This window comes from Streptomyces sp. NPDC002851 (assembly GCF_053591935.1).
Window position 1 is genome coordinate 115344 of sequence record NZ_JBSFUT010000017.1, and the last position, 57311, is coordinate 172654.

The window sequence follows — 57311 nt, forward strand, 5'->3', positions numbered from 1 at the left end:
ATGCGCAGGAACCGCAAGCTCGCGATCACCCTCGGCGCCGGTATCGCGCCGCTCATCGCGCTGACCCTCTCCACCGCCCCGGCCAGCGCCCACGGTTACGTCAACTCGCCGCCCAGCAGGCAGGCCCAGTGCGCCCAGGGCACGGTGCCGTGCGGCGACATCAAGTACGAGCCGCAGAGCGTCGAGGGCCCCAAGGGCCTGAAGAGCTGTAGCGCCGACATCGCGCGCTTCGCCGAGCTCGACGACGACAGCAAGGGCTGGGTGGCGACGCCGGTGGGCAGCTCGCAGGCGTTCACCTGGACCCTGACGGCCGCGCACGCGACCAGCACCTGGGAGTACTACCTGGGCGGCAACAAGATCGCCGAGTTCGACGACGGCGGCGCGCAGCCCGGTGACACGGTCACGCACCAGGTCGACTTCGGCGGCGCCTCCGGCAAGCAGAAGGTCCTGGCCGTCTGGAACATCGCGGACACGGCCAACGCGTTCTACGCCTGCATCGACGTCAACATCGGAGGCTGAACCGGAAGTAGATAGGCGGGCAAGCCGGGCGGGAGCGCAAGCTAGGCGGAAGCGCAAGCCAGGCGGAAGCGTCGGCTCGCCCATGACGGAGGGGCTCAGCCCGTGAACAGGCGGGCTGGGCCCTTACCTTGCCTCCGGGGCGGTGGGTACGACCCGGAGATGACCGCTCGCGTTGCCGTTGCCGTTGCTGCTGCCGCCGCCTCCGCTTTCCACGCGCGTGGAGCGGGTGGCGCGGGCCCTGGGGGTCGTCGCCTGGCCCTGGTGCAGGACGAGGGTCAGGCGGGTCAGGTTCAGCTTGCGCAGCGTGGCCGGGGTTTCGTTGATGATCCGGCAGGTGGTGCGGCCCCAGGGTGCGTCCGGATGGTTCACCCGGCGCACCGAGCCGTCGTGGTCCAGGGCGCCCGGGCCCGCGAGCCGCATCCACTGCGGCAGGCCCTGGCGGTACGCGGCGTCCATCAGCGGGTCGCGGGCGATGCCCCGGCGGATCTCCCGCAGCGTCGGGTCGTCGCCGTGCTTCTCCAGGGCGGCGGAGAACTGGGCGAGCAGCGGTAGACACCAGCTGGTCTCGTGCTCGCCGAGCACCGTGGCGGCGTCCGGGTGGAAGAGCACGAAGCGCAGGAAGTTGTGGCGCGGCATCGCCGTGGGGTGCGGCGCGGCGTGCCGGAAGATGGTGTCGTACGCGGAGTTGGCCGCGACAACGTTCCAGCGGTGGTCGAACACGAGGGACGGGAAGGGCGTGGCCTCCAGCATCGCGACGTAGTCCCTCAGATAGGCGCGCTCCTCGAACCCGCCGTTCTTGGGAGCCGCTTGGGCGGCCGCCTGGAGTGCGGCTCCGGAGCGCCTGGTCGTCGTGGTTGGAGCGACGGGGGTGCCGTCCGGCCCTCGCGCCGGGTCATGCGTCATCGAGATCATGCGTCATCGAGACGTCGTCCCTCCCGTGGAATAAGCCCGTACTGAGCTCCGCACTTTGTTCTGTGCACTCTGTTCCGTGCTTTGTTGAAGGCGATACTCCTGGCCCGCTCGAGGGCGTGTCAATGATCGTGGCATTTTCTGCCCCCGGGCGATTGCTTTGCGCCACAGCTGTGGCATGCTCTGGCCGCAATTCGTCGGACGAGCTAACCTCCGGGCAGCCGCAAGGAGTTGTGCAAGGCCCTCAGTTATCCGTTTGATGTCCGATTTAGACGTAGGAGAGACGCCGGTGGCAGAGGACTTCCCGGTTGCGGGCCTGGCGACCGCCGGGCCGTTGGCCGCTGTCGTCGCTCGTGTCGCCGAACTCGCCGAACGCGCCGGAGTTCCCCGCGAAGAGGTCTTCGACCTGCAGCGCCTCTCCGCCGAGTCGGGCGTGCCCGCCGGTGTCGTCAGGGAACTGCTCGAAGGCCGTCCGGCCGGAGAACCCGATTTGCAGGCCCGTTTCCTGCAGCGGTTCGCGTTGCTCAGAAAAACTCGGCTCAAAGCCGACGGGCGCCGCTTTACACAGCAGGAGATAGCCCACGGCGCCGGAATGTCCCGGCAGCAGGCCGGGGCGCTCATCAACGGCGACCGACGGCCCACGATGGAGCATTGCGCCGCCATTCAGCGCTTCTTCAAGGTGCACGCGGGCTTTCTCACCGCCGAGGACACCGACGCGCTCGCCGGTGCGCTCCAGCGCGTCGAGCGGGAGCTTCAGCTCAAGTGCGCGCTCCCGAACGGCCACGACCCGGTCGCGGGCCACGACCCGCTCGCGGCACACACCGCCTCCGCCACGGCGTCGTCCCGGCCCGCGACTCCCGGCGGCGCCCAAGACGTAGAGGACCCGCTGCAACGCCTCCTCCAGGACCACGGCGTACGAGGCATCGCCTGGCGGGCCGCCCAACTCCCCACGGACAAGCACCGGGACCGGGTCACGGAGTGGCTCGACATGCTCCTGGAGAACGTCAAGGGATCGGAGCCCGGCAAGGGTTCGGACCCGGTCGGCCCGGTCGGCCCGGTCGAGGGGGCGGAGTCATGAGCACACCCACGGCCGAGATGTACGCGACACAGGTTCAGGCACAGCGACAGGCACAGGCACAGGCACGGGGAGAACGGTGGCCATAGGCAAGCGGATGCGCCGACTCTGCGCCGAGCTCGTCGCCGGTATCGAACTGCCCGCACCGGCCCGGCCCCAGGACCTGCACACCGCCCTGTGCGCGGGCATGAGCAGCCGTCGCGGGCGCCCGGTCCGGTACCGCATGGCCACCTTTCCGCCCCATACGGCCAGCGGCCTCTGGCTCGACATGGCCGACCAGGACCTCGTCGTGATCGAGGAGCGCACCGCCCCCGACCACCAACTCGTCATCCTCGGCCACGAGTTGTGGCACATGGAGGCCGGACACCGCGGCCACCCCGTCGACGGCGCAGAGGTCGCCGCCCGGCTCCTCGACAACACCGCCGACCTGCGGGACGCCGTCGTACGGGTGGCCGCCCGCACCCGCTTCGAGGAAACCGACGAGAACGACGCGGAGAGCTTCGGCCTGCTCCTCGCCAGCAAGTGCCGCCCCTGGCTCGCGGCCCACGCCCGGGCCGCCGCCCCCGGACACGACGCGGTGGCCGGACGGATCGAGGCGTCTTTGGGGTGCCGCGGGCCGTCCGCCCGCTAGATCCCGATCCCGGTTCCCGCCAAGATCGGGAAAAGCCGAGATCGGGACAACACGATCTACGCTGGTGACATGCCGACCACCCCCGCAGGTCACGCCGTACCGTCCGACCGGAACACCCCCGACGGCCGCGCCGCCGAGCTCGAAGAGGGCCTGGTCACGGACCCGTACGGGGTGTACGCGCGACTGCGCGAGGAAGCACCCGTACGCCGGATCACCGGACCCGACGGCACCCCGTCCTGGCTCGTCACGCGCTACGAGGACGCCCGCGCCGCGCTCGCGGACCCGGCGCTCTCGCTCGACAAGGCCCATGCGTTGCCCGGGAGTTACCGCGGACTGCAACTGCCGCCCGCCCTCGACGCCAACCTGCTCAACATGGACCCGCCGGACCACACCCGGATCCGGCGCCTGGTCACCCGGGCCTTCACGGCCCGCCGGGTCGAGCGGCTGCGGGCGCCGATCCGGCGTACGGCCGAGCAACTCCTCGACACCATCGCCCCGTTGGGCCGTGCCGACCTGGTGGCCCGGTACGCGGCGCCGCTGCCCATCGCCGTCATCTGCGACCTGCTCGGCGTCCCGGACCACCACCGGCGCGATTTCCGTACCTGGACGGACACCCTCATCGCGCCCGACCCGTCCCGGCCCGCCGCCGCCAAGGAGGCCGTCGCGGCGATGCTCGGCTTCTTCCGGCAGCTCATCGCCGACAAGCGCGCCGAGCCCGCGGATGACCTGCTCTCCGACCTGATCGCGGTACGGGACGAGAACGAGAACAAGGACGAGAACAAGGACGAGAACAAGGACGAGAGCGAGAACAAGAACGAAGGCGCCCACGCCCACGCCGACACCAACGCCGACGACGACGGCTCACGCCTGAGCGAGGACGAGCTGATGTCGCTCGCCTTCCTGATCCTCTTCGCCGGGTACGAGAACGCCGTGCAGCTCATCGGCAACGCCGTGCTCGCGCTGCTCGACCACCCCGACCAACTGGCCGCCCTGCGCGCCGACCCGGCCCGGATCGGCCCGGCCGTCGAGGAGTTCGCCCGCTACGACGGGCCAGCGCTGCTCGCCATCCGCCGCTTCCCGGTCCGTGACGTACGCATTGGGGGCGTCCTCGTGCCCGCCGGTGAGACCGTCCTGGTCTCGCTCGCCGGTGCCAACCGCGACCCGCACCGCTTCCCCGACCCCGACCGCCTCGACCTCACCCGGGACGCGAGCGGCCATCTCGCCCTCGGCCACGGCATCCACTACTGCCTCGGCGCGCCCCTGGCCCGACTGGAGGTCGAGATCGCGCTCGCGGCGCTCCTGGAACGGTTCCCCGGCCTCGCCCTCGACTGCCCCCGCTCCGAGCTGACCTGGCGCCCGTCGATGCGGGCCCGCGGCCTGGAGAGGCTGCCGATCGTGTTCTGACGGCGGTACGGCGGGTGTGGCAGTCCGCTCGGACCCGTACGGACCGGATCAGTTCAGACCCCTACCGGCCGGATCAGACCCCGGACCCCTCGCGCATCCACGTCGGCACCGCCCCGGTGATACGGCACACCGTCAGATAGAGCGGGATCGGCGGGGTGTACGGCGCCGAGTCCGTGCCGTCGGGCCTGTGGGCCAGCCGCGGCGGGCGGTTCCCGGCGGGGACCCGGCGCCCGACGACGTACCGCACGGGGGCGGGCCAGTCGAGCGAGACCGAGGAGCCGGCCGGTACGAGCCACCACCACCGCGCCCCGTCGTCGTACACACACCCGAGCCGCGGCAGCCGCTCCTCGGCGGCCCTGCCGTACGCGACGGGCATGCCCACGGCGTCACAGCCGAGTGGCGTCGTCATCCCCTCGGGCAGTTCAAGCGTGACCCCGCCGAGTGGGCCGTATCCGGGTCCACGACCGTCACCGGAGGCATGGCCAGTGGCGGAGCCGTGTCCGGATGCGTGAGCGGAGTGAGCAGAGGTGAAGCCGTAACCGGAGCTGTCAGAGCCATCGCCGCGAGTGAGCGAAGCCAGCGTCGTCAGGGACATCACGCGCATGCTGCCCCGGCCTCCCGCGGAAGCTCGGCCCAGACGAGCAGCCCGAGACCCACTTCCTTCGCGCCCCAGGCCCTGCTCATCGCGGACACGAGCAGCAGCCCGCGCCCGTGGTCCTCATCGGCGTCCCGCGCCGGGTGCGGGGCCGGGCCCGCCTGGCCGCAGCCCTCGTCGCGCACCACTATGCGCAGCTGGTCCTTGGCCGGAGCGTCGTGCAGCTCGCACATGATCCAGTCGCTCACGGTGTGCACCACGGCATTGGTGACCAGCTCGGAGACGACCAGGGACGCCGAGTCGAGGATCTCCTCGTCGAGTGTCCAGGCGGCCAGCTGGTCCCGGGTGAGCCGTCTCGCGTGCCCCACCGCCTCGGGTCGCGCGGCCAGTTCGAAATGACAGCGGCGGTCGCTATGACCGCGGCGGTCGCTAGAAGTGGCACCTATGGGATGGTGCGGGGACAAAGCATTACCCAGTGCCACGGCCGCTTCCTAACGGGTCGGACGAGTTCACGCCTGCCACTATCTCCCCGCCGCGAACACTTGGCAAGCGTCACTCTGAAAAGTTCAGAGTGCAGTGTTCGAAAGCCTACTCCCATGGCAGACTGCTCGCGACAGCGACTGAGGCAGGCAAGGGAGAAGCAGTGAGCGAACCGCGGTCCGCTCCCACCGTGGGCCAGGTGGTCCTCGGAAAGCGCTTGCAGGAACTGCGTCAGCACGCGGGGCTCAAGCGTGAGGAGGCCGCCAAGGTCCTGCGCGTCGCCCCGGCCACGGTCCGCCGCATGGAGACGGCCGAGGTCACCCTCAAGATCCCGTACCTCCAGCTGCTGCTGAAGGCCTACGGCGTCGAGGACGAGGAGGCCGAGGCCTTCGTCGACCTCGCCGAAGAGGCCAACCGGCCCGGCTGGTGGCAGCGCTATCACGACATCCTGCCCGGCTGGTTCAGCATGTACGTCAGCCTGGAGGGCGCCGCGAGCCTGATCAGGTCGTACGAACCGCACTTCGTGCCCGGTCTGCTGCAGACCGAGGAGTACGCGCGGGCCGTGATGCGCTCCGGCGCCGTCGGCCAGACCAGGCCCGAGGACATAGAGCGGCACGTGGCCCTGCGGATGCAGCGGCAGGACCTGCTCACCGGGGACGAGGCCCCGCGCCTGTGGGCCGTTCTGGACGAGACCGTCCTGCGCCGCCCGGTCGGCGGCCCGGGCGTCCTCCGGGCCCAGGTCGACCGGCTGCTCGAAGCCACCGAGTCGCCCCAAGTGACGCTGCAGATCGCGGAGTTCGCCAAGGGGCACCACCCGGGCACCTACGGGCCGTTCACCCTGTTCCGCTTCGCTGTCCCCGAACTGCCGGACATGGTCTACACCGAGTATCTGACCGGTGCGGTCTATCTGGACCGCCGCGCCGAGGTCGTGACGTATCTCGAGGTCATGGACCGGATGGCGGCGCAGGCCGCGACGGCACAACGCACGAAGGAGATTCTCCGGAGTCTCCGCGAGGAGCTGTGAATGGACCACATATCCGTCGACCGGGAGCACGGCCGGATCTACAACGGCATGCCCGCCCGCGAGCTCGGCTCGGAGGGCTGGCACAAGCCGTGGAGCGGAGGCAACGGCGGCAACTGCTTCGAGGCCATGAAGCTGGCCGACGGCCGGGTCGCGGTGCGCCAGTCCGCCGATCCGGACGGTCCCGCGCTGATCTACAGCCTCGGCGAGATCCATGCCTTCATCCAGGGCGCCAAGTCCGGGCAGGCGGACTTCCTTCTGTCCTGAACGGCTGTCCTGAGGGGGCAACCGCCGTCCTGACGGGGGATGCGGCTGTCCTGAGGGGGAAACGGCTGTCTTGAGAGGGGATTGTCCGGAGGGGGATACGGCAGTGCGCCGGACGGGCCGGGTCGGGTCGGCCGAGTCGTTACACCGTCATCGGCCGGTCGTCCGCCCGTATCGGCGCCGGAAGCCGGGTGCCCCCGGTGAGGTACCGGTCGACGGCCGCGGCGGCCGCCCGGCCCTCCGCGATGGCCCAGACGACCAGTGACTGCCCGCGGCCCGCGTCGCCCGCCGCGAACACCCCGGGCGCGTCCGTCGCGAACTCGGCGTCGCGGGCCACCGAGCCGCGGTCGTCCACGGCGAGGCCCAGCTGGTCCAGGAGTCCGTCCTCACGGGACGGGCCCGAGAAGCCGAGGGCGAGCAGCACCAGGTCGGCCGGAAGGACTCGTTCCGTGCCGGGTCTGTGGCGGCGCCCCTCGGGCTCGACCTCGACCAGGTGGAGCTCGGTGACCCGGCCCTCCGGATCGCCCGTGAACCGCAGCGTAGAGGCGGCGAAGACCCGTGCGTCCGCGTCCGCGAGCGGGGACCGGCCCAGGTCGCGGACCTCCTCGTGGGCGGCGGACAGGCGGTGCACCCGGGGGTACGTCGGCCAGGGCTCGGCCACTTCGTCGCGCTCCGTGGCCGCCTGCGGGTAGATGTCCAGCTGTGTCACCGAGGCCGCGCCCTCGCGCACCGCCGTGCCCACGCAGTCCGCCCCGGTGTCGCCGCCGCCGACGATGACGACGCGCCGCCCCGCCGCGGACAGCGGGGACGTGGGCAGGTCACCCTGGCAGACCCGGTTGGCGAGCGGCAGATACTCCATGGCCTGGTGCACCCCCGCCAACTCCCGCCCCGGAACCGGCAGTTCCCGCCATGCGGTGGCCCCGACCGCGAGTATCACGGCGTCGTGCCGCGCCCGCAGCTCGGGCCCCGTCATGTCCCGGCCCACGGTCACCGAGGTGCGGAACTTGGTGCCCTCGGCCCGCATCTGGTCGAGCCGCCGGTCGAGATGGTGCTTCTCCATCTTGAACTCGGGGATGCCGTACCGCAGCAGCCCGCCCGGCCGGTCGTCCCGCTCGTACACCACGACCGTGTGCCCGGCCCGGGTCAGCTGCTGCGCGGCGGCGAGCCCGGCGGGCCCCGAGCCGACCACCGCGACCGTGCGTCCGGAGAGGCGGTGCGGCGGCTGCGGCGGTGCGTAGCCCCGCTCCCAGGCCTCGTCGGCGATGGCGGCCTCGACGTTCTTGATGGTCACGGCGGGCTGGTTGATGGCAAGGACACAGCCCGTCTCGCACGGCGCGGGGCACAACCGGCCGGTGAACTCGGGGAAGTTGTTGGTCGAGTGCAGCCGGTCGCTGGCCGCGTGCCAGTCGTCCCGGGCGACCAGGTCGTTCCACTCCGGAATCAGATTGCCCAGCGGACACGCCTCGTGACAGAACGGAATCCCGCAGTCCATGCACCGGTCGGCCTGCTCGGTGATGATCGGCAGGAGCGCACCGGGGACGTACACCTCCTGCCAGTCCTGGACGCGTTCCGCGACCGGGCGGCGCGGCCATTCCTCGCGTGAGGTGGTGAGGAAGCCCTTGGGATCACCCATGGCCGACTCCTTGCGGCGGTGCTCGTGCCCTGCCTCCTGCCCGCCCCGGCCCGCCTCCTCGTCACGATACGTCCGCTCCCGGCCCGCGGCGAGCGGCACCAGGGCTCGTCCCCCCGTCCCCCCGTCCCCCCCCCGTCTCCCATCTCCCCGGTCTTCGCGGGCCCTGGCACGGATACCCTGACCGCCGACGGAACGATCACGTCGCAGGGGAGGGCGCACGACGATGACCACGGACACACGACGATGACCACGGACAACGGCACCGGGAGCGGTGACGGAGCCACCACGACGCGTCCCGTGGCCGCCGGGCGGCTCCGGTGCACGGTGCTCGACGACTACCAGGGCGTCGCTCTCTCCGTCGCCGACTGGTCCCCGCTCGCGGACACCGTCGACGTACGGGTGGTACGCGAGTACCTGGCCGACGAGGCGACGGTGGCCGCACGGATCGCCGACTGCGAGATCGTCGTCATCATGCGCGAGCGCACCCCCTTCCCGGCCTCCCTGTTCGACCGGCTGCCGCGCCTTCGGCTGCTCATCACCTCCGGCATGCGCAACGCCGCCATCGACCTGGACGCCGCCGCGCGTCACGGCGTCACCGTCTGCGGCACGGCCAGCAACTCCGAGCCGCCCGCCGAGCTGACCTGGGCGCTGATCCTCGGCCTCGCCCGCCATGTGCTTCAGGAGGGCGGCGCCCTGCGCAGCGGTGGCCCCTGGCAGAGCACCCTCGGCGCCGACCTGCACGGCCGCACCCTCGGCCTGATCGGGCTCGGCAAGATCGGCACCAAGGTCGCCCGGGTCGGTCAGGCCTTCGGCATGGAAGTGACCGCCTGGAGTCAGAACTTGACCGCCGAGCGGGCCGCCGCGGCCGACGTCCGGCTCGCCGCGAGCCTCGACGAGCTCCTGGAAACCAGCGATTTCGTCTCCGTCCACGTCCAGTTGAGCGACCGCACCCGCGGGCTGCTCGGCGCCGAACAGCTGCGCCGGATGCGGACCACGGCGTATCTCGTGAACACCTCGCGGTCCGCGATCGTCGATCAGGACGCGCTGCTACGGGCGCTGCGCGAGGGCTGGATCGCGGGCGCGGGCGCCGACGTCTTCGACACCGAACCCCTGCCCGCCGCCCACCCGCTCCGCACCGCCCCGAACTTCCTCGGCCTGCCCCACCTCGGCTATGTCACGCGCCGGAACTACGAGGGCTACTTCCAGGGGGCGGTGGAGGACATCCAGGCGTATTTGGCCGGTACTCCGGTGCGGACGCTGGGCTGATTCCGGCACGGACGCCGGGTTGATGGCGCGGATGCCTGATTGATGGGGTGGGTGGCGTGGGTGGCGCTCACGCCGCCAGCGCAAGCACCAGTGCCGCGCACGCTGCCAACGACGCCCCCGCGCGCACGTGGTTCCAGGCCGTCCACCCCCGTATGAACTCCGCCCAGGGCTCGGCGCTCGCGTCCGCCTCCGGATCCAGCTTCGCCAGCGCCTCGTTACGCGGAATGTTCGCGGCCACGGTCACCCCGAACGAGCCGCACAGATACAGCCCGCAGCCGAGCAGCAGCTCCACCGTCCCCCTGTCCGGCCACAGGACGAGGGTCACCACAGCGACCACCACGCACAGCCCCGCCGTACCGACGAAGGCCGCGAGGAACAGCGGGTTGATGATCAGCACGTTCAACTTCTGCATCGCCGCGATGCCCTGGGCGGGCGGCAGCGCCGCGAAGGTCCGCATCACGGACGTCGAGAAGGCGAAGAACACCCCCGCGACCAGGCCGCAGCCGAGCGCGGTGAGCAGCACGAGCACGAAGTACGGTCCGTCGATCATCCCGCGTACCCCACATCCCCGTATCCCCCAAGTGCCCCCGATCCTGCCCCGCGCCGCGTGCCCCCACAACCGAATTGCGCCCGCCGCCCCGCCACAACGGCCCCGTGCGCGCCCCGGCATCATGGCCCCGTGCGACTCGAACCGATCACCTGGGAGCGGCTCACCGAGGCACTCGCCGACCGGCTGCTCGAGCTGAAACCGGACGACGGGAGTCCGTGGCCGCGGGTCGCCGTGGACGGGGCCCCGGCCGCCGCTACCGGCGAGCTCGCCCGGCGTCTGGCCGACGCGCTGCGGCCGCGCGGCCGGTCCGGCCTGGTGGTCGGCACGGAGGGCTTTCTGCGGCCGACCTCGCTGCGGTACGAGTACGGGCACCGGGACCCCGATACGTACTACGACGGCTGGTTCGACACGGGCGCCCTGTGGCGGGAGGTCTTCGGGCCCCTCGACCCCGGCGGCACCGGCCGGGTCCTGCCCGACCTGTGGGACCCGCTCGCCGACCGCGCCACCCGTTCCCCGTACGCCGAACTCCCGCCCGGTGGCGTCCTGTTGCTGCACGGGCCGCTGCTTCTGGGCCGCTGGTTCCCGTTCGACCTCACCGTGCACGTACGACTCTCCGAGGGCGCCCTGCGCCGCCCGCCCGTCTCCCACCACCACCCTCAACCGAGGCGCTCCGCGCCACCCCTCTTGATGTACCGCGGCCGACGAGCAGTGGACCCTGCCCGCGTTCGCACGCTACGAGCGCGAGGTGGGACCGGCCGAGGTGGCCGATGTGGTGGTCCGCGCCGACGACCCGCGCCGCCCGGCCTGGAGCGGCTTCCGGCCGCCCGGTCCTCACGGAGGGTAGCCGCGGACGCGCGCGGGTGCGGGGTGTCCGACACGAGACGAAAATGGGAGCCGCCGGTACCCGCGGCGCCACCGTGCCGCACCCCTCGTCCGGCTCTTTGGGAGGTACGTCATGACCACCGCCGGAGAAATCATGCACCGCGGGGCCCAGTGGATCCCCGCACACGAAACCGTGGAGCGCGCGGCGCAGATGATGCGCGACCTCAAAGTAGGCGCGTTGCCGATCAGCGACGAGAACGAGCGCCTCTGCGGCATCCTCACCGACCGTGACATCGTCGTCGAATGCGTGGCCATGGGCCGCGACTGTTCGCAGACCACCGCGGGCGAATTGGCCCACGGCACCCCGCGCTGGATCGAATCCAACGCCGATGTGGGTGAGGTCCTGGAGGAGATGAAGAGCCACCAGATCCGCCGGCTCCCCGTGATCGAGAACAAGAAGCTGGTCGGCATGATCAGCGAGGCCGACCTGGCCAGCCACCTGACGCATGACCAGATCGCGGACTGGGCGGAGCGCGTCTACGCCACCAGCTGAGGGCCTGTTGAAGGCTCTCAGGCCTGTCTGGGCCTATGGGTCTATCTGGGCCTGTCTGGGTCTGCCTGCGGCCTGTCCGGTCCGATCGGACGCATCCGGTCCGAGGGGCGGGACCGGGGAAGCGAAAGCTCCCTCCGGCCCCGCCCCGTAACCCGTTCGGCCTCGTACGCCCAGCCCTTCAGCCCTTGCGGCCCCACACCGACACCATCGGCGCCACGGCGAGATCGAGCCCGCCCGCGGCCACCCGCGCGAGATGCCGGTCGATATCGGCTGCCGAGGCGAACCCCTCGGCCACGAGCCGGTCCCGCGCCTTGCCGACCGTCTCGGCCTCAAGATCCGCACACGCCGCCGTGCCCAGCGGGAAGTGCACATCGGCCGCCACCTGTTTGAGCCCCGCCGCGCGCACGAGGCGCGGCAGCTTGCGCCCGTACGCCAGGTCGGTGCCCCGCTCCGCGCGCAGCGCGCGCAGGCCGTTCCGCAGCCGGTTGGCCAACCGCTCGTCGGGGCCGTGCTCATCGGGGCAGGCCAGCGGCTGGAGCGCGGTGTCGGTGTCCTCGACGAGCAGCCGTCCGCCGGGGCGGAGCGCCCGGATCATCGACCGCAACGCCCGTTCCTGGTCGGTGACATGGGCAAGGACGAGCCGGGCGTACACCAGGTCGAAGCCCTCGCCGGGCGGTTCGTCGGTCGCGATGTCATGCCGTACGACCGTGACCGGGTGCCGGGCCGCGGCGCTCGCCCGCGTGGTGTCGAGGTCGGTGCGGAGCACCTGCCCGGTGGCGCCGACCCGCTTGGCCAGCCAGTCGAGAACGGAGGTGCCGCCCGCGCCCACTTCCCAGCAGCGCCAGCCGGGGACGACCCCGAGCCGTTCGAGGTGGCGGAAGGTGGTCGGGTCGAAGAGGGCGGCGAGCGGGTCGAAGCGCCGGCCGGACCCGCCCTGGCCCGTCGTGTAGGTGTGGCCGGACTGGTCCGTTCGGCGGGGACCGAGGAGATAGCCGTCGATTCGCGTCATGCCGAGATCATTCCATTTCATCCCGATTTGATACGGCGCATCGCGGCGCCCGACGCCGAATCTCCCTGCCCCGGATCACCGGTCCGGTGGCCGCCCGCCGGGCTGCCCCACCGCCCGGGCCCCGGCGCGGCACCCCTCGGTGGCCGCCTCCGCCGCCCCGGACCCGGCGAGCGTGGCGGCGAGGAAGGCGCCGGTGAACGCGTCGCCCGCGCCTGTCGTGTCGCGTGCCGTCATGGGCACCGCGGGTACCGGCACGGGCGGTTCGCCCCGGCGGCACACAAGTGCGCCCGCCGCCCCCTGCTTGACCACGACGAGGGGGAAGCGGTGGGCCAGGCGCGCCCCGGCGTCCGCAGCGTCCCCGGCAGCCGCGGCGTGCGCAGCGTCCCCGGCGTGCGCAGCGTCCCCGGCGTCCCCGGGGTCCGCGAGGCCGGTGAGCAGGGTGGCCTCGTCCCGGCTCGGCAGCAGCACCTCGGCCCCCGCCACGGCGTCCAGGAACCGCTCCACCCCGAGCTCCGCCAGGAACCCCGCCGACGCCGGGTCCACGCTGACCGGCACTCCCCGCGCGCGTGCCGCCGCCATCGCCACCGCGGCAAGCGCCCGGCTCGGCTCCGCGAAGAACAGATAGCCGGACAGGTGCAGCCATCCGACGCCGTCGAGCAGCCCGTCCGACCAGTCGCCGGGCGCGAGGCGGAGCACCGCGCCGCTGTCGGTCAGAAAGGTCCGCTCGGCCCCGGCCCCGGCGTCCACCAGGCAGACCACGGTGCCGGTCGGCGCCTCCCGGTCGACGACGAGGCGGGGCGCCACGCCCGCGTCGCGCAGCGCCCGCTCGTGCCAGGCCGCCGACTCGGCGCCGACCCGCCCCAGGAGACGTACGTCCGTACTGCCCCAATGCGCCGCCCAGCAGGCCGCGTTGGCGCCCGCGCCGCCGGGGAGCAGCCGGATCTCCGCGGCCGTGTCGGTGCCCGTGGTGAGCGGCTTGGCGTGCCGTGCCACGACGTCCGTGACGACGTCCCCGACGACGAGCAGCCCGCGCCCCCCTGCCGCTGTCGTCACGCCGCCGACCGGGCCGACGCGATGCGTGCGGCGAGGCGTACGTTGCCGCGTACCGCCGCCAGATTGGCGCGCAGCGAGGCGCCGTCCGTGTGCCGTACGAGATGGTCGAGCAGGAACGGTGTGACGGCCTGGCCCGTGACCCCGGCCGCCGCGCACGCGCGCAGCGCCTCGTCGAGCACGCGCGCGTGCAGCTGGGGATCGAGCTGCTCGGACTCGGGTACGGGGTTGGCGACGACGAGCGCCGACTCGGGGCCACCGAGCGTGTCCTGGGCGCCGAGTACCGCGGCGACCTGTTCCGGGGTGTCGAGGGTCCAGTCCACGCGATGGCCGGAGTCGGCGAGATAGAAGCCCGGGAAGCGGTCGGTCCGGTAGCCCGCGACGGCCACGCCGAGCGTCTCCAGGCGCTGGAGCGTCGCCGGTACGTCCAGGATCGACTTGACGCCCGCGCACACCACGGCGATCCGGGTCCGGGCGAGCAGGCCCAGGTCCGCGGACTCGTCCTGGGTGGTGGTCCATTCCCGGTGGACCCCGCCCAGACCCCCGGTCGCGAAGACCCGGATCCCGGCGCGTGCCGCCAGGAACGCCGTGGCCGACACCGTCGTCGCCCCGCTCGCGCCGGTCGCGAGCGCGAGCGCCAGATCGCGGTGGCCCAGCTTCCGGATGGCGTCCTCGTGCGCGACCCGTTCCAGCTGCTCCTTGTCGAGCCCGACCCTGGCGCGGCCGTCGAGTACGGCGACGGTCGCCGGAACGGCGCCTTCCTGGCGTACGAGCGACTCGAGTTCCAGGGCCACTTGGAGGTTGCGCGGGCGCGGCAGGCCGTGCGCGATGATCGTCGATTCGAGCGCCACGACGGGCCGCCCCGCCGCGATCGCCTCCCGTACCTCTTCGGATGCCACCAGCATGTGAAGCCTCCTGTCGCCGCGGTCCGCGCGCACCTGCCTACATCCCTGGCGGGCGTGGCCCCTGGGCAAACCCCTGTTGCGTACCGGGCGGCCGGGCAGCAGCCTGAGGCCCATGACGGACACGGACAGCACACACGGCACACACGGCACGCGTTTCGACCACATCGTCCTGTGGGTGAGCGACCCGGTCGCCGCCGCGGAGTTCTACGAGAAGGCGGTCGGCCTGACCCCGCTCCGGGTGCGCGAGTACGCGGACGGCAAGGTGGCCTTTCCTTCAGTACGGCTCAACGACGAGACGATCTTCGATCTGGCGCCGCCGGAGATGGCGGCGCGCATGCAGATGCTCCCGGGCGCCGAGGCGAGCGCGGGCCACCCGGTCAACCACATCTGCATCGCCCTGGACGCCGCGGAGTTCACGGCCCTGCACAGCCGCCTCGGCGACCGCGGCGTTCCGCGCTCCGACCTCAGCGAGGGCCTCTTCGGGGCCCGCGGCCCCGCGGTGCGCGGCTTCTACTTCCGGGACCCGGACGGCAACATCATCGAGGCCCGTACGTACGACGCCGAGGCGTCAGCTCCGTCCGGAGGCTGACGGCGCACCGGCCCGATTCCGCACCGCCGAAAGCAGCGCGACCCCCGCCAGCGGAAGCAGCAACAGCGCCGCCGCCAGGTTCAGCCACCCGTAACTCGCCCGTGCCACCACGATCCCGGCGACGACGCCACCGATGCCCGCCGCGGCGTTCATGGTCAGGTCGGAGAGGCCCTGCGCGGCGGCGCGCGCGGGCTCCGGCACCGAGTCGGTGAGCAGCGCGGACCCGGCGACGAGCCCTGCCGACCAGCCGAGGCCGAGCAGGAAGAGACCGGCGGCGGTCCGGGCGTGGTGCGGGCCCGCGGTGCCCGCGAGCAGCGCCGCGCAGCCCAACAGTCCGACGGACAGGCCGATGACGGCGTACCGCCCGAACCGGTCGGAGAGCCAGCCCATCACCGGCGAGAACGCGTACATGCCCGCGATATGGCCGCTGATGACCAGGCCGATCAGATCGATGCTCGCGCCGTGGTGGCCGAGGTCCACGGGCGTCATCGCCATGATCGAGACCATGACGGTGTGCGACACGGCCACCGTGGCGAGGGCCAGCCGGGCCCGCGGCGAGGCGGCGACGGCCGCGGCCCCGGCGCGCAGCGACCGACCCTGGGGCGACTCGTCCTCGTCGGCCCGCAGTGCCCGGGCGGTCAGCAGCGGATCGGGCCGCAGGAGTACGGCGACGAGGACCGCCGAGACCAGGAACACCCCGGCCGCCCACAGGAACGGCCCCGAGGCCTCGGGCAGCCCGAGCCCGGTGACGCTGCGTCCCGCGGGCGCCGCGATATTGGGTCCGAGGACCGCGCCGATGGTGGTGGCCCAGACCACGTTGGAGATGGCCCGGGCGCGCCGCTGCGGCTCGGCGAGGTCCGCGGCCGCGAACCGGGCCTGCAGATTCGCGGACGAGGCGGCACCGAACCCGGCCATGCCGACGAGCAGCAGCGGGAAGTTCCCGACGGCGGCGGCGAGCACGGCGACGCCCGCTCCGGCCGCGCCGATGAGATAGGCGAGGACCAGCCCGGCCCTGCGGCCGCGCCGGGTCATCAGGGCGGCCAGCGGCATCGACAGGAGCGCGGTACCGGTCACGGTCGCGGTGGGCGCGAGCCCGGAGAGCGCCTCGGTACCGCTGACCTGCTTGCCGAGCACGGCGGCGAGCGCGATGCCGGTCGCGACGCCGAGGCCGCCGAGTATCTGGCTCGCGATCAGTACGGCGGAGATACGGCGGCGCAGCGCGGGCAGTTGCCCGGGGTCGGGCAGCCCGGCGGCGTCGGCGGAGCCGGTGGATATGCGGGAGCGGTCGGTGGCGGTCACCGGCGCAGTGTGCCAGCCGCGCGCCGTACTTGAACATGGGATATCGGGGCGCGTACGTGACGGGGCGGCGCGGTCAGAACAACGGCTCCGGCAGCACCCCCTCGAGCGCGAGCAGCTTCCGCTTGGTCTCCAGGCCGCCGCCGAACCCGCCGATGCCGCCGTCGCTCTCGACCACGCGGTGGCACGGCACCACGATCGGCAGCGGGTTCGCCCCCATCGCCAGGCCCACCGCCTGCGCCGCGTCCGGCTGGCCGACCCGCCGCGCGAGGTCGCCGTACCCGACGACCGTGCCGTAGGGCACATCGGCGTACAGGGCCCGCAGCACCTCGCGGTGGAACCCGGTGACCAGGGTCCAGTCGAGGTCCAGCGTGAAGTCCCGCAGCTCGCCCGCGAAGTAGGCGGCGAGCAGGCGTATCGGCTCGGCGAGCCGGGGCGACGCGGGCGCCTCGGACACCTCGCCGCCGAACCGGGACGCGAGGTGGTCGACGACCTTGTCCCGCACGGCGGCGTCGGCGTGGAACGCGACCTTCACCAGGCCGCTCGGGGTGGCGGCGAGCAGCAGCGGGCCGATGTCGCTGCCGACGACGGTCCACTCGACAGCCGGGCCGGAGTGTTGCGGATCACGGTTGGTGTTCACGCCGACCACGGTACGGCCGGGCACTGACAACAGCGCCCGGCCGCGGATTCCGTACGGTCTGCGGCTCAGTTGCGCAGCGCGCTGCGGACGACGTCGGGCCGGTTGGTGATGATGCCGTCGACGCCGAAGTCGGCGGCGCGGCGGGCGGAATGGGCGGTGTCGATGGTCCAGGTGAAGATCTCAAGGGGCTTGCCGTGCGGGCCGGTCTCCGCGTGGATCGCGTCGACGTAGTCCTCGGAGATCGTGGTGTGCCGCGAGTTGATCTGATCGGCGAACTTCGCGAACTCGGGCAGCTCGGCGGCGGCCGGGGTGCCGAGGAAGCCGGTCTTGATGTCCGGGCGCCGCGCGTGCACGGACTTCACGCTGTCCGCGCTGAAGCTCTGGATGACCAGCTTGCTGCGGACGTGGTGCTGGTCGAGCCAGCCGGTGTGGTTGAGCACCCGGAGGGTGTCCTTCTCGATGCCCGGGTAGAGCTCCGGCTTCTTGATCTCCAGGACGAGCTTCTGGTGGTTGTGCGAGACCCGGTTCATGTACTGCGTCAGGGTCGGCACGCGCGCGCCCGCGTACTTGGCGTCGAACCAGCTGCCCGCGTCCAGCTTCGCGATCTCGGCGGCCGTGAAGTCCGCCACATTCCAGGGTGCCCGGTCGGGGAAGACCTCCTCGACGTTCGTGGTCCGCGCCAGCGTCGGGTCGTGCATGATGACGAGCTCGCCGTCCTTGGTGCGCTGGACGTCGTTCTCGACCCAGCGGAACCCCATGTCCCGGGCCTTGTCGATGGCTTCGAGGGTGTTCTCGGGCGCGTAGGCGGAGGCACCGCGGTGCGCCACGACGAGTGGTCTGTCGGTCTCGGTGTCCTGTGCGGCGGCTGGAGCGGCGGCGGAGAGAAGGAGTGTGCCAACACCCGCGAGAGCGGCGGCGGTTGCTGCGGCGGGACGTGCGTACACGTGAACTCCTCTGATCGGCGGATCGGCGGATCACAGACCCGATCGAGGGTGACAGTCACATGCCAACGAGAGACAGGCGCAGGATGGCCACAGGCTGAACGGAGTTGACCCGGTATCTTCGCATGCCGTTCACTACCGGGATTCTTTGCCGAAAAATCGCTCGTACGTTCCTCAGGGGTCCATAATCTCTGCTCAACCGCGTCCGTCCGCGGCGGGCGCAGCACGGGGGCTCCGCGAACATTTGCTGATCGATACGGTGGAGGGCTGCCGGGCATGCAGGGCACGGTCGACGGATTCAGCTACGGGCTCGTGACGCCCGTGGTGGCGTACCTCATGGCCTGCCTGGGGGGCGCGCTCGGACTGCGCTGCACGGCCCGCGCCCTGCTCGTGGCGGACTCCTGGCGGCCCGCCTGGCTCGCGCTCGGCTCGGCCGCGATCGGATCCGGAATCTGGACCATGCACTTCATCGCCATGATGGGCTTCACCGTGGCGGAGACCCCGGTCCACTACGACGTCCCGACCACCTTCGCCAGCCTGGGCGTCGCGATCCTCATGGTCGGCATCGGCATCTTCATCGTGGGCTACCGCGGCGCCACCGTCATGGCCCTGTTCACCGGGGGCACCATCACCGGTCTGGGGGTCGCTTCCATGCACTATCTGGGAATGGCCGGAATGCGTCTTCACGGGACGCTTCAGTACGACACATTCACTGTGTCCGTCTCCGTGGTGATTGCGATGGCGGCCGCGACGGTCGCGCTGTGGGCCGCCGTCCAGGTCCGGGGAATCATGTGGAGCCTGGGCGCCGCCCTCGTCATGGGGCTCGCCGTGAGCGGCATGCACTACATGGGGATGGCCGCCCTCAGCGTGGAGCTGCACCACACGAGCAGCATGCCGCCGGGGGAGTCGCCCGCCGAACTGCTCGCGCCCATGCTGATCGGTCCGCTCACCTTCCTGCTGCTCGCCGGGGTGGTGGTGATGTTCGACCCGCTGATGCTCGCGGCCCGCCGGGGCGGGCGGCGCCCCGCGGAGGGGCCCGTACGGGACCGGTCCGTCGCCGTGGGCGGCGGTCCGGGAAACCGCGCGCAGCGCTGAGCCACGGCGGCCGCGGGGCCCGCCGGCAGGTGGTGCGGGACGGATCCGGGCCCGGTTGTCAGTGGGGAGTCGTACGGTGGTTCCATGCGGCCCGATACCAAGATCCAACGCTCGGTGGCGCCCTTCGAGGTCGTCAGCCCCTACCAGCCAAGCGGTGACCAGCCGACGGCCATCGCCGACCTGGACCGACGCATCCGCGCAGGTGAGAAGGATGTCGTCCTGCTCGGCGCGACCGGAACCGGAAAGTCCGCCACCACCGCGTGGATGATCGAGAAGCTGCAGCGCCCCACCCTCGTGATGGCGCCCAACAAGACCCTGGCCGCCCAGCTGGCCAACGAATTCCGCGAGCTCCTGCCGAACAACGCGGTCGAGTACTTCGTCTCGTACTACGACTACTACCAGCCCGAGGCGTACGTCCCGCAGTCGGACACCTACATCGAGAAGGACTCCTCGATCAACGAGGAGGTGGAGCGGCTGCGCCACTCCGCGACCAACTCCCTGCTCACCCGCAGGGACGTCGTGGTGGTCGCCTCCGTCTCCTGCATCTACGGCCTCGGCACTCCGCAGGAGTACGTGGACCGGATGGTCAACCTCAAGGTCGGCGACGAGATCGACCGCGACCAGCTTCTGCGCCGCTTCGTCGACATCCAGTACACACGCAACGACATGGCGTTCACCCGCGGCACCTTCCGCGTCCGCGGCGACACCATCGAGATCTTCCCGGTCTACGAGGAACTCGCGGTCCGCATCGAGATGTTCGGCGACGAGATCGAGGCGCTCTCCACCCTGCACCCGCTCACCGGCGAGGTCATCAGCGACGACCAGCAGGTGTACGTCTTCCCGGCCACGCACTACGTCGCGGGCCCGGAGCGCATGGAGAAGGCGATCATCGGCATCGAGAAGGAGCTCGAGGAGCGCCTCGCCGAGCTGGAGAAGCAGGGCAAGATGCTCGAGGCCCAGCGCCTGCGCATGCGCACGACGTACGACATCGAGATGCTCCGCCAGATCGGCAGCTGCTCCGGCGTCGAGAACTACTCGATGCACTTCGACGGCCGCAGCCCCGGCACCCCGCCGCACACCCTGCTCGACTACTTCCCGGACGACTTCCTGCTCGTCCTCGACGAGTCGCACGTCACGGTGCCCCAGATCGGCGCCATGTACGAAGGCGACGCCTCCCGCAAGCGCACCCTCGTCGATCACGGCTTCCGGCTGCCCTCCGCGCTCGACAACCGCCCACTGAAGTGGGAGGAGTTCCTGGAGCGCACCGACCAGACCGTCTATCTGTCGGCCACCCCGGGCCCGTACGAACTCTCCCGCGGCGACGGGTACGTGGAGCAGATCATCCGCCCCACCGGCCTGGTCGACCCCGAGGTCGTGGTCAAGCCCACCGAGGGGCAGATCGACGACCTGGTGCACGAGATCCGCACCCGCACCGAGAAGGACGAGCGCGTCCTGGTCACGACGCTCACCAAGAAGATGGCCGAGGACCTCACGGACTACTTCCTCGAACTCGGCATCCAGGTCCGCTACTTGCACAGCGACGTCGACACGCTGCGCCGCGTCGAGCTCCTGCGCGAGCTGCGGTCCGGCGAGTTCGACGTCCTGGTCGGCATCAACCTGCTGCGCGAGGGCCTCGACCTGCCCGAGGTCTCCCTGGTGGCGATCCTCGACGCCGACAAGGAGGGCTTCCTGCGCTCCGGGACCTCCCTGATCCAGACCATCGGCCGCGCGGCGCGCAACGTCTCCGGCCAGGTCCATATGTACGCGGACAAGATCACCCCGGCGATGGAGAAGGCCATCGAGGAGACCAACCGCCGCCGGGCCAAGCAGATCGCGTACAACAAGGAGAACGGCATCGACCCGCAGCCGCTCCGCAAGAAGATCAACGACATCGTGGCCACCATCGCGCGCGAAGAGGTCGACACCGAACAGCTCCTCGGCACCGGATACCGCCAGGCCAAGGAGCCGAAGGCCGCCAAGGCCCCGGTCCCGGCACTGGGCTCGGAGAAGGCCAAGCCCGGCAAGGCCGCCAAGGCCGGTAAGGGCGCCAAGGCCGAAGCGGCGAAGCCGACCGACCGGCCCGCGGCCGAACTGGCCGAGCAGATCGAGGAGATGACCGAGCGGATGCGCGCCGCCGCCGCCGACCTCCAGTTCGAGATCGCCGCCCGGCTGCGCGACGAGGTGTCGGAGATGAAGAAGGAACTCCGGCAGATGAAGGAGGCGGGCATCGCCTGAGCGCCGATACGCGGAACCGAGCGCCGACACGCGGGCAGTGTTGCAAGAACGCCACAAATGGCGACCGGTGCGCGGCGGCGCCGTCGCCACTGCGTAGGGTTTCTGAACAACCGCCCGCGGGCGGAAGATTGAGCATGGTTCGAGAGGGGACAGCGCGTGTCGGTCAACATGACCAAGGGGCAGGCCATCAGCCTGCAGAAGAACGACGGGGGCACCCTGACCGCGGTGCGCATGGGTCTCGGCTGGCAGGCGGCGAAGCGCCGCGGCCTGTTCGGCTCACGGACGAAGGAGATCGACCTCGACGCCTCGGCCGTGCTCTTCGCGGACAAGCAGCCGGTGGACGTGGTGTTCTTCCGGCACCTCGTCAGCGATGACGGCTCGGTGCGGCACACCGGCGACAACCTCGTCGGCGGCGTGGGCCAGGGCGGTGACGACGAGGCGATCCTCGTCGACCTCCAGCGCGTCCCGGTCCACATCGACCAGATCGTCTTCACGGTGAACTCCTTCACCGGGCAGACCTTCGAAGAGGTGCAGAACGCCTTCTGCCGCCTCGTCGACGAGACCAACGGCGAGGAGCTGGCCCGCTACACCCTCGACGGCGGCGGTCAGTACACCGCCCAGATCATGGCGAAGGTGCACCGCGCCGGCTCCGGCTGGTCGATGACGGCCCTGGGCACCGCGGCCAACGGCCGTACCTTCCAGGACCTGATGCCGTCGATCCTGCCGCAGCTGTAGGTCCTGACGACAGGACCTGGGGACGGCACCCGCAGATCCACGGCCCCGGACCCGTACCCGGGCCACCGGCCACAGCACCGAGAGCACAGCGACACAGCGACAGGGGGACAAGGCGCGATGAAGGCCGAGCTGGTCCGGGGGCAGAACCATCTGCTGCCCCAGACCCGTCTGGAAATCCGGGTATCGGCCGGACAACCGGTGGTGGCGGGCGCCACGCTCAGCGACGACCAGGGCAAGGTGCGCGGCACCGATTGGGTCGCCCACCCGGGCGCGCACCGGCTGCCCGGACTCGAGGTCTCCCGGCAGGCGGCCGCCGACCACCGCCTCGCCGTCGACCTGGACGCCCTTCCCGAGAGCGTGGACCGGGTCAATGTGCTCCTCGCACTGCCCGTCGGCGTCGGCGGACCCGCCCAATTCGGCGCCGTGGCAGCGCCGTTCGTCGCCGTGACCGGTCTCGACGGCACCGAGGTCGCCAGCTACACGATCACCGATCTGGACACCGAGTCCGCGGTCGTCGCCGTCGAGCTCTACCGCAGGCGCGGCGACTGGAAGGTCCGCGCGGTCGGCCAGGGGTACGCCGGCGGCCTCGCCGACATGCTCAGCGACCAGGGCCTGCCCGGGGCCCGCGAGATCGCCACGGACATCCTCGACGCGGTCGCCGACGGCATGGCCCGCGCCGTCTCCGTACCACCGCCGCCCGCGCCGCGTACGGCCGAGGGGGATCGGGTGCGGCAGCCTGCGCCGGTCTCTGGGGCCGGAGCCGGGGCCGGGTCTGGTTCTGAGTCCGGGTCCGCTTCCGCTTCCGCTTCCGGCACGGAGGCTGGTGCGGCTGCGGAGGCGGGCGTGGAGCCTGCGGGCGCTGGTACGTCGGGGTCCGGCGCTGCGGTCAACGGCGCCTCGGGGACGGAAACGTCGGGCACGGGAACCCCGGACAGCACGGGAGCCCCGAGCACCGGCCCCATCAACTACACCCACCCCGCCCGCACACCCGCCGCGCCCCCGAAGCCCCCGACCACGGAGCCCGCCCACACGGCAGGGTCCACCGGCGCCACCGACCCCACAACACCCCCGACCCCGGTAGCCGGAGACGCCACCGGCTGGTCCATGGAAGAGCGGCTGTACAACCAGGTCTGGGGGATGTTCGAGGACCTGGCGCGCAGCACCGCCGCGTACCGCAGCGCCGTCGACTTCGCCGAGTCCCGCCTCGACCAGGAGCTCGACAAGGTCCTCGCCGACCCGGAGGCCCGCACCGGCGGCCACGGAGAGGCGGCCCGCGAGGCCGCCCGCGCCAAGCACACCGAGCTGACCGACCGGGCCAGGGCGGCACTCGACCGCGACCTCGCCCAGCTCACCGCGGAGGCCGAGGTCGTCGAACCGGCCCTGCCGCCGTCCTTCGCCGCCTGGGACAACCCGGTCTGGCATGCGTACCGCGTACCGATGGACACCCCGATGGCGCTGCGCCTCGGCGATCTGCATCTGCCGGAGTCCACCGAGCTGCGGATCCCGATGCTGGTCAGGCTGCCCCTGGAGCGCGGCCTGTGGATCGACAGCGGTCGCACGGCCTCCTCGGCCACCGCCTCGCTCGCCGACGGCGACGAACTGCGCCGCCTGGCCATGGACAACGCGGTGGCCCACGCCGCCCGCCTGCTCGCCGTCCACCCGCCCGGCGACTTCTCGGTGCACGTCATCGACCCCGCGGGCGCGGCCGCCTCCGCGCTCGCCCCGCTCGTCGACGCCGGGGTTCTCGCTGGGGAACCCGCCGCCGGCGCCGCGGGCGTCTCCGAGGTGCTCGCCCAACTCACCCGCCGGGTCGACCTCGTACAGATGGCGGTCCGTGGCGGAGCGCCGGACTCCCTGCCGTCGGACGTGGACACCGCCGAACAGCTCCTGATCGTCAACGACTTCCCGCACGGCTTCGACGACCGCGCGGTCACCCAGCTCCGCTACCTCGCGGACGAGGGCCCCTCCGTCGGCGTACACCTGATGATGGTCGCGGACCGCGAGGACGCCGCCGAGTTCGGCCCGGTGCTCGACCCACTGTGGCGCTCCCTGCTGCGGCTGACCCCGGTTCCGGACAGCCACCTGGCCGACCCGTGGGTGGGCCATGCCTGGACGTACGAGCCCGCGCTCACCCCGCCCGGCAGTGACGTACTGCACCAGGTCCTGGAGCGGGTCGCCGACGCCCGCCGCTCCTGGGGCCGCTGACCTGCCCTTTCGTCCACAGCAAGCTCTCCCCTTTGCCTTGGCTTTGCGAAACGCTTTACCTTCTCTTGGTGTTTCGGGTACTGTTCATCCAGCGGAGGGGAGTACTCCTGACTGCGGCGTTCCCGTCAATACGGATCAGGCATGGCCGGATCCCGGGGCGTCGGCCCGCGAGCGGCAAGCTCCTGGGTGGAGGAGACCTCCGGCAGCGACGACGCTGGACAACGTGCCGTTACGTACTGCCGGAGGCGCAGTGGATGTTTCCCTGACCCTGTGGGTCCTTACGATCGTGGGCTTGTGTGCCCTGATCGCCGCCGACTTCTTCATCGGGCGCAAGCCCCATGACGTATCCATCAAGGAAGCCGGGATCTGGACCGTCGTCTGGATCGTCCTGGCGGCCCTCTTCGGGCTCGGACTCTTCTTCTTCGGGGGCGGGCAGCCCGCCGGAGAGTTCTTCGCGGGCTTCATCACCGAGAAGTCGCTGAGCGTCGACAACCTCTTCGTCTTCGTCCTGATCATGGGCAAGTTCGCGGTGCCCTCGAAGTACCAGCAGCGGGTGCTCCGGATCGGCGTGCTGATCGCCCTCGTCCTGCGCGCGATCTTCATCGCCGCCGGTGCCGCGATCATCGCGAGCTTCTCGTGGGTCTTCTACCTCTTCGGCGCGTTCCTGATCTGGACCGCCTGGAAGCTGATCCAGGAGGCCAGGGCCGAGGAGCACGACGAGGAGTACGAGGAGAACAAGCTGCTCAAGGCGGCCGAGAAGCGCTTCGGCGTCGCCGACCGCTACCACGGCACCAAGCTGTGGATTCAGCAGAACGGCAAGAAGGTCATGACGCCGATGCTGGTCGTCATGCTGGCGATCGGCACCACCGACGTCCTCTTCGCCCTCGACTCCATCCCGGCGATCTTCGGCCTCACGCAGGACCCGTACATCGTCTTCACCGCCAACGCCTTTGCCCTGATGGGTCTGCGGCAGCTGTACTTCCTCATCGGCGGACTGCTCAAGAAGCTGGTCCACCTCAGCTACGGCCTGTCGATCATCCTGGGCTTCATCGGCGTCAAGCTGGTCCTGCACGCGCTGCACGAGAGCGGCGTGCACGTCCCGGAGATCTCGATCCCGTTCTCGCTCGCCGTGATCTGCACGGTCCTCGTCGTCACGACGATCACGAGCCTGATCGCCTCCAAGAAGCAGGCGCAGGAGCAGCCGTCCCTGGAGCAGCCTGCCAAGGAGCAGCCCTCCAAGGATCAGGTCGAGGAGCACGTCGAGAACTGACGCGTCCCGTACGACAGCCCGCCCGCACCCCGGTGCAGGCGGGCTGTTCGGCGTTATGCGACCACCGGCTCCGCCGCCCCCGCCCTCGCCTCCCGGGTTTCCGGCAGCAGCGCGAAGCAGCCCAGGCTCAGCAGGGCGAGGGCCGTCAGATAGGCGGCGACGCCCCACGGCGGGCCGTCGCCGCGTCCGGCCACGGCGGTCGCCACCATCGGGGTGAGCGCGCCGCCGAGCACCCCGCCCAGGTTGTAGCCGACGGCCGCTCCCGTGCAGCGCAGCCGGGGCTCGTACAGCTCGGGCAGATACACGGCGACGACGGCGAACGACGCGATGAACGCGAGCAGCGCAAGGAGGATCCCGGTGAACATGAGCAGCGGCCGCGCGGTGTGCAGGAGCGCAACCATCGGGAACATCCACAGCCCCGCGGCCCCGACGCTGAGCAGGCATACGGGCTTCCGGCCGTAGCGGTCGCCGAACACGGCCGCGAACGGGATGAGCACGCCCTTGATGGCGACGGCCGCCATGATGCAGGTCAGCATGGTGGTACGGCTCACCCCGAGCCGTTCTGTCGCATACGCGAGCGACCAGGTGGAGACCGTGTAGAAGATCGCGTAGCCCGCGGCCATCGCACCGGCGGTGAGCAGCACAAGGCGCCAGTGCCCCCGGGCGACCTCGACCAGCGGCACGCGCGCGTGCTCCCGTACTTCCAGGAAGTGCGGCGTCTCGGTGAGCGAGTGCCGTAGCCACAGGCCGACGACGGCGAGCGCGCCCGCGGCCCAGAACGGCACCCGCCAGCCCCACGAGGCGAACTGGGCATCCGTGAGCCCCGCTGACAGGGCAAGCATGGTGCCGTTGGCCAGGAGAAAGCCGATCGACGGTCCGACCTGCGGGATGCTCGTCCACAGCACGCGCCGGTCGGCGGGCGCGTGCTCCGCGGTGATCAGCACGGCTCCGCCCCACTCGCCGCCGAGCCCGATGCCCTGCAGAAAGCGCAGCACGAGCAGCAGCAAGGGCGCGTAGAGGCCGATCGTGCCGTACGTAGGTACGCAGCCGACGGCGACGGTGGCACCGCCGGTCAGCAGGAGCGACAACAGAAGTACGGGCCGCCGCCCGCGCCGGTCCCCGAGGTGGCCGAAGAGCACAGAGCCGAGCGGCCGGGCCACGAACCCGACGCCGAACGTCGCGAAGGCGGCGAGCGTCCCGGCCATCGGCGAGAACGTGGGGAAGAACAGCGGCCCGAGCACCAGGGCGGCCGCGGTGCCGTAGACGAAGAAGTCGTAGAACTCGATGGCGGTGCCCGCGAGCGAGGCGGCCGCGAGCCGGACCATGGAGAGGGTCCGGGGCGGGGCCACGACGGGGCCTTCGTTGGGGGTGTCGTGGGCGCCGGGGGAGGCGCCCGAGGAGAACGGTGCAGCGTGCATGCCGCAACAACTACCCACGGTCACTGAGAGTCACGGGGGCGTGCGGCTGCACAGGCCGGAACCGGGGCGCCGCCCCGCGGACGGCAAGAGCGGCGGCCCCGGAGCCTGTGCCCCGGGGCCGCCGCACTCGGTCGCTACAGAAGAAGAGCCGTCACCAGCCGCGCTCGCGCCACTTCGGCAGTTGCGGGCGCTCGGCGCCGAGCGTCGTGTCCTTGCCGTGCCCCGGGTACACCCAGGTCTCGTCGGGCAGCGGCTCGAAGAGCTTGGTCTCGACGTCCCGGATGAGGCTGGCGAAGGCCTCGGGGTCGTTGTGGGTGTTGCCCACGCCGCCGGGGAACAGGCAGTCACCGGTGAAGACGTGCGCGTGGCCGTGCGGGTCGTCGTAGATCAGCGCGATCGAGCCCGGGGTGTGGCCCACCAGATGGCGCGCGGTGAGCTCGACCCGGCCCACGGTGATCGTGTCACCGTCGTCGACGAGCACATCCGTCGCCACCGGGATGCCCTCGGCGTCGTACCGACCCGCGTAGGTGCGCGCGCCGGTGGCCTTGACGACGTCCGCGAGGGACTGCCAGTGGTCGCCGTGCTGATGCGTGGTGACCACGGACTTGAGGCCGTCGCGCCCGATCAGGCTCAGCAGGGTGTCGGTGTCGTTGGCCGCGTCGATCAGGAGCTGCTCGCCGGTGGCCCGGCAGCGCAGCAGATACGCGTTGTTGTCCATGGGGCCGACGGCGACCTTGGAGATCATCAGGTCCGCGAGCTCGTGCACTTCCGCGGGACCGCCGACTGTCACCTTGCCCGTGTACGTCATGGGTTCAGCCTACAGAGCGGGCAGTTCGGGCAGCGGGCCGCCGTCACACTTCAGGCCCGCCCCGTCCTTACGACGGCCCGCGAGCCAGCCGAGCAGTGCGGGTGCGGGGCCGGTGACGGAAACCGGCTCTCCTTCAGTACGGCCGGTCTGCCACTGCCCGCCGTCGGACGACGTGAGGCGGACCGGCGGCACCGCCGCGTTGCCCGCGAAGCGGTCCGCGAGGAACGCGATCTCGCGCCGCACGAACTCGTCCGGCAGGTCCTCGAGCTCGTAACCGATGCCGAGGTCGACGTGGTGCAGCTCGACCTCGATCAGGCGCCGGAACGGCACCCGCGACGCCTTGTCCGTGACGCCGTTGCGCAGCTCCACCGTGCGGGACCAGTCGGCGTCCCGCTCGGCCTCCTTCTGGAAGTGCTCGCCGGTCTCGCGGACATCGGCGAGCTGCTCGGCGAGCGGCCGCGGGGCGTCCCGCTCGATGTCGCCGTCCCGCGCCTCGGCGCTGACGTACATCGGGCGCCCGGCAAGAACATTGACGAGTGCGTCCGCATTGCGGGCGATATGGGCCAGGACGTGGCCGCGGCTCCAGCCGGGCAGCCGTGACGGCTCCCCGACAGCGGCGTTGTCCAGTTCGGCGACCGCGGTGAGCAGCCGCTCGGTCGCTTCACGTACTGAGACCAGGTCGCGCACATGATCGTTCATGGGTCGACCCTAGCCCCCTGACGGGCCCCCGCCACTCATTCGGGTGAAGGTGTAGAACCACCCTCCGGAATCGAATGTCCGTGCTATAGGCTCGGACGAGGCATCCTTGGTAGTTGGAATGCGAAGCACCTTCGAGCAGTTTCCACGTAGTAAGCCCAAGCAGTTGCAGACCTTCGCTGTGGCGGCCCCACGTCTTCGGGACGGGGCCCCGCCCCGCTTCTCTAGTTGAAAGGTGCGGACCGGCGTGGCCGACCGTCTCATCGTCCGTGGCGCGCGCGAGCACAACCTCAAGAACGTCTCGCTCGACCTCCCGCGTGACTCGCTCATCGTCTTCACCGGCCTGTCCGGCTCCGGCAAGTCGTCCCTCGCGTTCGACACGATCTTCGCCGAGGGCCAGCGGCGGTACGTGGAGTCCCTCTCCTCGTACGCCCGCCAGTTCCTCGGCCAGATGGACAAGCCGGACGTCGACTTCATCGAGGGCCTCTCGCCGGCGGTCTCCATCGACCAGAAGTCGACCTCCCGCAACCCGCGCTCCACGGTCGGCACCATCACCGAGGTCTACGACTACCTGAGGCTGCTCTTCGCGCGCATCGGCAAGCCGCACTGCCCGGAGTGCGGCCGCCCCATCGCCCGCCAGTCGCCGCAGGCCATCGTCGACAAGGTCCTCGAACTCCCCGAGGGCAGCCGCTTCCAGGTGCTCTCGCCGCTGGTGCGCGAGCGCAAGGGCGAGTTCGTCGACCTCTTCAACGACCTTCAGACCAAGGGCTACAGCCGCGCGCGCGTGGACGGCGCCACCATCCAGCTCTCGGACCCGCCCAAGCTCAAGAAGCAGGAGAAGCACACCATCGAGGTGGTCGTCGACCGCCTCACCGTGAAGGACAGCGCCAAGCGCCGCCTCACCGACTCCGTGGAGACCGCGCTCGGGCTCTCCGGCGGCATGGTCGTCCTTGACTTCGTCGACCTCCCGGAGGACGACCCGGAGCGCGAGCGCATGTACTCCGAGCACCTCTACTGTGCGTACGACGACCTCTCCTTCGAAGAGCTCGAGCCCCGCTCCTTCTCCTTCAACTCGCCCTTCGGCGCCTGCCCCGACTGCACCGGCATCGGCACCCGCATGGAGGTCGACCCCGAGCTGATCGTCCCGGACGAAGAGCGGACGCTCGACGCGGGCGCCATCCACCCTTGGTCGCACGGCCACACCAAGGACTACTTCGGCCGCCTCGTCGGCGCCCTCGCCGACGCGCTCGGCTTCCGTACCGACATCCCCTGGGCGGGTCTGCCGCAGCGCGCCAAGAAGGCACTGCTGCACGGCCACAAGACCCAGATCGAGGTCCGCTACCGGAACCGGTACGGCCGCGAGCGGGTCTACACCACGCCCTTCGAAGGCGCCGTTCCGTTCGTCAAGCGCCGCCACTCCGAGGCGGAGAGCGACGCCAGCCGGGAGCGCTTCGAGGGCTATATGCGCGAGGTGCCCTGCCCCACCTGTGAGGGCACCCGGCTCAAGCCGATCGTGCTCGCGGTCACCGTGATGGGGAAGTCCATCGCCGAGGTCTCCGCCATGTCGATCGCCGACTGCGCCGAGTTCCTCGCCGAGCTGAAGCTGGGCGCCCGCGACAAGAAGATCGCCGAGCGCGTCCTCAAGGAGGTCAACGAACGCCTCCGCTTCCTGGTCGACGTCGGCCTCGACTACCTCTCCCTGAACCGCGCCGCCGGCACCCTCTCCGGCGGCGAGGCCCAGCGCATCCGGCTCGCCACCCAGATCGGCTCCGGACTCGTCGGCGTGCTCTACGTCCTCGACGAGCCGTCCATCGGCCTCCACCAGCGCGACAACCACCGCCTGATCGAAACCCTGGTCCGCCTGCGGGACATGGGCAACACCCTCATCGTCGTCGAGCACGACGAGGACACCATCAAGGTCGCCGACTGGGTCGTGGACATCGGCCCCGGCGCCGGTGAGCACGGCGGCAAGGTCGTCCACAGTGGTCCGTTGAAGGGTCTCCTCGCGAACGAGGAGTCGATGACCGGGCACTACCTCGCGGGCAAGAAGTCCATTCCGGTCCCCGACATCCGGCGCCCCGTCGACCCCGCCCGCCGCCTCACCGTGCACGGCGCCCGGGAGAACAACCTCCAGGACATCGACGTCAGCTTCCCGCTCGGCGTCTTCACCGCCGTCACCGGCGTCTCCGGCTCCGGCAAGTCGACGCTGGTCAACGACATCCTCTACACCCACCTCGCCCGCGAGCTGAACGCCGCGCGCAACGTCCCCGGGCGGCACACGCGCGTGGACGGTGACGACCTCGTCGACAAGGTCGTGCACGTCGACCAGTCGCCCATCGGCCGTACGCCCCGCTCCAACCCGGCGACGTACACCGGGGTCTTCGACCACGTCCGCAAGCTCTTCGCCGAGACCACCGAGGCCAAGGTCCGCGGCTACCTGCCCGGACGCTTCTCGTTCAACGTCAAGGGCGGCCGCTGCGAGAACTGCTCCGGCGACGGCACCATCAAGATCGAGATGAACTTCCTGCCGGATGTATACGTCCCGTGCGAGGTCTGCCACGGCGCGCGGTACAACCGCGAGACCCTGGAGGTGCACTACAAGGGCAAGTCCATCGCCGAGGTCCTGGACATGCCCATCGACGAGGCGCTCTCCTTCTTCGAAGCGGTGCCGACCATCTCCCGCCACCTCAGGACGCTCAACGAAGTGGGCCTGGGCTACGTCAGGTTGGGCCAGCCCGCGCCCACGCTCTCCGGCGGCGAGGCGCAGCGCGTCAAGCTCGCCAGCGAGCTCCAGAAGCGCTCCACCGGGCGTACGGTCTACGTCCTCGACGAGCCCACCACCGGCCTGCACTTCGACGACATCAACAAGCTGATCAACGTCCTGTCCGGCCTGGTCGACAAGGGCAACACGGTCATCGTCATCGAGCACAACCTCGACGTGATCAAGACCGCGGACTGGCTCGTCGACATGGGCCCCGAGGGCGGCAGCGGCGGCGGCCTCGTCATCGCCGAGGGCACCCCCGAGCAGGTCGCCGGCGTCCCGACCAGCCACACCGGGAAGTTCCTGCGCGACACCCTCGCGGCGGACCGGATCAGCGACGCGTCATCCACGGCGTCGCCGACGGCGCGGAAGAAGACCCCCGCGAAGAAGACCACCGCGGCGAAGTCCCCGGCGAAGAAGGCAGCCGTGCAAAAGGCTCCCGAGAAGGCCCCCGCGAAGAAGGCGGCCCGCTCCCGGAAGGCGTGACGCGCCCGCTCCCGGAAGGGCGTGACGAGGTTGGGAGGGCGGGACGGCACCCTGCGTGAGCAGGCCCACCCCCGCCCTCCTACCTTGTACCCCATGTACAACTTAGGGCGGTACGCCAGGAGAACGGCCGACAGCGTCGCGGCATTCGCCAAGCACCCCCTGAAGGACCGCCCCAACGAGACGTACCTCATCCGACGCTGGCCCGACCTCACCGCCACCTGCGTCGCCACCCTCTTCTTCTGGCTCTCCCTGACCCCGTCGCTCGTGCCCCGGCCCTGGCTCCTGCAGGGCGTGATCGGCGGGATCACCGCCGCGATCGGCTACGCCGTGGGCTCCCTGCTGAGCAGCCTCTTCCGTGCCCTGGTGCGTCGGCGCCCCAGCGAGAAGGCGCGCGTGAGGTGCTGGCAGGTCTACTGGGTGCTCAGCCCCGTCATGGCCGTCTGGCTGATCTCCGAAAGCGCCCAGATGCAGCGGCAGTTGCGCGCCCTTCAGAGCCTGCCGCCCTCGGTCACCTGGCACACCCCGATGATCGCGCTGATCGCCGTGGCCCTCTGGCTGCTCATTCTCAGCCTCGCCCGCTCCGTCCGGCTCGGCTCACGCAAACTCATCCACGTCCTGGGCCGGATACTGCCGCGCCCCGTCGCCGTCGGGCTCGGACTGCTGCTCAGCGCGATGGCGGTCACCGTCGGAGTGCGCGACGTCGTCTTCGACCGGGGCATCATCGACGTCGCCGACAGCATCGCCAAGGCCACCAACTTCGGCACCACCGACGGCATCACCCGCCCCCGCTCCCGCTATGTCTCCGGCAGCCCCGACTCCCTGATCCGCTGGGACGACCTCGGCCTGCAAGGACGTAACTTCGCCGGATCGGCGCCCAGCGCGAAGCAGATCGCTGCCTATACGGGCGAGCCCGCGAAAGAACCGGTCCGCGTCTACATCAGCTCCTCCGCACCCGCGGCCTTCAGCGAAATGGACCCCTTCAAGGCACAGGCCCGGCTCGCCGTACGCGAGTTGAAGCGGACCGGCGCCTTCGACCGCAAGGTCCTCACCGTCGCGGGCACCACCGGCTCCGGCTGGGTCGACGCCAACGTCACCGAATCCCTTGAGTACATGTACGGCGGTGACACCGCGATCGTCGCCGTGCAGTACTCGTATCTGCCCAGCTGGGTCTCGTTCCTCGTCGACAAGGAGAAGGCCGGTCAGGCCACCCGGGCCCTCGTCGAGGCCGTACGCAAGGAGATCGACGCGCGGCCCGCCGACCGCCGCCCCCAGTTCGCCGTCACCGGCGAGAGCCTCGGGGCCTACGCCATCGAGGACACCTTCGGCAGCGTCGACCGGCTCCTCGCCGACACGGACGCGGCCCTGCTCCTCGGCGTGCCCCACTTCTCGCCGATCTCCCAGGAACTCCGCGCCCGCCGCGACGAGGGCAGCCCGGTGTGGCGTCCGGTCTTCGAGAACGGCCGGAACATCCGGTTCGCCCAGTTCCCGGAGGTGGATCTGAAGCGGTCGTCCGCGCGGTGGGGCCACCCGCGCGCCGTATACCTGCAGAACGCCTCCGACCCTGTCGTCTGGTGGTCGCCCGACCTGCTGCTCGAGCGCCCGGAGTGGCTGAACAAGCCGCTCGGCCCGGACATCACCCCCGAGATCGACTGGTTCCCGTTCGTCGGCTTCTGGCAGACCACGATCGACATGGGGGTCTCGTACGGGGTCGACGCACCGCACGGACACCGCTACGGCGCGGGCTCGGTGGACGGCTGGGCGGCCGTACTGCCCCCGGACGGCTGGACCGAGCGGGACACCCAGCGGCTCCGCCAGTACATCGAGGAACGTGAGAAGCCCTATTGAGCCTCGGTCCTGTCTTCAAACTCGCGTCGTCGCCCGCAGGGCAGGCGGGAGTTTGAAGACAGGGCCGAGGTCGGCGGGCCCTGGGCGCCGCCGGTCGGGGTGATACCTGCCGGTATCGTCGGGTGCCGAACAAGCCCCCCGAACCGTGGAGAACGCATGCCCGGCAAGCCCGCCGCCCGTCGCACCGTGCTGAAAGGCGCCGCCCTCGCGGGTACGACCGGCCTGTCCGCGGCCGCCTGCTCGACCGAGTCGAAGGTCGGGCACGCCAAGGAGCCCACGCCGACCGCCCCCGTCGACCTGGGCGACGCGGAGGCCGTCGCCGCCGGTGGCGTCAAGCTCTACCGCGAGCAGCGCCTCGTCGTCAGCCGCTCCGACGACGGCGAGTACCAGGCGTTCAGCGCCCAGTGCACCCACGCCGGCTGCGTCCTCTCGAAGGTCGAGAAGGACGAGGGCCACTGCCCCTGCCACGGCAGCCGCTTCGACGTACGGACCGGCGAGGTGCTCGAGGGCCCCGCGACCGTGCCGCTGCCGAAGGTGCCGGTCAGGACGGAGGGCGGGAAGCTGATCGCGGGTCCGGAGGCGTAACCGGTAGAACCGGTGGGGCGTGGGGGCGTAACTGGTCTTCGTAACCGGTACAACCGGGAGCTCGTGATTCTCGTAACCGGCTCAACCGGTATGTCACAACCCGTGTAACCGGCCCAACCAGTACGTCGTAACCCGCGTAACCGGTAAAACCGATTCGGCGGCAAGGCACCCGCCCCGCCCGCCTCACTCCCAGTCCCACCCGATCCCCAAGATCCCAGCCCGTACCTGCGGCTCCACCAGATGTACGGTCCGGTGGTGGCCGCTCAGCGTGAGGTCCTGGCGGCCCATTCGCGGGGCCGTCGCCGAGTGCTGGGAGAAGCGGTGGCAGCGCACCGGCAGTGCCTCTTCGGCGAACCGCACCTGGAGGACGTACTGCCCGCCGACGAAGCTGAAGCCGCGCACGTACTCGTTGCTCGGCCCCGCCGTGCCGTCGTCGAAGCCGTAGCGGAAGACATGGGTGTCGCCGGTGCGCAGCCGGACGTCGAAGAGCAGCTCGGCGATGAGCATGCCGGACTCCCCGTGCCAACGCACCCGCCCCGTACGGCAGTTCTCCAGGGCGCGCACGGTCACCCGGTCCGGCGCGCAGCCCGGGTCGCCGTGGTGAATGGCCAGATAGCGGTCGACGCCGTCGCGGTGCGCCCGCACGATGTGCTGCGAGTCCCGGCCGAGCAGCTCGCGCCCCGCACCGATCCGCACCCGCTCGTGGTGACCGACGGTGTGCAGCCCGCCGTCGAGCGGCAGCCCGAGCTCGTCGAGGAGCCGCTCCAGCGCGCCCGAGACCTCGAGCAGGGAGCGGTACGAGCGGGTGGCGGGCCGGTCCGCGGCGGCTTCCTCGCGGGAGAGCAGCCGCAGCAGTGCGTCTTCGGGGAGGCGGAGCACCTTCTCCAGGGCGCTGACGGCGCGCAGCGACTCGGGGCGCTGGGGCCGCCGGGCCCCCTGCTGCCAGTAACTCAGGCTGGTCACGCCGACCTTGACGCCACGGCTCGCGAGGTGGTGCTGCACCCGGTGCAGCGGCAGGCCGCGGGCGCTGATGGCGGCGCGCAGGGCGGTGTGGAAGGGTCCGTTGCGCAGCGCCGAGGCCAGCTCGGCCGCGTCCGGGGCCGCACCGGTCGGCGGGCCGGTCGACGGGCCGGTCGGCGGGCCGGGCGCCGCGCCGGGTGCTGCGTCCGGTCCCGTGCGCGCGCCGCTGCGCGCGTCCGCGTGCCGGTCGCCCCGCAACCCCTGCGCTCCGTACGGCCCCTTCGGCATGGTGTCGCCTTCTCCCTGTGAACATTCACGAGCGGCGTCCCGCGTGCTCGCGCCGGTGGGTGCGTGTCTCCTGCTCGGCGCACGGGGCCCGTTCACATCCGTACGCGGATCGTTCACGCCACGATTCCCTCCGCATTGAAGCGTGTTGACCTGTACGCGACAACACCGGACGCTCCTGCACAGCGTCCGGACGCGATCCTCCACCCCACCCCCACATGGGAGGACGCGATGCACAACCGAAGGAGACGGCTGCTCGGCGCGGCCGCGCTCGCCGTGGCGGCGGTCTTCGCCGTACCGGCCGCGAGCGCCACCGAGGCGCCGTACAACGGAAGTTCGCCCTCCGTCGCGAACGCCGCCCCGGCCAAGGCCGAAACCGCCTCGGCGCTCGCCGCCAAGCGCCTGGACATCACGATGCAGGCGCAGGAGATGTCCAACTGGTGCTGGGCCGCGGGCGGTAACACCATCGCCACGTACTTCGGCGAAGGCTACTCGCAGAACCAGTTCTGCAACGCGGCTTTCGGCCGACAGCAGGGCACTTCCTGCCCCAACAACCAGGCCACGCTCGGCCACGTTCAGAACGCCCTCGACTGGATGGGCATCAACCCCGGTTCGTACGTGAACGGTTGGCTGCGTTATCCGACCGTGCAGGCCGAGATCGACGCCAACCGGCCGGTGGAGACCCGCATCCTCTGGTCGAACGGCGGTGGCCACATGCATGTGATCTACGGCTACGACGACGCCAAGAGCTGGGTCTACTGGGGCGACCCCTGGCCCTCCAACGACCGCTACAACTGGGCCTCGCACGCCTGGTACATCGACAACAACACATTCTCCTGGACCCACTCGCTCTACCGGATCGGGGCGTGAGCGCGATGACCCGACACCTTCCGAAGGCCGCGCTCGCCGCCACCGCCGCGACCCTGCTGCTCGGCCTCGCCGCCCCGCACGCCACGGCCGCCCCTGACCGTGACGACACCCCCACGACCCCCGCGGCCCCGGCCGCGCCCGCAGCCCCGTCGAAGGCCGACCGTGCCGCCGCCCACGAGGCCGTCACCGCGCCCGGCACGCTCGACACCCTCTCCCGCTTCTTCGCCCGCGAGGGCGCCGTATCGAAGGAGAAGAAGGCGAAGAAGACGAAGAAGGCGAAGGAGGCGAAGGCGCGGCCGCGGATCCAGGGCGGCACCGTGCCCGTGTACTACCTGTCGCCCGAGTTCGTCGCGGGCAAGCGTGGCGCACCCGTGGCCCGCCTGGAGTTCCTGGCCGGCAAGGCGGTCTCGGCCGACGGCCGGACGGCCTCGCTGTGGACCGTGAAGCAGAAGGGCACATGGCAGGTGGTCAACATCGCCACCGGGGACGACGAGACCCACTACGCGCGCGTGGGCGCCGAAAAGCTCCCTGGAGGCACCGTTTTCCACGAGCCACAGATCGACGCGTGGTACGTGCAGCGCGACGCGCGTGTGCTGCCCCTCGACAAGGACGCGTCCGCCGCGATCGGCGCCGACGGCACCTCGCTCGCCGCCTATCGCGAGCGGGTCGGGAAGGCGTACGGGGACAAGCTGCCCGGCTCCGCTTATGACCGCTCCGGCAAGGCGGGCGGCTTCGCCCAGGACTCCGCGGGCGCCGCCAAGGACTCCAAGGACGCCAAGGACGCCATGGACGCCAAGGACTCCAAGAAGAACGTCACGGAGGCCTCGGTCATGGCGGCGCCCGGCTCCCCGCCCACCGACCCCGCGGTGACCGTCGCCGCCACCGCGGCCGGTGCCGGTGCGCTCGCCGCCCTGACCCTGACCGCCGCCCGCGCGATACGCCTGCGCCGCCGCTGACGCCCCACGCACCACCGACTCCACACCATCACCGCCCCCACCGCACCACCGGCTCCCGCGGCCCGTCCCGCGGCCCCGCCCGGCACTCCGGGTGGGGCCGCGGGACGGCTGTGGGGCATGCGTCACCCCGTCCCGGTCGCGGCCCCGGCTGTCGGTCCCCGCCAGTAGGGTGAGGGCATGGCAGACCCCTCCACCTACCGTCCCAAGCCGGGACAGATCCCCGACTCACCCGGGGTCTACAAATTCCGCGACGAGCACCGCCGGGTGATCTATGTCGGGAAGGCCAAGAGCCTGCGCCAGCGGCTCGCCAACTACTTCCAGGACCTGGCGAGTCTCCACCCGCGCACGCGCTCGATGGTGACGACCGCCGCATCCGTCGAGTGGACGGTCGTCGCTACAGAAGTAGAGGCGCTCCAGCTCGAATACACCTGGATCAAAGAGTTCGACCCCCGGTTCAACGTCAAGTACCGCGACGACAAGAGCTACCCGTACCTCGCGGTCACGCTGAACGAGGAGATCCCGCGGGTCCAGGTGATGCGCGGCGCCAAGAAGAAGGGCGTGCGCTACTTCGGCCCGTACGGCCACGCGTGGGCGATCCGCGAGACCGTCGACCTGATGCTCCGCGTCTTTCCCGTACGCACCTGCTCCGCAGGCGTGTTCAAGAACGCCGAGCGGACCGGCCGCCCCTGCCTGCTCGGCTACATCGGCAAGTGCTCGGCACCCTGCGTCGGCCGGATCACCGCCGAGGACCACCGTGAACTGGCCGAGGACTTCTGCGACTTCATGGCCGGGCGTACCCATACGTACATCCGCCGCCTGGAGAAGGAGATGGCCGCCGCCGCGGAGGAGATGGAGTACGAGCGTGCGGCCCGGCTGCGTGACGACATCGAGGCGCTCAAGCGCGCGATGGAGAAGAACGCCGTCGTCCTCGCAGACGCCACCGACGCCGACCTGATCGCCCTCGCCGAGGACGAGCTGGAGGCCGCCGTCCAGATCTTCCACGTCCGCGGCGGCCGGGTGCGCGGTCAGCGCGGCTGGGTCACCGACCGCGTGGAGGCTGTCACCACGGCCGGCCTGGTCGAACACGCACTTCAGCAGCTCTACGGAGAAGAGACCGGCGACGCCGTACCCAAGGAGGTCCTGGTCCCGGCCCTGCCCGAGGACGAGGCGGCCGTCACGGAGTGGCTGACCGGCCGCCGCGGCGCCAACGTCAGCCTCCGCGTCCCGCAGCGCGGCGACAAGCGCGCCCTGATGGAGACGGTCGAGCGGAACGCGCAACAGGCCCTGGTCCTGCACAAGACCAAGCGCGCCTCCGACCTGACCACCCGCTCCCGCGCCCTGGAGGAGATCGCCGCCGCCCTCGACCTGGACAGCGCCCCGCTGCGCATCGAGTGCTTCGACATCTCCCATCTTCAGGGCGACGACGTGGTGGCCTCCATGGTGGTCTTCGAGGACGGCCTGGCCCGCAAGAGCGAGTACCGCCGCTTCCAGATCAGAGGCTTCGCCGGACAGGACGACGTCCGCTCCATGCACGAGGTCATCGGCCGCCGCTTCAAGCGGTACCTCGCCGAGAAGGAGAAGACGGGGGAGTGGGGCGAGGAGCCCGAACAGCAGGCATCGGCCGGGGATGCCCTGACCGAGGACGACGGCCGTCCCAAGAAGTTCGCCTACCCTCCCCAGCTCGTCGTGGTCGACGGCGGACAGCCGCAGGTGGCGGCGGCCAAGAGGGCCATGGACGAACTGGGCATCGACGATGTCGCGGTCTGCGGTCTCGCCAAGCGCCTGGAGGAGGTCTGGCTGCCGGACGACGAGGACCCGGTGGTCCTGCCGCGCTCGAGCGAGGGCCTCTATCTTCTCCAGCGGGTACGCGACGAGGCGCACCGTTTCGCGATCAGGTACCAGCGCACCAAGCGGTCCAAGCGGATCAAGGAGGGCCCGCTGGACGCCGTGCCCGGCCTGGGAGAGACGCGTAAGCAGGCGCTCATCAAACACTTCGGTTCGGTGAAGAAGCTGCGGGCTGCCACCCTTGACCAGATCTGCGAGGTGCCCGGGATAGGCCGCAAGACCGCCGAGGCCATCGCCGCGGCCCTGGCCGGGGCGCCCCAGGCCGCCCCTGTGGTCAACACCGCGACCGGAGAGATCATTGAGGAAGAGGCGCCCGTGCCCACGGGCACCTCGGACGAACGGGGGCAGAACAGATGACTGAGCACAACGAAGACGGAGCACAGGTGAGTACGGGAAGCACGGGCACAGGCACGGCCACCCCTGGCGGGACGGCCGAGACCGCGATCCCCGAGCTGGTGATCATCTCCGGGATGTCCGGCGCGGGGCGCTCCACCGCCGCCAAGTGCCTGGAGGACCTCGGCTGGTTCGTCGTCGACAATCTGCCGCCCGCGCTGATCCCCACCATGGTGGAGCTCGGCGCCCGCTCGCAGGGCAACGTGGCGCGGATCGCGGTCGTCGTCGACGTACGCGGCCGCCGCTTCTTCGACAACCTGCGCGAGTCCCTCGCGGACCTGAAGGCCAAGAACGTCACGCGGCGCATCGTCTTCCTCGAGTCCTCCGACGAGGCCCTGGTGCGCCGCTTCGAGTCGGTGCGCCGCCCGCACCCGCTGCAGGGCGACGGCCGCATCACCGACGGCATCGCCGCCGAGCGCGAGCTCCTGCGCGAGCTGCGCGGCGACGCGGACCTGGTGATCGACACCTCAAGCCTGAACGTGCACGAGCTGCGGGCCAAGATGGACGCCCAGTTCGCGGGCGACGAGGAGCCCGAACTCCGCGCCACCGTCATGTCGTTCGGCTACAAGTACGGCCTGCCGGTCGACGCCGACCTCGTGGTCGACTGCCGCTTCCTGCCCAACCCGCACTGGGTCCCGGAGCTGCGCCCGTACACCGGCACCAGCGAGGAGGTGTCGAGCTATGTCTTCAACCAGCCCGGCGCCAAGGAGTTCCTCGACCGTTACACCGAGCTGCTTCAGCTGATCGCGGCCGGTTACCGCCGCGAGGGCAAGCGGTACGTCACCATCGCCGTCGGCTGCACCGGCGGCAAGCACCGCTCCGTCGCCATGTCGGAGAAGCTGGCCGCCCGCCTGGCCAACGAAGGGGTGGAAACCGTCGTCGTCCACCGGGACATGGGGCGCGAGTGAACCACGACCGTCGCGGCCTGCGCCTGACCCGCCTGAGCCGCAAACGGGGCACGCAGCCGAACCGGCGAGGCACCCAGCCCAAGGTCGTCGCCCTCGGCGGCGGCATGGGCCTGTCCGCCTCGCTGGCCGCGCTGCGCCGGATCACCGGCGACCTCACCGCAGTCGTCACGGTGGCCGACGACGGCGGCTCCAGCGGTCGGCTCCGCGACGAGCTGGGCGTGCTGCCCCCCGGCGACCTGCGCAAGGCGCTCGCCGCGCTGTGCGGTGACGACGACTGGGGCCAGACCTGGTCCCGGGTCATCCAGCACCGCTTCCAGTCCCGCGGCGAGCTGCACGAGCACGCCGTCGGCAATCTCCTGATCGTCGCCCTGTGGGAGCAGCTCGGCGACCACGTGCAAGCGCTCGACCTGGTCGGCAAGCTGCTCGGCGCGCACGGCCGGGTGCTTCCCATGTCGGCGGTGCCCCTGGAGCTGCAGGCCCTGGTCCGCGGCCACCACCCGGACCGGCCCGACACCGTCGACACGGTCCGCGGCCAGGCCACCGTGGCGCTCACCCCGGGCGAGGTGCAGTCCGTGCAGGTCGTGCCGCACGACCCGCCCGCCGTCCCGGAGGCGGTCGCGGCGGTCCTCGACGCGGACTGGGTGGTGCTCGGCCCCGGCTCCTGGTTCTCCTCGGTGATTCCGCACCTTCTGGTGCCTCAGCTGCGTGACGCGCTCACCGAGACCAAGGCCCGCCGGGTGCTCTCGCTGAACCTCGCGCCGCAGCCCGGCGAAACCGAAGGGTTCTCCCCGCAGCGTCATTTGGAGGTTTTGGCCCGACACGCCCCTAAACTCGCCCTGGACGTGGTGCTGGCCGACCAGGTCGCCGTGCGTGACCCGGAGTCCCTGAACGACGCCGCGAAGCGGTTCGGGGCGGCGGTCGAGCTGGCACCGGTCGCCGCGCCGGACGGCGCTCCGAGACACGACCCGGAGCTCCTTGCCGCCGCGTACGACCGTATTTTTCGGATGCATGGAAGGATCGGCCCATGGCGATGACGGCAGCGGTGAAGGACGAAATCTCCCGGCTCCCCGTCACCCGGACCTGCTGCAGAAAGGCAGAGGTCTCGGCGATTCTTCGGTTCGCGGGCGGCCTTCACCTGGTCAGCGGCCGCATCGTGATCGAGGCGGAGCTGGACACGGCCATGGCGGCCCGGCGGCTCAAGAAGGACATCCTGGAGATCTTCGGGCACGGCTCCGAGCTCATGGTGATGGCCGCGGGAGGGCTGCGCCGTGGCTCCCGCTATGTCGTACGCGTGGTCGCGGGCGGTGACCAGCTCGCCCGCCAGACCGGCCTGGTGGACGGCCGCGGCCGCCCCATCCGCGGCCTGCCGCCGCAGGTCGTCTCCGGCGCCACATGTGACGCGGAGGCCGCCTGGCGCGGCGCCTTCCTGGCGCACGGCTCGCTGACCGAGCCGGGCCGTTCCTCCTCCCTCGAGGTGACCTGCCCGGGTCCGGAGGCGGCGCTCGCGCTCGTCGGCGCGGCCCGCCGCCTGTCGATCGCGGCGAAGGCCCGCGAGGTGCGCGGCGTGGACCGCGTGGTGGTGCGGGACGGCGACGCGATCGGCGCCTTGCTCACCCGCCTCGGCGCCCACGAGTCCGTGCTCGCCTGGGAAGAGCGCCGGATGCGCCGCGAGGTGCGGGCCACCGCCAACCGCCTGGCCAACTTCGACGACGCCAACCTGCGCCGCTCGGCCCGCGCCGCGGTCGCGGCCGGAGCCCGGGTGCAGCGCGCCCTGGAGATCCTCGGCGACGAGGTGCCCGAGCACCTCGCGGCCGCGGGCCGGTTGCGCATGGAGCACAAGCAGGCCTCCCTGGAGGAGCTCGGCGCGCTCGCCGACCCGCCGCTGACCAAGGACGCCGTCGCCGGCCGGATCCGCCGCCTGCTCGCGATGGCCGACAAGCGCGCCCAGGACCTGGGTATCCCGGGCACGGAGTCCAACCTCACCGAGGAGATGGCCGAGCACGCCGAGAACCTCGTCGGCTGATCCGCCCCACCGGCACACCGCGGCCGGGCCGCCCGCACGATGGGACGGCCCGGCCGCTGCGTCGTTTTCCAGCAGTCACCGCGCGTGATGGAAACAGGCGCCACTACGTGTACGGACGTGACACGGAAGAGCCCGACCACGCCGTTCTCACCGCCAAATGGCGCCCCTTCAGCGCCCGTTGACTCTCCGTAGCAACAGGTGGTCTTTTGTCCCGAAGCGTGACGGCCGCCTGCCGGCCACGCACGGACCCGCTCGATGTCACTCGTACGCCTTTGGAGAGGTAGGGTCGGATGCGGTCGGGGACATCCCATACAGCTCGCCGGCGCACAACCGGCGTACCAACGAGGAGATCGGTTCGTGACGATCCGCGTAGGCATCAATGGCTTCGGTCGCATCGGCCGCAATTACTTCCGGGCACTCCTGGAGCAGGGTGCGGACATCGAGGTCGTAGCGGTCAACGACCTGGGTGACACCGCGACCACGGCGCACCTTCTGAAGTACGACACGATTCTGGGCCGCCTCAAGGCCGAGGTGACCCACACCGAGGACACCATCACCGTCGACGGGCACACCATCAAGGTGCTGTCCGAGCGCAACCCCGCCGACATCCCGTGGGGCCAGCTGGGCGTCGACATCGTGATCGAGTCCACCGGCATCTTCACCAAGAAGGAAGACGCCGCGAAGCACCTCGCCGGTGGCGCGAAGAAGGTCCTCATCTCGGCTCCGGCCAAGGACGAGGACATCACCATCGTGATGGGCGTCAACCAGGACAAGTACGACGCGGCGAACCACCACGTCATCTCCAACGCCTCCTGCACCACCAACTGCGTGGCGCCGATGGCCAAGGTCCTCGACGAGAACTTCGGCATCGTCAAGGGCCTGATGACGACGGTGCACGCGTACACGAACGACCAGCGCATCCTGGACTTCCCGCACAAGGACCTGCGCCGCGCCCGTGCCGCCGCCGAGAACATCATCCCGACCACCACCGGTGCCGCCAAGGCCACCGCGCTGGTGCTCCCGCAGCTGAAGGGCAAGCTGGACGGCATCGCCATGCGCGTCCCGGTCCCCACCGGCTCGGCCACCGACCTGGTCGTGGAGCTCTCCCGTGAGGTCACCAAGGACGAGGTCAACGCCGCGTTCAAGAAGGCCGCGGACGGCGAGCTCAAGGGCTTCCTGTACTACACCGAGGACCCGATCGTGTCCGCGGACATCGTCAGCGACCCGGCGTCCTGCACCTTCGACTCCTCCATGACCATGGTCCAGGAGGGCAAGACGGTGAAGATCCTCGGCTGGTACGACAACGAGTGGGGTTACTCCAACCGTCTCGTCGACCTGACCACCTTCGTCGGCGGTCAGCTCTGATCCGTAGCTGAAACAAGGATCAGGCACCTCGATGTGAGCACGGGGCTCGGGCAGCGCAATGCCGCGCTGTGCGGGCCCCGTCGCTTTTGTGTGATTTCAAGGAGTCCTAAGAGAATGAAGACGATCGACGAACTTCTCGCCGAAGGCGTCGCCGGCATGCGGATCTTCGTCCGCGCCGACCTCAACGTGCCGCTCGACGGCACCACCATCACCGACGACGGCCGCATCCGCGCCGTGCAGCCCACCGTGAAGGCGCTGGCCGACGCCGGTGCGCGCGTCGTGGTCGCCTCTCACCTGGGTCGCCCCAAGGGCGCCCCGGACCCGGCGTTCTCGCTCGCCCCGGCCGCCGCGCGGCTCGGTGAACTCCTGGGCTCCGACGTCCGGTTCGCCACCGACACGGTCGGCGAAGCCGCCAAGGCCACCGTCGCGGCCCTCGGCGACGGCCAGGTCGCCGTCATCGAGAACCTCCGCTTCAACCCGGGCGAGACGTCCAAGGACGACGCCGAGCGCGGTGCCTTCGCCGACCAGCTCGCCGAGCTCGCCGACCTGTACGTGGGCGACGGCTTCGGCGCCGTGCACCGCAAGCACGCCTCGGTCTACGACCTTCCGGCCCGGCTGCCGCACGCCGCCGGCTACCTCATCGCCAAGGAGGTCAGCGTCCTCAAGAAGCTCACCGAGGACGTCAAGCGCCCGTACACCGTGGTCCTCGGCGGCGCCAAGGTCTCCGACAAGCTCGCCGTCATCGACGAGCTGCTCGGCAAGGCCGACCGGCTCCTCATCGGCGGCGGCATGGCGTACACCTTCCTCAAGGCCAAGGGCTACGAGGTCGGCATGTCGCTCCTTCAGGAGGACCAGATCCCGGCCGTCACCGAGTACATGCAGCGCGCCGAGAAGAACGGCGTCGAGCTGGTGCTCCCCGTCGACGTCCTGGCCGCCACCGAGTTCCCGGACCTGAAGACCAAGGCCCCGGCGGACTTCGACACCGTCGACGCGGACAAGATCCCGGCGGACAAGGAGGGCCTGGACATCGGCCCCAAGTCCCGTGAGCTGTTCGCCTCGAAGATCACCGACGCCGAGACCGTCTTCTGGAACGGTCCCGTCGGCGTCGCCGAACACCCCGACTACGCTGGGGGTACGACGGCCGTAGCGGAAGCCCTGCTGGAAGGCGAGGGCTTCACCGTCGTCGGAGGTGGCGACTCCGCCGCCGCCGTCCGCAACCTGGGCTTCGACGAGTCGAAGTTCGGCCACATTTCGACCGGTGGCGGTGCCTCCCTCGAATACCTCGAGGGCAAGACCCTGCCCGGCCTCGCCGCACTGGAGGACTGACTCTTAATGAGCACGCGCACGCCCCTGATGGCGGGCAACTGGAAGATGAACCTCAACCACCTCGAGGCCATCGCCCATGTCCAGAAGCTCGCCTTCGCGCTCGCCGACAAGGACTACGAGGCCGTAGAGGTCGCGGTCCTGCCGCCCTTCACCGACCTGCGCTCCGTGCAGACCCTGGTGGACGGCGACAAGCTCAAGATCAAGTACGGCGCCCAGGACATCTCGGCGCACGACTCCGGTGCCTACACCGGCGAGGTCTCGGGCCCGATGTTGTCCAAGCTGAAGTGCACGTACGTGGCCATCGGCCACAGCGAGCGCCGCCAGTACCACAACGAGACCGACGAGATCTGCAACGCCAAGGTGAAGGCCGCCTACAAGCACGGCCTGACCCCGATCCTCTGCGTCGGTGAGGGCCTGGACATCCGCAAGGCCGGTCAGCAGGTCCAGTACACGCTGAACCAGGTCGACGGCGCCCTCAAGGACCTCCCGGCCGAGCAGGCCGAGTCCATCGTGATCGCGTACGAGCCGGTGTGGGCCATCGGCACCGGCGAGGTCGCCACGCCCGAGGACGCGCAGGAGGTCTGCGCGGCGATCCGCGGCCGCCTGGCCGAGCTGTACTCGCAGGAGCTCGCCGACCGGGTCCGCATCCAGTACGGCGGCTCCGTGAAGTCCGGCAACGTCGCCGCGATCATGGAGCAGCCCGACGTCGACGGCGCGCTGATCGGCGGCGCCGCGCTCGACGCCGACGAGTTCGTCAAGATCGTCCGCTTCCGCGACCAGTGAGTCGACCACTGAGTAGGCGCTAGCGGCGTTACGTCGTACCCTGGCGGGGTCCGAGGCTTGTTTCCGGAAGCTTTCCGCTCACCGGAACCGGTCCGGGCCCCGTCGTCGTAGATACCGAGGAAGTTGGTTCAGCCGTGGTTATGGGGTTCTCGATCGCCCTGATCGTCTTCAGCGGGCTGCTGATGTTGCTCGTACTGATGCACAAGGGCAAGGGCGGCGGCCTCTCCGACATGTTCGGCGGCGGTATGCAGTCCTCCGTCGGTGGCTCTTCGGTGGCCGAGCGTAACCTGGACCGCATCACCATCGTGGTCGGCCTGCTGTGGTTCGCGTGCATCGTCGCCCTGGGCCTGATGATGAAGCTGGACAGCTGACGGATCCGACCGGTCGACCAGTCGACCAGACAGTCCGGGCTGTCCGGGCTGTCTCGTCAACGACGCCCCACTTCTTTAGGCGCGGCTTATCATGGCCATGCGTCTCGGGTGGGGATGGGTAACTCCCATCACTGGACGCGCGTTGGGCCTTCCGTAGACTGAACCGCCTGTGCCGCCTGAAGGCACCCGCGGCGCAGCAGCCGGTGAGAAACGCTGTGCAGCACCGTCATGCAGGGAGTTACGACCGTGGCAAGTGGCAACGCGATCCGTGGTAGTCGGGTCGGGGCGGGGCCGATGGGCGAGGCCGAGCGGGGCGAGTCCGCGCCGCGCCTGCGCATCTCCTTCTGGTGCTCGAACGGGCATGAGACACAGCCGAGTTTCGCCAGTGACGCGCAGGTCCCGGACACCTGGGACTGCCCGCGCTGCGGATTCCCGGCCGGACAGGACCGGGACAACCCGCCGGACCCGCCGCGCACCGAGCCGTACAAGACGCACCTCGCGTATGTACGTGAGCGGCGCAGCGACGCCGACGGCGAGGCGATCCTCGCCGAGGCCCTCGCCAAACTGCGCGGCGAAATCTAGAAGTTGAGCATCGGCCGGACCCTTCGGGGCGTCCGGCCTGATTCTTTTGCGGCATTTGTCCCGCAGGGTTCGTACGATTCCACGTGCCCGTACGTCCCAGTCGCTCGTACGTCCCCACGATCGCGGTCGGTTGTCAGTGGTAGCCCTTACCGTCTGAAGCAGTCGACCACGAGGGGGGAGTTGTGGCTGCTGTGGAGGACGCTCAGGTGCGGGCGCCCGCATGGCGCGGGGGGTTCGGACGGCTGTGGACCGCCGCCGTTCTGTCCCGGTTCGGCGACGCGCTGCGCAATGCGGCGCTGCCGCTGCTCGCGGCCTCGCTCACCCGTGATCCGTTCCTGGTGACGCTGGTGTCGGCCTGCGGTTATCTGCCGTGGCTGCTCTTCGGGCTGCTCGGTGGGGCGGTCGCCGACCGGGTCGACCAGCGGCGCGCGATGTGGGCGACCGATGTCGTACGCGGGCTCCTGATGGCCGGTTTCGCGGTGGCCGTCGCCCTTGGGCACGCCTCGATCGCCCTCCTGATAGCCCTCGCCTTCGTCCTCGCCACGCTCCAGACGCTGTTCGACAACGCCGCCACGGCCGTGCTGCCCTCGCTCGTGGGCCCGGAGGCCCTGGGCAGTGCCAACGCCCGGCTGATGACCGGGCAGCAGTTCGCGGGCGGGATCGTGGCCGCGCCGCTGGTGCCGGTGCTGCTCGCCGTGGGCCTCGCCGTGCCGTACGGCGTGGACGCCCTCACGTACCTCGTGGGCGCAGTGCTCCTCGCCTCGCTGCCGATATCCGCGCCCGCCACGACCCCGCGCCCGGCCGGGGCGACGCTGCGCGGCGACATCGCGGCGGGACTCCGGGCGCTCTGGCGGGATGCGGTGTTGCGTCGGCTGTGTGTGGCCTCGGCGCTCTCCAACGTCGGTGTGGGGGCGCTCATCGCCGCCCTGGTGCTGCATGTCACCGGCTGGCTGGACGCCGGTGAGGGCGGGTACGCGGCGACGCTCACGGCGTTCTCGGTGGGCAGCCTGGCCGGGGGGCTGGTGGTCGGGCGGCTCGCCGCGCTCATCGGCCGGATAGCGGGCGTGCTCGTGGCCGGGGCGGTACAGACGGTCTGTCTGCTCACCATGGGCCTGGTGCGCGAGTTGTGGGCGGCCCTGGCCTGCCTGGCGGTGTTCGGGATGATGAACATGGTGTGGAACGTCAACCAGAGCACCCTCATGCAGGAGCGCGGCCCGCGCGAGATGCTCGGCCGGATCAGCGCCGCCTTCCGTACCGTCGCGGTCGGCGGGACACCGCTCGGCGCGCTGCTCGCCGGGGGAGTCGCCACGGCCTGGGGCCTGAACGCGCCGGTGCTGCTGGCAGGCGTCCTGCTCGCCCTCGCGGTCGTCTCGCTGCTACCTGCCCTTAAGTCCCGCGACATAGGCGCGACATAGGACAGACGTCTTATACCGGCCGCAGATCAATTAGGTTGGGAGAGCAGCGGGGAAGTCCAATGGGCAGAGAGAAGGCTGAAGTCCGAGATGAACGCAGCAAGCCGCACCAGGCTCAATCAGTTGCCGGAGTGGACGGCGCTCGGCAAGCACCGGGAGCAGCTCGGGGACGCGCATCTGCGTGAGCTGTTCGCCGCCGACCCGGCCCGTGGCGGCGGCTACACCCTGCAGCTCGGTGACCTGCACATCGACTACTCCAAGCATCTGGTCACGGACGAGACCCTGGCGCTGCTCCGCGAGTTGGCCGCCGCGACGGACGTCTTCGGGCTGCGGGACGCCATGTTCCGCGGCGAGAAGATCAACACCACCGAGGACCGCGCCGTGCTGCACATCGCCCTGCGCGCGCCGCGGGACGCGGTGATCGAGGTCGACGGTGAGAACGTGGTGCCGGGTGTGCACGCCGTACTCGACAAGATGAGCGCGTTCTCTGAGCGGATCCGCTCCGGCGAGTGGACCGGGCACACCGGCAAGCGCATCAAGAACGTGGTGAACATCGGCATCGGCGGCTCCGACCTGGGCCCCGCGATGGCGTACGAGGTGCTGCGCTCCTACACCGCGCGGGACCTCACCTTCCGCTTCGTCTCCAACGTCGACGGGGCCGATCTGCACGAGGCCGTGCGGGACCTGGACCCTGCGGAGACGCTGTTCATCATCGCCTCCAAGACGTTCACGACGATCGAGACGATCACCAACGCGACGTCCGCGCGGGACTGGCTGCTCACCGAGCTGAAGGCCGGTCAGGAGGCCGTGGCCAAGCACTTCGTGGCCCTGTCCACGAACGCCGAGAAGGTCGCCGAGTTCGGCATCGACACGGCCAATATGTTCGAGTTCTGGGACTGGGTCGGCGGGCGCTACTCGTACGACTCGGCGATCGGGCTCTCCCTGATGGTCGCGATCGGTCCGAAGCGGTTCCGGGAGATGCTCGACGGCTTCCGGCTCGTCGACGAGCACTTCCGTACGGCGCCGCCGGAGGCCAATGCGCCGCTTCTCCTTGGCCTGTTGGGGGTGTGGTACGGGGCGTTCTTCGACGCGCAGTCGCACGCGGTGCTGCCGTACTCGCACTACCTGTCCAAGTTCACGGCGTATCTGCAGCAGCTGGACATGGAGTCCAACGGCAAGTCCGTGGACCGGGACGGGCAGCCGGTGGACTGGCAGACCGGGCCGGTGGTGTGGGGGACTCCTGGCACCAACGGGCAGCACGCGTACTACCAGTTGATCCACCAGGGCACGAAGGTCATCCCGGCCGACTTCATCGGCTTTGCGCGGCCGGTGGCCGATCTGCTGCCCGGTCTGGTCGCCCAGCATGATCTGTTGATGGCGAACTTCTTCGCCCAGACGCAGGCGTTGGCCTTCGGCAAGACGCCGGATGAGGTGCGGGGCGAGGGGGTGCCGGAGGAGCTGGTCGCGCACAAGACGTTCCGCGGGAACCATCCGACGACGACGATTCTGGCGGGGGCTCTGACGCCGTCGGTGCTCGGACAGCTGATCGCGCTCTACGAGCACAAGGTGTTTGTGCAGGGGGCGATCTGGAACATTGATTCGTTCGACCAGTGGGGGGTCGAGCTGGGGAAGGTGCTTGCCAAGCGGGTCGAGCCTGCGCTGACTGAGGGGGCCGGGGTGGCGGGGCTGGATGCTTCGTCGACGGCGCTCGTTGCCAAGTACCGGGAGATGCGGGGGCGTTGAGGGGTGCGGGCCGGGGGCTGGGGCGGGTGGGTTTTTCTTCCCCAGTCCCGCCCCTTCCCGTAGGGCTGAATTATGGCGACGCCGGGGGATACAAGTCCCTCGGCAGTTGGGACGCTGCCGCGTCGTCCAGGAGCCACAGTGTGCGCGTGCGGCCGTAGGCGCCTGCTGCCGGGGCCTGGAGTTCGCCTGGGCCGGAGAGGGCGATGGCTGCTGCCTTTGCCTTGTCCTCGCCCGCCGCGAGGAGCCAGACCTCGCGGGACGCGCGGATCGCGGGCAGCGTCAGGGAGATGCGGGTCGGTGGCGGTTTGGGGGCGCCGTGGACGCCCACCACCGTTCGCTCCGTCTCGCGGACCGCGGGGTGCTCCGGGAAGAGCGAGGCCACATGGGTGTCCGGGCCCACGCCCAGGAGCAGCACGTCGAAGGACGGCACCGCCGCGTGGTTCTCCGGCCGTGCGGCGGCGGCGAGTTCGGCCGCGTAGGCCTCCGCCGCCGCGTCGGCGTCATTGCCGTACGGGCCGTCCGAGGCGGGCATCGCGTGCACCCGGGCCGGGTCGAGCGGCACCGAGTCGAGCAGTGCCTCGCGGGCCTGGGTGACATTGCGGTCCGGATCGCCCTCGGGCAGGAACCGCTCGTCGCCCCACCACAGGTCCAGGCGATGCCAGTCGATCGCGTCCCGCGCCGGGGACGAACCGAGCGCCTTGAGCAGGCCGTTGCCGTTGCGGCCGCCGGTGAGGACCACGGACGCTGAGCCGCGGGCGGACTGCGCGTCCACGATCCTGGTGATCAGGCGGGCCGCGGCGGCCTGGGCCATCAGCTCCTTGTCGTGATGGACGACCAGTTGCGGAGCCGTACTCATTGCTTCGCCGCCTTGTCCTGTGCGTTCGGCACCTTGCTCCGGGCGTTGCCCGAACTCGGCTTCCTCGCCGAGGACTTGGTGTTCTTCTTCGCCGCCGGGGACGCCTCCACGGGAGTCTCCTCCGACTCCTCCGACTCCTGCGGCACCGTCCGCAGCGACTCCGGCTCGCCGAGCCGCTCCACGCCGAACTTCAGCGCAGAGGCGTACGTGTCGTCCGGGTCCAGGCGGCGCAGCTCCTCGGCGATCAGCTCGGACGTCTCGCGGCGCTTGAGCGCCACCGCGCGGTCCGGCTGCCCCTGCACGGAGAGCGTGGCGAGCGAACCGTCGGCGCGGTCGAGCACGATCGGACCGCAGTTGGTCTGCATCCGTACCGCGGTCAGCCCCGGACCGTCGGACAGCGAGCGCCGCACCGGCACGTCGAGCCGGTCCGCGAGCCACATGGCGAGCAGCTCGCAGCTCGGGTTGTACTCCTCGCCCTCCACCTCGGCGGAGGTGACCTCGCAGGTCACCTGGTCGAGCGCGGCGGCCAGCATGGAGCGCCACGGCGTGATCCGGGTCCACGACAGGTCCGTGTCGCCGGGCGTGTAGGTGTCCGAACGGGCCGCGAGCTCCCGGATGGGCTGCTCGGCGGCGTAGGTGTCGGTCACCCGCCGCTGGGCCAGCGCACCGAGCGGGTCGTGCGCCGGGTCCAGCGGGGCGTTGACCGGCCACCACACCACGACCGGGGCGTCCGGCAGGAGCAGCGGAAGGACCACGGACTGGGCGTGATTCACGACGTCCCCGTAGAGCCGCAGGACGATCGTCTCGCCGGTACCGGCGTCCGCGCCCACCCGTACGTCGGCGTCCAGGCGCGAGGACTGGCGGTCACGGGGCGAGCGCGAGACTCGCTTGATCACGACCAGGGTGCGGGACGGGTGCTCCCTGGACGCCTCGCTGGCCGCCTTGAGCGCGTCGTAGGCGTTCTCCTCGTCGGTGACGATGACCAGCGTGAGCACCATGCCGACGGCCGGCGAGCCGATGGCCCGGCGGCCCTGCACCAGAGCCTTGTTGATCTTGCTGGAGGTGGTGTCCGTAAGGTCGATCTTCATGGCCGACGCCAGCTCCGTCCGTCTCGTTCGAGCATTTCGTCCGCCTCGACGGGTCCCCAGGTGCCCGCAGGGTACTGCGCCGGCTTGTTGGTCTTCTCCCAGTGCTGCTCGATCGGGTCGAGGATGTTCCAGGAGAGCTCGACCTCCTCGGTGCGCGGGAAGAGGTTCGAGTCGCCCAACAGGACGTCCAGGATGAGCCGTTCGTACGCCTCCGGGCTCGACTCCGTGAAGGACTCGCCGTAAGCGAAGTCCATGGACACGTCCCGGACCTCCATCGAGGTGCCGGGCACCTTGGAGCCGAACCGCACGGTCACGCCCTCGTCCGGCTGCACCCGGATCACCAGGGCGTTGTGCCCCAGCTCCTCGGTCGCGGTGTGGTCGAAGGGGGAGTGCGGGGCGCGCTGGAAGACCACGGCGATCTCGGTGACCCGGCGGCCCAGGCGCTTGCCGGTGCGCAGATAGAACGGGACGCCCGCCCAGCGGCGGTTGTCGATCTCCAGCTTTATGGCGGCGTAGGTGTCGGTCGTCGACGCCGGGTCGATGCCGTCCTCTTGGAGGTAGCCGATGACCTTCTCGCCGCCCTGCCAGCCCGGGGCGTACTGGCCGCGCACGGTGCCCTTGGACAGGTCCTTGGGCAGCTTCACGGCGCCGAGGACCTTGGTCTTCTCGGCGGCGAGCGCGTCCGCGTCGAAGGAGGCGGGCTCCTCCATCGCGGTCAGGGCGAGCAGTTGGAGCAGGTGGTTCTGGATGACGTCACGGGCGGCGCCGATGCCGTCGTAGTAGCCGGCGCGGCCGCCGATGCCGATGTCCTCGGCCATGGTGATCTGCACATGGTCGACGTACGACCGGTTCCAGATCGGCTCGAAGAGGGTGTTGGCGAAACGCAGCGCCAGGATGTTCTGGACCGTTTCCTTGCCCAGATAGTGGTCGATGCGGAAGACCTGGTCGGGCTTGAACACCTCGTGCACGATGGCGTTCAGCTCCTGCGCCGAGGCCAGGTCGTGCCCGAAGGGCTTCTCGATGACCGCGCGCCGCCACGAGCCGCCGGACTGGTCGGCCAGGCCGTGCTTCTTGAGCTGCTGCACGACATTGGGGAAGAACTTCGGCGGCACCGACAGATAGAAGGCGAAGTTGCCGCCCGTGCCCTGGGCCTTGTCGAGCTCCTGGATGGTCGACTTGAGTGTCTCGAAGGCCTGGTCGTCGTCGAAGTTGCCCTGCACGAACCGCATGCCCTGGATCAGCTGCTGCCAGACCTCCTCGCGGAAGGGGGTCCGGGCGTGCTCCTTGACCGCGTCGTGCACCTCCTGCGCGAAGTCCTCGTCCTGCCACTCGCGGCGGGCGAAACCGATCAGGGAGAAGCCCGGCGGCAACAGACCCCGGTTCGCGAGGTCGTAGACCGCGGGCATCAGCTTCTTACGGGACAAATCGCCCGTGACGCCGAAGATCACCAGGCCCGACGGCCCCGCGATACGCGGGAGCCGTCGGTCCAGAGCGTCACGAAGCGGGTTGGCTCCGCTGACTGAGGGTGACAATTCTTAGCCCTCCGAAGGGGCGAGAGCGTTCAGCTCCACCTCGGTCGACTTCAGCAGGTCGTTCCAGGACGCCTCGAACTTGTCGACGCCCTCGTCCTCCAGGAGCTGCACCACCTCGTCGTACGAGATGCCGAGCCCGGCCAGCGCGTCGAGCTCGGCGCGGGCCTGCTCGTAGGTGCCGGCGATGGTGTTCCCGTCGACCTGGCCGTGGTGGGCGGCGGCCTGCAGGGTGCCCTCCGGCATGGTGTTCACCGTGTTCGGGGCGACCAGCTCGTCGACGTAGAGGGTGTCCTTGTACTTCGGGTCCTTCACGCCGGTCGAGGCCCACAGCGGGCGCTGCTTGTTGGCGCCCGCCTTGTCCAGGGCCTCCCAGCGCTCGGAGCCGAAGACCTCCTCGTACGCCTGGTAGGCGAGGCGGGCGTTGGCCAGGGCGGCCTTGCCGCGCAGTGCGACGGCCTCGCTGGTGCCGAGGGCGTCGATGCGCTTGTCGATCTCGGTGTCGACGCGGGAGACGAAGAAGGACGCCACCGAGTGGATCTGCGACAGGTCGAGGCCCCGGGCCTTCGCCTTCTCCAGACCGGCCAGGTACGCGTCCATGACCTCGCGGTAGCGCTCAAGGGAGAAGATCAGTGTGACGTTGACGCTGATGCCCTTGCCGATGACCTCGGTGATGGCCGGCAGGCCCGCCTTGGTGGCCGGGATCTTGATGAGGGTGTTGGGCCGGTCGACCAGCCAGGCCAGCTGCTTGGCCTCGGCGACCGTGGCCGCCGTGTTGTGCGCCAGGCGCGGGTCGACCTCGATGGAGACCCGGCCGTCCTTGCCACCGGTGGCGTCGAAGACGGGGCGCAGGATGTCCGCCGCGTCCCGGACATCCGCCGTCGTGATCATCCGGATCGCTTCTTCGACGGTGACCTTGCGGGCGGCGAGGTCGGCCAGCTGCTGCTGGTACCCCTCGCCGGTCGAGATCGCCTTCTGGAAGATCGACGGATTCGTGGTGACGCCCACCACGTGGTCCCTGTCGATGAGTTCGGCGAGATTGCCGGACGTGATGCGCTGGCGCGACAGGTCGTCCAGCCAGATCGCGACACCTTCGTCGGAGAGGCGCTTGAGTGCGTCCGTCATGGGAAATGCATCTCCTACTGTTCTGAATGTACGGGTGTCAGCGCTGTGCGGCCGCAAGGGATTCCCTGGCGGCGGCGGCCACCGCGTCGGCGGTGAAGCCGAATTCCTTGAACAGGACCTTGCCGTCGGCGGAGGCGCCGAAGTGCTCGAGCGAGACGATCCGCCCGGCGTCCCCGACATACCGGTGCCAGGTCAGACCGACCCCGGCCTCCACGGCCACACGCGCCTTCACGGCGGCCGGAAGGACGCTCTCCCGGTACTCCTGGTCCTGCTCCTCGAACCACTCCACGCACGGCATCGACACCACGCGCGTGGGGATCCCGGCGGCCTGGAGCTGCTCGCGGGCCTCGACCGCCAGCTGCACCTCGGAGCCGGTGCCGATCAGGACGACCTCCGGCTTGCCACCGTCGGCCTCGAAGAGCACGTAACCACCCTTGGCGGCCTGCTCGTTGCGCTCGTACGTCGGCACGCCCTGGCGGGTCAGCGCGAGCCCGTGCGGGGCGCTCTTGCCGAAGTCCTTCTTGCCGCGCCCCAGGATCTCGCGCCAGGCGATCGCCGTCTCGTTCGCGTCCGCCGGGCGTACGACATTGAGGCCCGGGATGGCGCGCAGCGAGGCCAGGTGCTCGATGGGCTGGTGGGTCGGGCCGTCCTCGCCCAGACCGATCGAGTCGTGGGTCCAGACGTACGTCACCGGAAGGTGCATCAGGGCCGAAAGGCGCACGGCGTTGCGCATGTAGTCGGAGAACACCAGGAAGGTGCCGCCGTAGATGCGGGTGTGACCGTGCAGCGCGATGCCGTTCATGGCGGCGGCCATGGCGTGCTCGCGGATGCCGAAGTGGATCGTGCGGCCGTACGGGTCGGCCTCCGGCAGCGGGTTGCCCTTGGGCAGGAACGAACTGGTCTTGTCGATCGTGGTGTTGTTGGAACCGGCCAGGTCGGCCGAGCCGCCCCACAGCTCCGGGACCACCGCGCCGAGCGCCTGCAGGACCTTGCCGGAGGCGGCACGCGTGGCGACGCCCTTGCCGGTCTCGAACTCGGGGAGCTTCTCCTCCCAGCCGGTCGGCAGCTCGCCCGCGTTGATCCGGTCGAAGTCGGCGGCGCGCTCCGGGTTGGCGGTGCGCCATTCCTGGAGCGACTTCTCCCACTCCGCCCGGTCCTCGCGGGCGCGGTCCACGGCCTTGCGGGTGTGCGCGATGACCTCGTCGGCGACCTCGAAGGACTGCTCCGGGTCGAAGCCCAGGACGCGCTTGGTGGCGGCGACCTCGTCGTCGCCGAGCGCCGAGCCGTGCGCCGCCTCGGTGTTCTGCGCGTGCGGGGCCGGCCAGGCGATGATCGAGCGGGCGGCGATGAACGACGGACGCTCGGTCTCGGCCTTGGCCGCCTGCAGCGCCTTGAACAGACCCTCCGGGTCGAGGTCACCGCTGGGCAGCTGCTCGACACGCTGGACGTGCCAGCCGTACGCCTCGTAGCGCTTGCAGACGTCCTCGGAGACCGCGGTCTCCGTGTCGCCCTCGATGGAGATGTGGTTGTCGTCCCACAGCATCACGAGGTTGCCGAGCTTCTGGTGCCCGGCGAGCGAGGACGCCTCCGCGGAAATACCTTCCTGCAGGCAGCCGTCACCGGCGAGCACGAAGATCGTGTGGTCGAACGGCGAGGTGCCCGGGGCGGCCTCCGGGTCGAACAGGCCGCGCTCGTAGCGGGCGGCCATCGCCATGCCCACCGCGTTGGCCACGCCCTGGCCGAGCGGGCCCGTGGTGGTCTCCACACCGGTGGTGTGGCCGTACTCCGGGTGCCCCGGGGTCTTCGAGCCCCAGGTGCGGAACGCCTTGAGGTCGTCGAGCTCAAGGCCGTACCCGGCGAGGTACAGCTGGATGTACAGCGTCAGTGACGAGTGCCCGGCAGAGAGGACGAACCGGTCGCGGCCCACCCAGTCGGCGTCGGCCGGGTCATGGCGCATCACCTTCTGAAAGAGGGTGTACGCGGCCGGGGCCAGGCTCATGGCCGTACCGGGATGGCCGTTACCGACCTTCTGTACGGCATCGGCGGCCAGGACGCGGACGGTGTCGACTGCCCGCTGGTCCAGATCGGTCCACTCGAGGTCTGTGGTGGTCGGCTTGGTGCTCACCCTGGGTCAGGGCTCCTCTCCACATGCTCTACAGGTCGAACCCCGGCGACAGGAGGGTGCCGGGCGCTGTCGAGCCTACCGCCGCTGGAACGCGGAAATAGCCGCCAGATCCCAGAGTGGCGGGGCTCTGGCAGGTTCGCCTCCCCAGCGCTCTGACGTGCGCCTACTTGTCCGTTTGAGCTCGCTCCGACGTGCGCCTCCTGGTCCATTTGAGCTTCCGCAGGCGAGGCGCCTTTGCAGCCTGCGACGGGGCCGGTTATACGACGCCGAATACGGCTCTCAAGAGCGCGACCAACACGACCGACCCCCGCGAAGGGCCGGATGAGGGCAACGTCTAGAGTGGCGTGGTACGCGCGAGCCTTTACCGGGTGTTCACATCCCGGGGGACATCTGTGGCTCGCTGGGAGTCTCTTTCAGGGGTGTGCGTGACGGCCGTTGAATCCCGTCCAGCGGGAGGGGGTACCACCCACGCCCA

51 protein-coding genes and 1 pseudogene (1 of these 52 only partly in view) are annotated in these 57311 nt (G+C 70.5%); 32 read left to right on the forward strand and 20 right to left on the reverse strand.

Going from position 1 to position 57311, the window contains the following annotated elements; genetic code table 11:
- Window positions 1–519 carry a lytic polysaccharide monooxygenase auxiliary activity family 9 protein gene (locus tag ACWD10_RS19660; RefSeq protein WP_451092568.1) on the forward strand — a complete coding sequence of 173 codons (519 nt, stop codon included), beginning with the start codon at window positions 1–3 and terminating at the stop codon, window positions 517–519.
- A gap of 123 nt (window positions 520–642) precedes the next feature.
- Here ACWD10_RS19660 and ACWD10_RS19665 read toward each other — a convergent pair whose 3' ends face one another.
- Window positions 643–1431, reverse strand: coding sequence for an MmyB family transcriptional regulator (locus ACWD10_RS19665; protein ID WP_451092570.1), 789 nt, complete (start codon window positions 1429–1431; stop codon window positions 643–645).
- Between the two features lie 286 nt (window positions 1432–1717).
- Here ACWD10_RS19665 and ACWD10_RS19670 point away from each other — a divergent pair, with 286 nt between their 5' ends.
- The 3 genes from ACWD10_RS19670 (at window position 1718) to ACWD10_RS19680 (ending at window position 4538) form a co-directional block, all read left to right on the forward strand.
- The gene (locus ACWD10_RS19670) at window positions 1718–2506 is read left to right on the forward strand and encodes a helix-turn-helix domain-containing protein (protein ID WP_451092572.1); all 789 of its coding nucleotides are present in this window, start codon (window positions 1718–1720) and stop codon (window positions 2504–2506) included.
- Between the two features lie 94 nt (window positions 2507–2600).
- Window positions 2601–3134, forward strand: a complete 534-nt coding sequence (locus ACWD10_RS19675) for a toxin-antitoxin system, toxin component (RefSeq protein WP_451092702.1) — start codon at window positions 2601–2603, stop codon at window positions 3132–3134.
- A 69-nt stretch (window positions 3135–3203) separates the two neighbouring features.
- Window positions 3204–4538, forward strand: a complete 1335-nt coding sequence (locus tag ACWD10_RS19680) for a cytochrome P450 family protein (RefSeq protein ID WP_451092574.1) — start codon at window positions 3204–3206, stop codon at window positions 4536–4538.
- A 73-nt stretch (window positions 4539–4611) separates the two neighbouring features.
- Here the strand turns inward: ACWD10_RS19680 and ACWD10_RS19685 are convergent, their stop codons facing one another.
- Together ACWD10_RS19685 and ACWD10_RS19690 are read right to left on the reverse strand one after the other, a co-directional pair.
- A complete protein-coding gene (locus ACWD10_RS19685; protein ID WP_451092576.1) occupies window positions 4612–4947 on the reverse strand; it encodes a hypothetical protein in 336 nt (111 codons plus the stop codon).
- 185 nt (window positions 4948–5132) lie between these two features.
- Window positions 5133–5615: an ATP-binding protein gene (locus ACWD10_RS19690; RefSeq protein ID WP_451092578.1), complete on the reverse strand. Its 483-nt coding sequence runs from the start codon at window positions 5613–5615 to the stop codon at window positions 5133–5135.
- 161 nt (window positions 5616–5776) lie between these two features.
- On the opposite strand from ACWD10_RS19690, the gene ACWD10_RS19695 reads away from it, so the two are divergent.
- Both ACWD10_RS19695 and ACWD10_RS19700 read left to right on the forward strand, forming a co-directional pair.
- Window positions 5777–6637 (forward strand): helix-turn-helix domain-containing protein, encoded by an 861-nt coding sequence (locus tag ACWD10_RS19695; protein ID WP_451092580.1) that lies wholly within the window; start codon window positions 5777–5779, stop codon window positions 6635–6637.
- A complete protein-coding gene (locus tag ACWD10_RS19700) occupies window positions 6638–6901 on the forward strand; it encodes a DUF397 domain-containing protein (RefSeq protein WP_451092582.1) in 264 nt (87 codons plus the stop codon).
- 139 nt (window positions 6902–7040) lie between these two features.
- Here the strand turns inward: ACWD10_RS19700 and ACWD10_RS19705 are convergent, their stop codons facing one another.
- Window positions 7041–8531, reverse strand: coding sequence for a glutamate synthase subunit beta (locus tag ACWD10_RS19705; RefSeq protein WP_451092584.1), 1491 nt, complete (start codon window positions 8529–8531; stop codon window positions 7041–7043).
- 243 nt (window positions 8532–8774) lie between these two features.
- Here ACWD10_RS19705 and ACWD10_RS19710 point away from each other — a divergent pair, with 243 nt between their 5' ends.
- Window positions 8775–9797, forward strand: a complete 1023-nt coding sequence (locus ACWD10_RS19710; RefSeq protein ID WP_451092586.1) for a D-2-hydroxyacid dehydrogenase family protein — start codon at window positions 8775–8777, stop codon at window positions 9795–9797.
- Between the two features lie 67 nt (window positions 9798–9864).
- On the opposite strand, the gene ACWD10_RS19715 is transcribed toward ACWD10_RS19710, so the two are convergent.
- On the reverse strand, window positions 9865–10470 hold the full coding sequence (locus ACWD10_RS19715) for an anthrone oxygenase family protein (RefSeq protein WP_451092588.1): 606 nt from the start codon (window positions 10468–10470) through the stop codon (window positions 9865–9867).
- Between the two features lie 6 nt (window positions 10471–10476).
- On the opposite strand from ACWD10_RS19715, the pseudogene ACWD10_RS19720 reads away from it, so the two are divergent.
- Both ACWD10_RS19720 and ACWD10_RS19725 read left to right on the forward strand, forming a co-directional pair.
- Window positions 10477–11191, forward strand: a pseudogene (locus tag ACWD10_RS19720) (uridine kinase).
- A gap of 111 nt (window positions 11192–11302) precedes the next feature.
- Window positions 11303–11722, forward strand: coding sequence for a CBS domain-containing protein (locus ACWD10_RS19725; RefSeq protein WP_451092590.1), 420 nt, complete (start codon window positions 11303–11305; stop codon window positions 11720–11722).
- A 178-nt stretch (window positions 11723–11900) separates the two neighbouring features.
- Here the strand turns inward: ACWD10_RS19725 and ACWD10_RS19730 are convergent, their stop codons facing one another.
- The 3 genes from ACWD10_RS19730 to ACWD10_RS19740 form a co-directional block, all read right to left on the reverse strand.
- Entirely contained in the window at window positions 11901–12731 is an 831-nt protein-coding gene (locus ACWD10_RS19730; RefSeq protein ID WP_451092592.1) for a methyltransferase domain-containing protein, read from the reverse strand.
- Window positions 12732–12806: 75 nt separating this feature from the next.
- A complete protein-coding gene (locus tag ACWD10_RS19735; protein WP_451092594.1) occupies window positions 12807–13784 on the reverse strand; it encodes a carbohydrate kinase family protein in 978 nt (325 codons plus the stop codon).
- Window positions 13781–14686: a pseudouridine-5'-phosphate glycosidase gene (locus ACWD10_RS19740; RefSeq protein ID WP_451092596.1), complete on the reverse strand. Its 906-nt coding sequence runs from the start codon at window positions 14684–14686 to the stop codon at window positions 13781–13783. Before ACWD10_RS19740 ends, ACWD10_RS19735 begins: the two co-directional genes overlap by 4 nt.
- Before the next feature lie 112 nt (window positions 14687–14798).
- Between ACWD10_RS19740 and ACWD10_RS19745 the strand changes: the two genes are divergently transcribed.
- Window positions 14799–15275: a VOC family protein gene (locus tag ACWD10_RS19745; RefSeq protein WP_451092598.1), complete on the forward strand. Its 477-nt coding sequence runs from the start codon at window positions 14799–14801 to the stop codon at window positions 15273–15275.
- On the opposite strand, the gene ACWD10_RS19750 is transcribed toward ACWD10_RS19745, so the two are convergent.
- The 3 genes from ACWD10_RS19750 to ACWD10_RS19760 all read right to left on the reverse strand — a co-directional run bounded on the left by ACWD10_RS19750 (window position 15255) and on the right by ACWD10_RS19760 (window position 18155).
- Window positions 15255–16520 (reverse strand): MFS transporter, encoded by a 1266-nt coding sequence (locus tag ACWD10_RS19750; protein ID WP_451092704.1) that lies wholly within the window; start codon window positions 16518–16520, stop codon window positions 15255–15257. The genes ACWD10_RS19745 and ACWD10_RS19750 overlap by 21 nt on opposite strands.
- Window positions 16521–16647: 127 nt before the next feature.
- On the reverse strand, window positions 16648–17211 hold the full coding sequence (locus tag ACWD10_RS19755; RefSeq protein WP_451092599.1) for a methylated-DNA--[protein]-cysteine S-methyltransferase: 564 nt from the start codon (window positions 17209–17211) through the stop codon (window positions 16648–16650).
- 65 nt (window positions 17212–17276) lie between these two features.
- The gene (locus ACWD10_RS19760; RefSeq protein WP_451092600.1) at window positions 17277–18155 is read right to left on the reverse strand and encodes a glycerophosphodiester phosphodiesterase; all 879 of its coding nucleotides are present in this window, start codon (window positions 18153–18155) and stop codon (window positions 17277–17279) included.
- A 273-nt stretch (window positions 18156–18428) separates the two neighbouring features.
- On the opposite strand from ACWD10_RS19760, the gene ACWD10_RS19765 reads away from it, so the two are divergent.
- From ACWD10_RS19765 to ACWD10_RS19785, 5 genes are all read left to right on the forward strand, one after another.
- Window positions 18429–19247 carry an MHYT domain-containing protein gene (locus ACWD10_RS19765; RefSeq protein ID WP_451092601.1) on the forward strand — a complete coding sequence of 273 codons (819 nt, stop codon included), beginning with the start codon at window positions 18429–18431 and terminating at the stop codon, window positions 19245–19247.
- An 84-nt stretch (window positions 19248–19331) separates the two neighbouring features.
- The gene (gene uvrB, locus ACWD10_RS19770; RefSeq protein WP_451092602.1) at window positions 19332–21482 is read left to right on the forward strand and encodes an excinuclease ABC subunit UvrB; all 2151 of its coding nucleotides are present in this window, start codon (window positions 19332–19334) and stop codon (window positions 21480–21482) included.
- A 156-nt stretch (window positions 21483–21638) separates the two neighbouring features.
- Window positions 21639–22217, forward strand: coding sequence for a TerD family protein (locus ACWD10_RS19775; RefSeq protein WP_451092603.1), 579 nt, complete (start codon window positions 21639–21641; stop codon window positions 22215–22217).
- Window positions 22218–22334: 117 nt separating this feature from the next.
- The gene (locus ACWD10_RS19780) at window positions 22335–24422 is read left to right on the forward strand and encodes a TerD family protein (protein ID WP_451092604.1); all 2088 of its coding nucleotides are present in this window, start codon (window positions 22335–22337) and stop codon (window positions 24420–24422) included.
- Window positions 24423–24672: 250 nt separating this feature from the next.
- Window positions 24673–25692 carry a TerC/Alx family metal homeostasis membrane protein gene (locus tag ACWD10_RS19785; protein WP_451092605.1) on the forward strand — a complete coding sequence of 340 codons (1020 nt, stop codon included), beginning with the start codon at window positions 24673–24675 and terminating at the stop codon, window positions 25690–25692.
- 53 nt (window positions 25693–25745) lie between these two features.
- On the opposite strand, the gene ACWD10_RS19790 is transcribed toward ACWD10_RS19785, so the two are convergent.
- The 3 genes from ACWD10_RS19790 to ACWD10_RS19800 form a co-directional block, all read right to left on the reverse strand.
- Complete coding sequence (locus tag ACWD10_RS19790) at window positions 25746–27017, reverse strand: MFS transporter (protein WP_451092706.1); 1272 nt, start codon at window positions 27015–27017, stop codon at window positions 25746–25748.
- A gap of 244 nt (window positions 27018–27261) precedes the next feature.
- Entirely contained in the window at window positions 27262–27918 is a 657-nt protein-coding gene (locus tag ACWD10_RS19795) for an MBL fold metallo-hydrolase (RefSeq protein ID WP_451092607.1), read from the reverse strand.
- Between the two features lie 9 nt (window positions 27919–27927).
- Window positions 27928–28617, reverse strand: coding sequence for a maleylpyruvate isomerase family mycothiol-dependent enzyme (locus ACWD10_RS19800; protein ID WP_451092609.1), 690 nt, complete (start codon window positions 28615–28617; stop codon window positions 27928–27930).
- A 244-nt stretch (window positions 28618–28861) separates the two neighbouring features.
- Here ACWD10_RS19800 and uvrA point away from each other — a divergent pair, with 244 nt between their 5' ends.
- The 3 genes from uvrA to ACWD10_RS19815 all read left to right on the forward strand — a co-directional run bounded on the left by uvrA (window position 28862) and on the right by ACWD10_RS19815 (window position 34291).
- On the forward strand, window positions 28862–31861 hold the full coding sequence (gene uvrA / locus ACWD10_RS19805; protein WP_451092611.1) for an excinuclease ABC subunit UvrA: 3000 nt from the start codon (window positions 28862–28864) through the stop codon (window positions 31859–31861).
- 93 nt (window positions 31862–31954) lie between these two features.
- Window positions 31955–33706, forward strand: a complete 1752-nt coding sequence (locus ACWD10_RS19810) for an alpha/beta hydrolase (RefSeq protein WP_451092613.1) — start codon at window positions 31955–31957, stop codon at window positions 33704–33706.
- Window positions 33707–33862: 156 nt separating this feature from the next.
- Window positions 33863–34291 (forward strand): Rieske (2Fe-2S) protein, encoded by a 429-nt coding sequence (locus ACWD10_RS19815; RefSeq protein WP_451092615.1) that lies wholly within the window; start codon window positions 33863–33865, stop codon window positions 34289–34291.
- Window positions 34292–34474: 183 nt separating this feature from the next.
- On the opposite strand, the gene ACWD10_RS19820 is transcribed toward ACWD10_RS19815, so the two are convergent.
- Complete coding sequence (locus tag ACWD10_RS19820) at window positions 34475–35539, reverse strand: hypothetical protein (RefSeq protein WP_451092617.1); 1065 nt, start codon at window positions 35537–35539, stop codon at window positions 34475–34477.
- A gap of 228 nt (window positions 35540–35767) precedes the next feature.
- On the opposite strand from ACWD10_RS19820, the gene ACWD10_RS19825 reads away from it, so the two are divergent.
- The 13 genes from ACWD10_RS19825 (at window position 35768) to pgi (ending at window position 50113) form a co-directional block, all read left to right on the forward strand.
- On the forward strand, window positions 35768–36406 hold the full coding sequence (locus ACWD10_RS19825; RefSeq protein ID WP_451092708.1) for a papain-like cysteine protease family protein: 639 nt from the start codon (window positions 35768–35770) through the stop codon (window positions 36404–36406).
- Between the two features lie 5 nt (window positions 36407–36411).
- Window positions 36412–37362: a hypothetical protein gene (locus ACWD10_RS19830; RefSeq protein WP_451092710.1), complete on the forward strand. Its 951-nt coding sequence runs from the start codon at window positions 36412–36414 to the stop codon at window positions 37360–37362.
- Window positions 37363–37539: 177 nt separating this feature from the next.
- A complete protein-coding gene (gene uvrC, locus ACWD10_RS19835; protein WP_451092619.1) occupies window positions 37540–39564 on the forward strand; it encodes an excinuclease ABC subunit UvrC in 2025 nt (674 codons plus the stop codon).
- Window positions 39561–40508 carry an RNase adapter RapZ gene (rapZ, locus tag ACWD10_RS19840; RefSeq protein WP_451092621.1) on the forward strand — a complete coding sequence of 316 codons (948 nt, stop codon included), beginning with the start codon at window positions 39561–39563 and terminating at the stop codon, window positions 40506–40508. Before uvrC ends, rapZ begins: the two co-directional genes overlap by 4 nt.
- A complete protein-coding gene (locus ACWD10_RS19845; protein WP_451092623.1) occupies window positions 40505–41542 on the forward strand; it encodes a gluconeogenesis factor YvcK family protein in 1038 nt (345 codons plus the stop codon). Before rapZ ends, ACWD10_RS19845 begins: the two co-directional genes overlap by 4 nt.
- Window positions 41533–42531 carry a DNA-binding protein WhiA gene (gene whiA / locus ACWD10_RS19850; protein ID WP_451092625.1) on the forward strand — a complete coding sequence of 333 codons (999 nt, stop codon included), beginning with the start codon at window positions 41533–41535 and terminating at the stop codon, window positions 42529–42531. The genes ACWD10_RS19845 and whiA overlap by 10 nt, the downstream gene beginning before the upstream one ends.
- Window positions 42532–42888: 357 nt before the next feature.
- Window positions 42889–43896 (forward strand): type I glyceraldehyde-3-phosphate dehydrogenase, encoded by a 1008-nt coding sequence (gene gap / locus ACWD10_RS19855; protein WP_451092627.1) that lies wholly within the window; start codon window positions 42889–42891, stop codon window positions 43894–43896.
- A gap of 114 nt (window positions 43897–44010) precedes the next feature.
- Entirely contained in the window at window positions 44011–45222 is a 1212-nt protein-coding gene (locus ACWD10_RS19860; protein ID WP_451092629.1) for a phosphoglycerate kinase, read from the forward strand.
- A gap of 6 nt (window positions 45223–45228) precedes the next feature.
- Window positions 45229–46005 carry a triose-phosphate isomerase gene (gene tpiA / locus ACWD10_RS19865; protein ID WP_451092631.1) on the forward strand — a complete coding sequence of 259 codons (777 nt, stop codon included), beginning with the start codon at window positions 45229–45231 and terminating at the stop codon, window positions 46003–46005.
- Between the two features lie 140 nt (window positions 46006–46145).
- Window positions 46146–46376 carry a preprotein translocase subunit SecG gene (gene secG / locus ACWD10_RS19870; RefSeq protein ID WP_451092633.1) on the forward strand — a complete coding sequence of 77 codons (231 nt, stop codon included), beginning with the start codon at window positions 46146–46148 and terminating at the stop codon, window positions 46374–46376.
- A 246-nt stretch (window positions 46377–46622) separates the two neighbouring features.
- Window positions 46623–46958 carry an RNA polymerase-binding protein RbpA gene (locus ACWD10_RS19875; RefSeq protein ID WP_003957010.1) on the forward strand — a complete coding sequence of 112 codons (336 nt, stop codon included), beginning with the start codon at window positions 46623–46625 and terminating at the stop codon, window positions 46956–46958.
- Window positions 46959–47140: 182 nt separating this feature from the next.
- Window positions 47141–48373, forward strand: coding sequence for an MFS transporter (locus ACWD10_RS19880; RefSeq protein WP_451092635.1), 1233 nt, complete (start codon window positions 47141–47143; stop codon window positions 48371–48373).
- 87 nt (window positions 48374–48460) lie between these two features.
- The gene (gene pgi / locus ACWD10_RS19885) at window positions 48461–50113 is read left to right on the forward strand and encodes a glucose-6-phosphate isomerase (protein WP_451092637.1); all 1653 of its coding nucleotides are present in this window, start codon (window positions 48461–48463) and stop codon (window positions 50111–50113) included.
- A 70-nt stretch (window positions 50114–50183) separates the two neighbouring features.
- On the opposite strand, the gene pgl is transcribed toward pgi, so the two are convergent.
- The 5 genes from pgl to tkt are packed head-to-tail and all read right to left on the reverse strand — an operon-like array spanning window position 50184 to window position 56836.
- Complete coding sequence (pgl, locus tag ACWD10_RS19890; RefSeq protein WP_451092639.1) at window positions 50184–50969, reverse strand: 6-phosphogluconolactonase; 786 nt, start codon at window positions 50967–50969, stop codon at window positions 50184–50186.
- Window positions 50966–52057 (reverse strand): glucose-6-phosphate dehydrogenase assembly protein OpcA, encoded by a 1092-nt coding sequence (opcA, locus tag ACWD10_RS19895; protein ID WP_451092641.1) that lies wholly within the window; start codon window positions 52055–52057, stop codon window positions 50966–50968. The genes pgl and opcA overlap by 4 nt, the downstream gene beginning before the upstream one ends.
- Entirely contained in the window at window positions 52054–53589 is a 1536-nt protein-coding gene (gene zwf, locus ACWD10_RS19900; protein WP_451092643.1) for a glucose-6-phosphate dehydrogenase, read from the reverse strand. Before zwf ends, opcA begins: the two co-directional genes overlap by 4 nt.
- Before the next feature lie 3 nt (window positions 53590–53592).
- On the reverse strand, window positions 53593–54711 hold the full coding sequence (tal, locus tag ACWD10_RS19905; protein ID WP_451092645.1) for a transaldolase: 1119 nt from the start codon (window positions 54709–54711) through the stop codon (window positions 53593–53595).
- 37 nt (window positions 54712–54748) lie between these two features.
- A complete protein-coding gene (tkt, locus tag ACWD10_RS19910) occupies window positions 54749–56836 on the reverse strand; it encodes a transketolase (protein ID WP_451092647.1) in 2088 nt (695 codons plus the stop codon).
- A 425-nt stretch (window positions 56837–57261) separates the two neighbouring features.
- Between tkt and ACWD10_RS19915 the strand changes: the two genes are divergently transcribed.
- Window positions 57262–57311, forward strand: partial view of a heme o synthase gene (locus tag ACWD10_RS19915; protein WP_451092649.1) — the start only. 925 nt of this gene lie beyond the right edge of the window; 50 of the gene's 975 nt are visible here — the first part of the coding sequence; its start codon is at window positions 57262–57264; its stop codon lies off the right edge, out of view.

Coding starts and splice junctions, on each gene's coding strand:
- ACWD10_RS19660 (WP_451092568.1), top strand. CDS start 1: ATGCGCAGGAACCGCAAGCTCGCGATCACCCTCGGCGCCGGTATCGCG.
- ACWD10_RS19665 (WP_451092570.1), bottom strand. CDS start 1,431: ATGATCTCGATGACGCATGACCCGGCGCGAGGGCCGGACGGCACCCCC.
- ACWD10_RS19675 (WP_451092702.1), top strand. CDS start 2,601: ATGCGCCGACTCTGCGCCGAGCTCGTCGCCGGTATCGAACTGCCCGCA.
- ACWD10_RS19680 (WP_451092574.1), top strand. CDS start 3,204: ATGCCGACCACCCCCGCAGGTCACGCCGTACCGTCCGACCGGAACACC.
- ACWD10_RS19685 (WP_451092576.1), bottom strand. CDS start 4,947: ATGACGACGCCACTCGGCTGTGACGCCGTGGGCATGCCCGTCGCGTAC.
- ACWD10_RS19700 (WP_451092582.1), top strand. CDS start 6,638: ATGGACCACATATCCGTCGACCGGGAGCACGGCCGGATCTACAACGGC.
- ACWD10_RS19705 (WP_451092584.1), bottom strand. CDS start 8,531: ATGGGTGATCCCAAGGGCTTCCTCACCACCTCACGCGAGGAATGGCCG.
- ACWD10_RS19710 (WP_451092586.1), top strand. CDS start 8,775: ATGACCACGGACAACGGCACCGGGAGCGGTGACGGAGCCACCACGACG.
- ACWD10_RS19715 (WP_451092588.1), bottom strand. CDS start 10,470: ATGATGCCGGGGCGCGCACGGGGCCGTTGTGGCGGGGCGGCGGGCGCA.
- ACWD10_RS19725 (WP_451092590.1), top strand. CDS start 11,303: ATGACCACCGCCGGAGAAATCATGCACCGCGGGGCCCAGTGGATCCCC.
- ACWD10_RS19730 (WP_451092592.1), bottom strand. CDS start 12,731: ATGACGCGAATCGACGGCTATCTCCTCGGTCCCCGCCGAACGGACCAG.
- ACWD10_RS19740 (WP_451092596.1), bottom strand. CDS start 14,686: ATGCTGGTGGCATCCGAAGAGGTACGGGAGGCGATCGCGGCGGGGCGG.
- ACWD10_RS19745 (WP_451092598.1), top strand. CDS start 14,799: ATGACGGACACGGACAGCACACACGGCACACACGGCACGCGTTTCGAC.
- ACWD10_RS19765 (WP_451092601.1), top strand. CDS start 18,429: ATGCAGGGCACGGTCGACGGATTCAGCTACGGGCTCGTGACGCCCGTG.
- uvrB (WP_451092602.1), top strand. CDS start 19,332: ATGCGGCCCGATACCAAGATCCAACGCTCGGTGGCGCCCTTCGAGGTC.
- ACWD10_RS19780 (WP_451092604.1), top strand. CDS start 22,335: ATGAAGGCCGAGCTGGTCCGGGGGCAGAACCATCTGCTGCCCCAGACC.
- ACWD10_RS19790 (WP_451092706.1), bottom strand. CDS start 27,017: ATGGTCCGGCTCGCGGCCGCCTCGCTCGCGGGCACCGCCATCGAGTTC.
- ACWD10_RS19795 (WP_451092607.1), bottom strand. CDS start 27,918: ATGACGTACACGGGCAAGGTGACAGTCGGCGGTCCCGCGGAAGTGCAC.
- ACWD10_RS19800 (WP_451092609.1), bottom strand. CDS start 28,617: ATGAACGATCATGTGCGCGACCTGGTCTCAGTACGTGAAGCGACCGAG.
- ACWD10_RS19810 (WP_451092613.1), top strand. CDS start 31,955: ATGTACAACTTAGGGCGGTACGCCAGGAGAACGGCCGACAGCGTCGCG.
- ACWD10_RS19815 (WP_451092615.1), top strand. CDS start 33,863: ATGCCCGGCAAGCCCGCCGCCCGTCGCACCGTGCTGAAAGGCGCCGCC.
- ACWD10_RS19820 (WP_451092617.1), bottom strand. CDS start 35,539: ATGCCGAAGGGGCCGTACGGAGCGCAGGGGTTGCGGGGCGACCGGCAC.
- ACWD10_RS19825 (WP_451092708.1), top strand. CDS start 35,768: ATGCACAACCGAAGGAGACGGCTGCTCGGCGCGGCCGCGCTCGCCGTG.
- ACWD10_RS19830 (WP_451092710.1), top strand. CDS start 36,412: ATGACCCGACACCTTCCGAAGGCCGCGCTCGCCGCCACCGCCGCGACC.
- uvrC (WP_451092619.1), top strand. CDS start 37,540: ATGGCAGACCCCTCCACCTACCGTCCCAAGCCGGGACAGATCCCCGAC.
- rapZ (WP_451092621.1), top strand. CDS start 39,561: ATGACTGAGCACAACGAAGACGGAGCACAGGTGAGTACGGGAAGCACG.
- whiA (WP_451092625.1), top strand. CDS start 41,533: ATGGCGATGACGGCAGCGGTGAAGGACGAAATCTCCCGGCTCCCCGTC.
- ACWD10_RS19860 (WP_451092629.1), top strand. CDS start 44,011: ATGAAGACGATCGACGAACTTCTCGCCGAAGGCGTCGCCGGCATGCGG.
- tpiA (WP_451092631.1), top strand. CDS start 45,229: ATGAGCACGCGCACGCCCCTGATGGCGGGCAACTGGAAGATGAACCTC.
- secG (WP_451092633.1), top strand. CDS start 46,146: ATGGGGTTCTCGATCGCCCTGATCGTCTTCAGCGGGCTGCTGATGTTG.
- pgi (WP_451092637.1), top strand. CDS start 48,461: ATGAACGCAGCAAGCCGCACCAGGCTCAATCAGTTGCCGGAGTGGACG.
- pgl (WP_451092639.1), bottom strand. CDS start 50,969: ATGAGTACGGCTCCGCAACTGGTCGTCCATCACGACAAGGAGCTGATG.
- opcA (WP_451092641.1), bottom strand. CDS start 52,057: ATGAAGATCGACCTTACGGACACCACCTCCAGCAAGATCAACAAGGCT.
- tal (WP_451092645.1), bottom strand. CDS start 54,711: ATGACGGACGCACTCAAGCGCCTCTCCGACGAAGGTGTCGCGATCTGG.